The sequence below is a fragment of the Lacrimispora xylanolytica genome, assembly GCF_026723765.1.
In the GTDB taxonomy this organism is placed as follows: Bacteria; Bacillota; Clostridia; order Lachnospirales; family Lachnospiraceae; genus Lacrimispora; species Lacrimispora xylanolytica.
On sequence record NZ_CP113524.1, the window covers coordinates 2,991,170 to 3,048,840 of the forward strand.

The 57,671-nt window shown below is 43.6% G+C and carries 48 protein-coding genes, 1 tRNA gene and 1 pseudogene (2 of these 50 running past the window's edge); 13 read left to right on the forward strand and 37 right to left on the reverse strand.

Annotated elements, in window-relative coordinates:
* Nucleotides 1–977 carry the 5' portion of a recombinase family protein gene (locus OW255_RS14005; RefSeq protein ID WP_268114413.1) on the reverse strand. Its footprint begins 682 nt before the window's first position, so the window shows 977 of its 1,659 coding nt (coding positions 1–977); it begins with the start codon at nt 975–977; its stop codon lies beyond the left edge, outside the window.
* 192 nt (nt 978–1,169) lie between these two features.
* Between OW255_RS14005 and OW255_RS14010 the strand changes: the two genes are divergently transcribed.
* The gene (locus OW255_RS14010) at nt 1,170–1,787 is read left to right on the forward strand and encodes a helix-turn-helix domain-containing protein (protein ID WP_268114414.1); all 618 of its coding nucleotides are present in this window, start codon (nt 1,170–1,172) and stop codon (nt 1,785–1,787) included.
* Between the two features lie 174 nt (nt 1,788–1,961).
* Nucleotides 1,962–2,795: an undecaprenyl-diphosphate phosphatase gene (locus OW255_RS14015; RefSeq protein ID WP_268114415.1), complete on the forward strand. Its 834-nt coding sequence runs from the start codon at nt 1,962–1,964 to the stop codon at nt 2,793–2,795.
* 77 nt (nt 2,796–2,872) lie between these two features.
* Here OW255_RS14015 and OW255_RS14020 read toward each other — a convergent pair whose 3' ends face one another.
* Nucleotides 2,873–4,786 carry an APC family permease gene (locus OW255_RS14020; RefSeq protein ID WP_268114416.1) on the reverse strand — a complete coding sequence of 638 codons (1,914 nt, stop codon included), beginning with the start codon at nt 4,784–4,786 and terminating at the stop codon, nt 2,873–2,875.
* 2,810 nt (nt 4,787–7,596) lie between these two features.
* Between OW255_RS14020 and OW255_RS21095 the strand changes: the two are divergent.
* Both OW255_RS21095 and OW255_RS14030 read left to right on the forward strand, forming a co-directional pair.
* A pseudogene (locus tag OW255_RS21095) lies at nt 7,597–8,448 on the forward strand (hypothetical protein); the annotation flags it as partial.
* 528 nt (nt 8,449–8,976) lie between these two features.
* Nucleotides 8,977–9,258 carry a hypothetical protein gene (locus OW255_RS14030; protein WP_268114418.1) on the forward strand — a complete coding sequence of 94 codons (282 nt, stop codon included), beginning with the start codon at nt 8,977–8,979 and terminating at the stop codon, nt 9,256–9,258.
* A gap of 36 nt (nt 9,259–9,294) precedes the next feature.
* Here the strand turns inward: OW255_RS14030 and OW255_RS14035 are convergent, their stop codons facing one another.
* The gene (locus OW255_RS14035) at nt 9,295–13,044 is read right to left on the reverse strand and encodes a phosphoribosylformylglycinamidine synthase (RefSeq protein WP_268114419.1); all 3,750 of its coding nucleotides are present in this window, start codon (nt 13,042–13,044) and stop codon (nt 9,295–9,297) included.
* A gap of 254 nt (nt 13,045–13,298) precedes the next feature.
* On the opposite strand from OW255_RS14035, the gene OW255_RS14040 reads away from it, so the two are divergent.
* Nucleotides 13,299–13,616 carry a hypothetical protein gene (locus tag OW255_RS14040; RefSeq protein ID WP_268114420.1) on the forward strand — a complete coding sequence of 106 codons (318 nt, stop codon included), beginning with the start codon at nt 13,299–13,301 and terminating at the stop codon, nt 13,614–13,616.
* 112 nt (nt 13,617–13,728) lie between these two features.
* Here the strand turns inward: OW255_RS14040 and OW255_RS14045 are convergent, their stop codons facing one another.
* Both OW255_RS14045 and OW255_RS14050 read right to left on the reverse strand, forming a co-directional pair.
* On the reverse strand, nt 13,729–14,337 hold the full coding sequence (locus OW255_RS14045) for a histidine phosphatase family protein (protein WP_268114421.1): 609 nt from the start codon (nt 14,335–14,337) through the stop codon (nt 13,729–13,731).
* The gene (locus OW255_RS14050) at nt 14,334–14,930 is read right to left on the reverse strand and encodes a sigma-70 domain-containing protein (protein WP_268114422.1); all 597 of its coding nucleotides are present in this window, start codon (nt 14,928–14,930) and stop codon (nt 14,334–14,336) included. Before OW255_RS14050 ends, OW255_RS14045 begins: the two co-directional genes overlap by 4 nt.
* 139 nt (nt 14,931–15,069) lie before the next feature.
* On the opposite strand from OW255_RS14050, the gene OW255_RS14055 reads away from it, so the two are divergent.
* Complete coding sequence (locus OW255_RS14055) at nt 15,070–15,945, forward strand: LysR family transcriptional regulator (RefSeq protein ID WP_024838279.1); 876 nt, start codon at nt 15,070–15,072, stop codon at nt 15,943–15,945.
* 40 nt (nt 15,946–15,985) lie between these two features.
* On the opposite strand, the gene OW255_RS14060 is transcribed toward OW255_RS14055, so the two are convergent.
* From OW255_RS14060 to OW255_RS14070, 3 genes are all read right to left on the reverse strand, one after another.
* Nucleotides 15,986–16,504 (reverse strand): GNAT family N-acetyltransferase, encoded by a 519-nt coding sequence (locus OW255_RS14060; RefSeq protein ID WP_268114423.1) that lies wholly within the window; start codon nt 16,502–16,504, stop codon nt 15,986–15,988.
* Nucleotides 16,473–18,881: an ATP-dependent DNA helicase gene (locus OW255_RS14065; protein ID WP_268114424.1), complete on the reverse strand. Its 2,409-nt coding sequence runs from the start codon at nt 18,879–18,881 to the stop codon at nt 16,473–16,475. Before OW255_RS14065 ends, OW255_RS14060 begins: the two co-directional genes overlap by 32 nt.
* A 104-nt stretch (nt 18,882–18,985) precedes the next feature.
* Entirely contained in the window at nt 18,986–19,228 is a 243-nt protein-coding gene (locus OW255_RS14070) for an HPr family phosphocarrier protein (RefSeq protein WP_024838282.1), read from the reverse strand.
* 383 nt (nt 19,229–19,611) lie between these two features.
* Between OW255_RS14070 and OW255_RS14075 the strand changes: the two genes are divergently transcribed.
* A tRNA-Trp gene (locus tag OW255_RS14075) sits at nt 19,612–19,682 on the forward strand.
* Nucleotides 19,683–19,872: 190 nt separating this feature from the next.
* Here OW255_RS14075 and OW255_RS14080 read toward each other — a convergent pair.
* On the reverse strand, nt 19,873–20,550 hold the full coding sequence (locus OW255_RS14080) for a DUF6678 family protein (protein WP_268114425.1): 678 nt from the start codon (nt 20,548–20,550) through the stop codon (nt 19,873–19,875).
* Between the two features lie 417 nt (nt 20,551–20,967).
* Between OW255_RS14080 and OW255_RS14085 the strand changes: the two genes are divergently transcribed.
* Complete coding sequence (locus OW255_RS14085) at nt 20,968–21,483, forward strand: hypothetical protein (RefSeq protein ID WP_268114426.1); 516 nt, start codon at nt 20,968–20,970, stop codon at nt 21,481–21,483.
* Nucleotides 21,484–21,503: 20 nt separating this feature from the next.
* On the opposite strand, the gene OW255_RS14090 is transcribed toward OW255_RS14085, so the two are convergent.
* The 14 genes from OW255_RS14090 to OW255_RS14155 form a co-directional block, all read right to left on the reverse strand.
* A complete protein-coding gene (locus tag OW255_RS14090; protein WP_268114427.1) occupies nt 21,504–22,628 on the reverse strand; it encodes an alpha/beta hydrolase family protein in 1,125 nt (374 codons plus the stop codon).
* 15 nt (nt 22,629–22,643) lie between these two features.
* Nucleotides 22,644–23,417: a response regulator transcription factor gene (locus OW255_RS14095; protein WP_024838286.1), complete on the reverse strand. Its 774-nt coding sequence runs from the start codon at nt 23,415–23,417 to the stop codon at nt 22,644–22,646.
* Between the two features lie 22 nt (nt 23,418–23,439).
* On the reverse strand, nt 23,440–25,170 hold the full coding sequence (locus tag OW255_RS14100; RefSeq protein WP_268114428.1) for a sensor histidine kinase: 1,731 nt from the start codon (nt 25,168–25,170) through the stop codon (nt 23,440–23,442).
* Between the two features lie 79 nt (nt 25,171–25,249).
* A complete protein-coding gene (locus tag OW255_RS14105; protein WP_268114429.1) occupies nt 25,250–26,074 on the reverse strand; it encodes a carbohydrate ABC transporter permease in 825 nt (274 codons plus the stop codon).
* Nucleotides 26,074–26,928 (reverse strand): carbohydrate ABC transporter permease, encoded by an 855-nt coding sequence (locus OW255_RS14110; protein ID WP_024838289.1) that lies wholly within the window; start codon nt 26,926–26,928, stop codon nt 26,074–26,076. The genes OW255_RS14105 and OW255_RS14110 overlap by 1 nt, the downstream gene beginning before the upstream one ends.
* 98 nt (nt 26,929–27,026) lie before the next feature.
* On the reverse strand, nt 27,027–28,379 hold the full coding sequence (locus tag OW255_RS14115; RefSeq protein WP_268114430.1) for an ABC transporter substrate-binding protein: 1,353 nt from the start codon (nt 28,377–28,379) through the stop codon (nt 27,027–27,029).
* Between the two features lie 288 nt (nt 28,380–28,667).
* Entirely contained in the window at nt 28,668–30,059 is a 1,392-nt protein-coding gene (gene radA, locus OW255_RS14120; protein WP_268114431.1) for a DNA repair protein RadA, read from the reverse strand.
* Nucleotides 30,060–30,123: 64 nt separating this feature from the next.
* The gene (locus OW255_RS14125) at nt 30,124–30,537 is read right to left on the reverse strand and encodes a hypothetical protein (RefSeq protein ID WP_024838292.1); all 414 of its coding nucleotides are present in this window, start codon (nt 30,535–30,537) and stop codon (nt 30,124–30,126) included.
* Nucleotides 30,538–30,636: 99 nt separating this feature from the next.
* On the reverse strand, nt 30,637–33,084 hold the full coding sequence (locus tag OW255_RS14130) for an ATP-dependent Clp protease ATP-binding subunit (protein WP_268114432.1): 2,448 nt from the start codon (nt 33,082–33,084) through the stop codon (nt 30,637–30,639).
* A gap of 15 nt (nt 33,085–33,099) precedes the next feature.
* On the reverse strand, nt 33,100–34,134 hold the full coding sequence (locus OW255_RS14135) for an ATP--guanido phosphotransferase (RefSeq protein ID WP_024838294.1): 1,035 nt from the start codon (nt 34,132–34,134) through the stop codon (nt 33,100–33,102).
* Nucleotides 34,127–34,702, reverse strand: a complete 576-nt coding sequence (locus OW255_RS14140) for a UvrB/UvrC motif-containing protein (RefSeq protein ID WP_024838295.1) — start codon at nt 34,700–34,702, stop codon at nt 34,127–34,129. Before OW255_RS14140 ends, OW255_RS14135 begins: the two co-directional genes overlap by 8 nt.
* A 22-nt stretch (nt 34,703–34,724) precedes the next feature.
* Complete coding sequence (locus tag OW255_RS14145) at nt 34,725–35,111, reverse strand: GntR family transcriptional regulator (RefSeq protein WP_024838296.1); 387 nt, start codon at nt 35,109–35,111, stop codon at nt 34,725–34,727.
* 279 nt (nt 35,112–35,390) lie between these two features.
* A complete protein-coding gene (locus OW255_RS14150; protein ID WP_268114433.1) occupies nt 35,391–37,193 on the reverse strand; it encodes a cadherin-like beta sandwich domain-containing protein in 1,803 nt (600 codons plus the stop codon).
* A gap of 24 nt (nt 37,194–37,217) precedes the next feature.
* Nucleotides 37,218–39,581, reverse strand: a complete 2,364-nt coding sequence (locus OW255_RS14155) for a dockerin type I domain-containing protein (protein WP_268114434.1) — start codon at nt 39,579–39,581, stop codon at nt 37,218–37,220.
* Nucleotides 39,582–39,853: 272 nt separating this feature from the next.
* Between OW255_RS14155 and OW255_RS14160 the strand changes: the two genes are divergently transcribed.
* Complete coding sequence (locus tag OW255_RS14160) at nt 39,854–40,360, forward strand: cupin domain-containing protein (protein ID WP_268114435.1); 507 nt, start codon at nt 39,854–39,856, stop codon at nt 40,358–40,360.
* A 56-nt stretch (nt 40,361–40,416) separates the two neighbouring features.
* Here OW255_RS14160 and OW255_RS14165 read toward each other — a convergent pair whose 3' ends face one another.
* The 6 genes from OW255_RS14165 to OW255_RS14190 all read right to left on the reverse strand — a co-directional run bounded on the left by OW255_RS14165 (nt 40,417) and on the right by OW255_RS14190 (nt 46,358).
* Nucleotides 40,417–41,829 carry an oxaloacetate decarboxylase subunit alpha gene (locus OW255_RS14165; RefSeq protein WP_024838300.1) on the reverse strand — a complete coding sequence of 471 codons (1,413 nt, stop codon included), beginning with the start codon at nt 41,827–41,829 and terminating at the stop codon, nt 40,417–40,419.
* 80 nt (nt 41,830–41,909) lie between these two features.
* A complete protein-coding gene (locus tag OW255_RS14170; RefSeq protein ID WP_268114436.1) occupies nt 41,910–42,308 on the reverse strand; it encodes a biotin/lipoyl-containing protein in 399 nt (132 codons plus the stop codon).
* A 21-nt stretch (nt 42,309–42,329) separates the two neighbouring features.
* Nucleotides 42,330–43,079 (reverse strand): OadG family transporter subunit, encoded by a 750-nt coding sequence (locus tag OW255_RS14175; RefSeq protein ID WP_024838302.1) that lies wholly within the window; start codon nt 43,077–43,079, stop codon nt 42,330–42,332.
* A 17-nt stretch (nt 43,080–43,096) separates the two neighbouring features.
* On the reverse strand, nt 43,097–44,551 hold the full coding sequence (locus OW255_RS14180; RefSeq protein WP_268114437.1) for an acyl-CoA carboxylase subunit beta: 1,455 nt from the start codon (nt 44,549–44,551) through the stop codon (nt 43,097–43,099).
* Nucleotides 44,552–44,822: 271 nt separating this feature from the next.
* Nucleotides 44,823–45,377 (reverse strand): hypothetical protein, encoded by a 555-nt coding sequence (locus OW255_RS14185; RefSeq protein WP_024838304.1) that lies wholly within the window; start codon nt 45,375–45,377, stop codon nt 44,823–44,825.
* Nucleotides 45,378–45,506: 129 nt separating this feature from the next.
* A complete protein-coding gene (locus OW255_RS14190; RefSeq protein ID WP_268114438.1) occupies nt 45,507–46,358 on the reverse strand; it encodes a YitT family protein in 852 nt (283 codons plus the stop codon).
* Between the two features lie 143 nt (nt 46,359–46,501).
* Between OW255_RS14190 and OW255_RS14195 the strand changes: the two genes are divergently transcribed.
* On the forward strand, nt 46,502–48,091 hold the full coding sequence (locus tag OW255_RS14195; RefSeq protein WP_024838306.1) for a potassium/proton antiporter: 1,590 nt from the start codon (nt 46,502–46,504) through the stop codon (nt 48,089–48,091).
* 124 nt (nt 48,092–48,215) lie between these two features.
* Here the strand turns inward: OW255_RS14195 and OW255_RS14200 are convergent, their stop codons facing one another.
* Complete coding sequence (locus OW255_RS14200; protein ID WP_268114439.1) at nt 48,216–49,064, reverse strand: tyrosine-protein phosphatase; 849 nt, start codon at nt 49,062–49,064, stop codon at nt 48,216–48,218.
* A 66-nt stretch (nt 49,065–49,130) separates the two neighbouring features.
* On the reverse strand, nt 49,131–50,444 hold the full coding sequence (locus OW255_RS14205; protein ID WP_268114440.1) for a D-alanyl-D-alanine carboxypeptidase family protein: 1,314 nt from the start codon (nt 50,442–50,444) through the stop codon (nt 49,131–49,133).
* 114 nt (nt 50,445–50,558) lie between these two features.
* On the opposite strand from OW255_RS14205, the gene OW255_RS14210 reads away from it, so the two are divergent.
* A complete protein-coding gene (locus OW255_RS14210; RefSeq protein WP_268114441.1) occupies nt 50,559–51,800 on the forward strand; it encodes a DNA polymerase Y family protein in 1,242 nt (413 codons plus the stop codon).
* On the opposite strand, the gene OW255_RS14215 is transcribed toward OW255_RS14210, so the two are convergent.
* Both OW255_RS14215 and OW255_RS14220 read right to left on the reverse strand, forming a co-directional pair.
* Nucleotides 51,791–52,669 carry a YitT family protein gene (locus OW255_RS14215; RefSeq protein ID WP_024838310.1) on the reverse strand — a complete coding sequence of 293 codons (879 nt, stop codon included), beginning with the start codon at nt 52,667–52,669 and terminating at the stop codon, nt 51,791–51,793. The two genes, OW255_RS14210 and OW255_RS14215, sit on opposite strands and share 10 nt — an antisense overlap.
* Before the next feature lie 37 nt (nt 52,670–52,706).
* A complete protein-coding gene (locus OW255_RS14220; RefSeq protein WP_268114442.1) occupies nt 52,707–52,976 on the reverse strand; it encodes a U-box domain-containing protein 56 in 270 nt (89 codons plus the stop codon).
* An 87-nt stretch (nt 52,977–53,063) separates the two neighbouring features.
* Here OW255_RS14220 and OW255_RS14225 point away from each other — a divergent pair, with 87 nt between their 5' ends.
* Nucleotides 53,064–53,984 carry an RluA family pseudouridine synthase gene (locus OW255_RS14225; protein WP_024838312.1) on the forward strand — a complete coding sequence of 307 codons (921 nt, stop codon included), beginning with the start codon at nt 53,064–53,066 and terminating at the stop codon, nt 53,982–53,984.
* Here OW255_RS14225 and OW255_RS14230 read toward each other — a convergent pair.
* Complete coding sequence (locus OW255_RS14230) at nt 53,947–55,350, reverse strand: RsmB/NOP family class I SAM-dependent RNA methyltransferase (protein ID WP_268114444.1); 1,404 nt, start codon at nt 55,348–55,350, stop codon at nt 53,947–53,949. The genes OW255_RS14225 and OW255_RS14230 overlap by 38 nt on opposite strands.
* Nucleotides 55,351–55,453: 103 nt before the next feature.
* Between OW255_RS14230 and OW255_RS14235 the strand changes: the two genes are divergently transcribed.
* Nucleotides 55,454–56,032, forward strand: a complete 579-nt coding sequence (locus OW255_RS14235) for a hypothetical protein (protein ID WP_268114445.1) — start codon at nt 55,454–55,456, stop codon at nt 56,030–56,032.
* 49 nt (nt 56,033–56,081) lie between these two features.
* On the opposite strand, the gene OW255_RS14240 is transcribed toward OW255_RS14235, so the two are convergent.
* The 3 genes from OW255_RS14240 to OW255_RS14250 all read right to left on the reverse strand — a co-directional run.
* The gene (locus tag OW255_RS14240) at nt 56,082–56,414 is read right to left on the reverse strand and encodes a DUF1292 domain-containing protein (protein ID WP_024838315.1); all 333 of its coding nucleotides are present in this window, start codon (nt 56,412–56,414) and stop codon (nt 56,082–56,084) included.
* Between the two features lie 101 nt (nt 56,415–56,515).
* Nucleotides 56,516–57,043, reverse strand: a complete 528-nt coding sequence (locus tag OW255_RS14245) for a cob(I)yrinic acid a,c-diamide adenosyltransferase (RefSeq protein ID WP_268114446.1) — start codon at nt 57,041–57,043, stop codon at nt 56,516–56,518.
* Nucleotides 57,044–57,056: 13 nt separating this feature from the next.
* Nucleotides 57,057–57,671: the end of an ATP-dependent helicase gene (locus OW255_RS14250; protein WP_268114447.1), read on the reverse strand. Its footprint extends 1,230 nt past the window's final position; the window shows 615 of its 1,845 coding nt (coding positions 1,231–1,845); the start codon falls outside the window, past its right edge; the stop codon is at nt 57,057–57,059.

Consider the following 57,671-nt stretch of genomic DNA (forward strand, 5'->3'; position numbering starts at 1 on the left):
AGCAGCTCCTGAACCTGATTAAAATCCTCACGTTTAATAATTGGCTCATGAGTATTTGACACAATAAACCATTCCTCCTCCGGAACCGCTTCCTGCACATGAATTTTATAACTTTTCTTGCGGTAACGTCCCTGTACCATGTCCCCTGTATAAATCTGGTTCTTTAAAATCCCAGTGACGGTCATCACACTCCATAGACCTTTGCCCATATCCGCATTTGGATTTTGATATTTCAGTCCTTTCTGCCTTTTATAGGCAGATGGACATAAAATGCCATAATCATTAAGAAGGTGGACGATTGCATTTTTACTCTTTCCTTCCTGATACCAGGAGAAAATCCTTTTTACCTGCTCGGCGGCCACGGGATCTATGATGAGAGCATTTCTATTTTCCGGATCCTTTTCATAACCGTAAACGGCAAAGGATCCGATGTGCAGCCCTTTTTCCCTTTTTTTATCAAATGTCCTTCTTACGCTTTCTGAGGTTCCTCTTGCATGCTCTTCGTTTAGAACTCCCTGAACCGGAACCGCCAGGTTCTGCACATTCCTGGGGTCTTTATAGGTGTCAATGGGTTGTTGGTAAAGAGAAATAAACCGTACGTTATTTCTTGGAAACCAATCACCCAGATAATAGCTTTGATCTCCATTGTTCCGAAAGCTTCTGGCCAGGTTCTTAACTATGACACAATTGACCTTTCCCTTTTGTATATCATTTAACAGAAGCTGAAAATTTTCCCGTTCTTCATCCGTTGTCCCGCTTACACCGTCATCCACATACTCTCCTGCAAATATATATTGATCACCATCGTCTTGCTGTTCTAAAAAATCGGTCAAAATAAGCCTTTGATTGGTAATGCTCTCTGATTCATCTTTTCCACGCTTATCTTCACGGGATAGGCGAATGTAAAACCCCACAAGCCATACCTTCGTCTTTAAAGGCGTTTTATTTTGATTCTGCCTGTCCGCTGACTTTGCCATGAAGCTTGTTTCTCCCCTTTCTTTCCATGGTTAGATATATGCAATCCCTTGTTTGTCCTATGAGATAAGGAAAGTATGGATACTAAATCCGATTTTGAGCATTCTCAGAGAGGACCTATCTGTAACAGGAACTGCTTGATTATAAAGATGATTTCAGTTAAGCTTATAGAATGATACAACAGGAGGACTGCCATGGAATTTCATGAAAAACTGCAGCAGCTGAGAAAACAAAAACAGCTCACTCAGGAACAGCTTGCCAATGAGCTATATGTATCGCGTACAGCTGTCTCCAAATGGGAAAGTGGAAAAGGATATCCAAATATCGAATCCCTAAAATGCATATCCAGACTTTTTTCCGTCACCATTGACGATTTACTATCAGGGGAGGAATTGATTGTACTTGCGGAAGCAGAAAACCGCACTAATATAAATAGTATCACTCATTTAATCTACGGCCTGCTGGATGTATTTACTATTTTATTTATATTTCTTCCCTTATACGGCCAGCCTGATGGTGATCACATTAGATCAGTGACACTATTTTCCTATTATGAATCAGAGTCCATACGCCTCGTATATTTTATTTTACTGATTTTAATATGCGTCTGGGGAGTCGCCCAACTGATACTCCGATCACTACAACTAGAAAAAGCATTAAAAATATTCCGTTTAGGATCCTTTCTATTACATTCCATTGCCATTCTGATCTTTATCATGACCCGTCAGCCTTATATTACTGCATTTTCTTTTCTGCTTCTTATTATTAAGACGATACTGCTGGTGAAACAGGCAAAATGGCAGAATACGTGATAAAAGTGGCATTTTACGGCCTTTGACACGTTTCGTGTCAACGTATTTTATGATAGTGACGTCTGGTTTCTTGCATATTTTCTGCCTGGGAAATAAAATAAAACAACGTACCCGGCATAAAATTTTGCCAAGGGATAACTATATTATCAGCAATAAAAAGGAGGATTTTTATTCATGAATCTAAATGTAATTGAAATTTTCAAGGTGATTTTTCTTGGAATTGTGGAAGGCATAACGGAATGGCTGCCGATCAGCAGTACCGGCCATATGTTGATTGTAGATGAGTTTCTTCAATTGAATGCAAGTGCTGCTTTTAAAGAGATGTTTTTTGTTGTCATTCAGCTTGGCGCCATTTTAGCTGTAGTGGGTATTTTCTGGGATAAGATGTTTCCCTTTCAATTTAAAAACAAAAATATGCCGGTAATTCGGGGTGATGTTTTCTCTCTGTGGTTTAAAACCGCCTTTGCCTGCATTCCTGGAGCAGCAGTCACTATCTTATTTGATGACTTTATTGAAGCCCATCTTCATACTCCATTTGTGATTGCAGCGGCACTGATTTTCTATGGAATCGCATTTATACTGGTGGAAAACTGGAACAAACATAGAACACCTAAGATTAATGAGCTTACGAATATCACTTATCAGACTGCTTTTCTCATTGGCTTGTTCCAGGTTCTTTCTATTATCCCTGGAACCTCCCGCTCCGGGTCCACCATCATCGGCGCTCTTATCATAGGCGTCTCCCGTGTGGCTGCGGCAGAATTTACATTCTTTCTCGCTGTCCCTGTCATGTTTGGCTTAAGTGCACTGAAAATCCTTAAGTTCGGCCTGGAATTTTCCGGTTCTGAATTAATTATCTTAGTGGTTGGAATGGTAACAGCCTTTGTGGTTTCAATCTTTGTCATCAAGTTCTTAATGAGCTTTATTAAAAAGCATGATTTTAAATTGTTTGGCTGGTACCGTATTTACTTTGGACTGTTTGTCATACTGATTACCCTGCTATTTTAACGAAATAAGCATATAAAAACCGCCTTATCCTTTCTATGACTGCCAGACAGCCACTGAGATAAGACGGTTTTTGTCATTTATTTATCTTTTTTCCATTCTTCATGCTCTATTTTCTTTTCACAAGCAGGCACAAATGCCGAACTGTAAAGATAAGGAACCAGGACGGTGGATACATTTCTATGTCTCCTCAGTCTCTGCATGATAAAATATGTGGTCTGGTTGTGCAGGATGTTGGCAAACCAGCTTTCTTCCATAAAACGAGACATGACAATGGTAATCATATCGCCAGGCTCTAAGTTCTGTTCCCGTTTGCTGATATAGTCCTCAACCGGCTCTATAAGCTCCCGGTAAGGAGAGTTTACAACTTCAAGGGGCACATCTATGCCCGTCTCCACCCATTTCTTTCTCAGCAGTTCACTTTGCTTTTCATCGGTAGAGATATGAAGGGCAACAACGTTGGAGGTTATTAAATTAGCATAGTTAAGAGCTTTTAATACAGAACGGTTGATTCCACCCACTAACACGATACAAAGATTCGTATCCTTACTAACGCTTTTATGATAATGGGCCATGAAGTTATTGACCTTTAGCTGGCGTCCTACGAATTGATAATGCTTCTCGATCCGGTACATAATGTATACGATTACCGGAATGACAATTGCTAAAAGCCAGGAACCCTGATGAAACCTTGTAACAAATACAATGACAGTTCCGGTTCCGGTCATCAAAGCACCAAGACCGTTAATCAGCATCTTATACCAGTATCCTTTTCCTTTTACACGAATCCACCTTAGCACCATTCCTGTTTGGGAAAGAGTGAAGGATAAAAATACTCCGATGGCATAAAGAGGTATCAGATAATGAGTCTCTGCGTTAAAAATAATGAGCAGAAAGGCTGCCAGGAAAAAAATAAATAAAATACCGTTTGAAAAGCTGAGCCTGGTTCCCCGATGCATAAACTGTCGAGGCACATAACCATCGTCAGCAAGGATAGCAAGCAGAGTAGGTAAGCCGTTATAAGCAGTATTAGCTGCCAGCAAAAGGATCAAAGAGGTAGCAAACTGAAGGATATAAAACATGATACCATGTCCAAAAACTGCTGACCCAAGCTGAGAGATAACAGTCTTTCCTTCTAACGGAATGATATGCAGTGACGTTACAAGGATTACGGATCCTCCGAAAATGACGATAATAATTCCTACCAGAATAAATAGTACATTCTTGGCATTTTTCTGGGAAGGCTCCCGGAAGCTTGGAACTGCATTGCTGACTACTTCTACACCGGTCAATGCCGAGCATCCGGAAGAAAAGGCCCTGAGCAAAAGAAAGAGAGAAACTGTGCCCACGCCGTCCGTTACGGACTTCATAGATTCCGGGTATTGAACCGGAGATAAGTTACCGGTAAAAAGCTTTACAAAGCCGGTAACAATGAGAGCCAGCATGATTAGTATAAATGCATACGTCGGAATACCAAAAAGCTTTGACGCCTCTCTCATTCCCCTTAAATTTAAAAGTGTGATAATGCACAAGAATAACAGTGCAAACAACAGTCTGTAATTTATGAAGGCAGGAAATGCCGATACAAGCGCCGCTGTGGCGGCAGAAAGGCTGACGGCAACCGTCATGACATAACCAATCATAAGGGCGGAAGCTGCAACCAGGGAGGCCGTTTTTCCTATGTTTTCAGCAGAAACGACATAGGCACCCCCACCATTTGGATAGCAGGCAATAATCTGCGAATATGAAAAAGCAAGCACCAGGAAAAGCAGAATAATTGGCGAAGTAACCAGGCCTAAGTAATCCACTGCAGCCAGTCCTATAATCGGAACCAGCACCAGCAGCATCTCCTCAATGGCATATGCTACCGAAGATACTGCATCACTTGCCATAATGGGAACACCCCAAAACGGTCCCAGCTTCTCTCCTTCCAGATCATTGCTTTTTAAAGCATTCCCCAGTAATATATTTTTTAATTTTTTCTTTGAATCCATGATAATTCCTCTCTGGCATTTTACTACATATTTTAATTATAGCCACTTTCCTATAATTAAATATTCCGATGAATCATCATAGGCTTAATTTTCGTTATTGTCAAGTGTAATTTATAACAGAATGGTATTAATAAAACGTTAAAAATAAATGTAGACCTTTCTTACCTTTTTATTTCTTATGTTATTTCTTATATGATTCCTAATGCTGTATCCAATCCCAAAACATCTCATTTGACTGAATAGATGATAACATACCTTCTAGCATACCATATTCATTTGTTTTATATCTTAAGGCTTAGTCTGTCTTTGGTAGGGGAGGTAAATACAATAAAATAAAACTTAAGTCTCACTAATTAATATATTTTTATTATTTCCCTATTTTCTTAAAAGAATATTCTCTGGAAAATACCTTTTTAATTTAATTCAGATTAAAATATTGCTACTATCTTTTCTTAGTTATCCACTCCTTTATCCCTCATCGCGAAACCGTATTGTTTTTCAGCATATTTTATTATATAGACCTAAGGTATTAGTTCTTAAATACATCTAGTAAAAATAAGGAAAAGGAGATATTTGAGGATATGAGTAATATTGCACTTCAAATAGAACGTACCTCAGATGGTACTGTTGATAATAATAGCAATGTCCTTTTTGATTCCACGGTATATTCCTCTGGTAACATTAGCTATAATCCATTAACCGGTACCATAACGATTAATGAAACAGGCAGATTCTATATTGACTGGTGGGTCGCCACTCAGTCTTCCCCCAACACCTTTGGTGTAATTTTTGCTATTGTCACTTCACAGGGCGATTTCCTGATAGGTAATTCACCGATAAAGACAACTGAAGTGGTGGGGATCGGAGTTATAGATGTTCCTGAAGCTCCAATAACTTTATCATTGGTTAACGTAAGCTCTGCTATGTTTTATTATAGTCCCAATTTACCGGTAAAAGCCACACTTGTTATCATTCAGGAGAATTCTGGTAATGAAGGGCCGACTGGTGATACTGGGCCGACGGGAAGCACTGGGCCGACTGGCAGCACCGGGCCGACTGGTGATACCGGACCGACTGGTAGCATAGGACCCACTGGCTATACTGGACCGACCGGCGACACTGGACCGACTGGCGGCACTGGACCTACCGGAGACATTGGACCTACCGGCGATACCGGACCTACTGGTGCTATAGGACCTACCGGCGATACTGGGCCCACTGGCGATGCTGGACCTACCGGCGATACTGGACCTACCGGCAATACTGGACCCACTGGCGATACTGGACCCATCGGCGACACTGGACCTACCGGCGATACCGGACCCACTGGCGATACTGGGCCGACTGGCGATACCGGGCCGACTGGTGATACTGGACCCATCGGCGACACTGGACCCACTGGCTATACTGGACCTTCCGGGGATACTGGGCCTACTGGCTATACTGGACCCACTGGCGACACTGGACCCACTGGCTATACCGGACCTTCCGGTGGCACTGGACCTACCGGTGACATTGGACCTACCGGAAATACTGGGCCTACTGGCTATACTGGACCTTCCGGTGGCACTGGACCTACCGGGCCTACCGGGCCTACTGGGCCTACTGGACCTACCGGGCCTACTGGTGACACCGGACCTACTGGGCCCACTGGCTACACTGGACCTACCGGATCTACTGGCTATACTGGTCCTACCGGGCCTACTGGCTATACTGGACCCACTGGCTACACTGGGCCTACCGGACCCACCAGCGATACCGGACCTACTGGTGACACTGGTGACACCGGACCTACTGGGCCCACTGGCTACACTGGACCTACCGGGGATACTGGGCCTACCGGCGATACTGGACCCACCGGGCCCACTGGCTATACTGGACCTACCGGTCCCACCGGTGATACTGGCCCCACCGGGCCTACTGGCGACACTGGAACTACTGGGCCTACTGGCTACACTGGACCTACCGGACCCACCAGTGATACTGGCCCTACCGGCGATACCGGTTCCACTGGGCCCACTGGCTATACTGGACCTACCGGGCCCACCAGTGATACTGGCCCCACCGGGCCTACTGGCGACACCGGAACTACTGGGCCTACTGGCTACACTGGACCTACCGGGCCCACCAGCGATACCGGACCTACTGGTGACACCGGACCTACTGGGCCCACTGGCTACACTGGACCTACCGGGCCTACCAGCGATACTGGGCCCACAGGACCTACTGGGCCCACTGGCGACACTGGACCTACCGGACCTACCAGCGATACTGGGCCTACCGGCGATACTGGACCCACTGGGCCTACTGGCTACACTGGACCTACCGGGCCTACCAGCGATACTGGGCCCACAGGACCTACTGGGCCCACTGGCGACACTGGACCTACCGGACCTACCAGTGATACCGGACCTACTGGTGACACCGGACCTACTGGCTATACTGGGCCCACCGGACCTACCGGGCCCACCAGTGATACTGGCCCCACCGGGCCTACTGGCGATACTGGACCTACTGGACCCACTGGCTACACTGGACCTACCGGGCCTACCAGTGATACTGGGCCCACCGGACCTACTGGCTATACTGGACCTACCGGGCCTACCAGTGATACCGGACCTACTGGTGACACTGGTGACACCGGACCTACTGGCTATACTGGGCCCACCGGGCCTACTGGCGATACTGGACCTACTGGCTATACTGGGCCTACCGGACCTACCGGCGATACTGGACCCACTGGTCCCACCGGCTACACTGGACCTACTGGCTATACTGGGCCTACCGGCGATACCGGACCTACTGGTGACATTGGTGACACCGGACCTACTGGCTATACTGGGCCTACTGGCTATACTGGACCTACTGGGCCCACTGGCTACACTGGGCCTACCGGGCCCACCAGCGATACCGGACCTACTGGTGACACCGGACCTACTGGGCCCACTGGCTACACTGGACCTACCGGGCCCACCAGCGATACCGGACCTACTGGTGACACCGGAACTACTGGGCCCACTGGCTACACTGGACCTACCGGGCCTACCGGTGATACTGGCCCCACCGGACCCACTGGCGACACCGGACCTACCGGTCCTACTGGACCTACTGGTGACACCGGGCCTACCGGCGCTACCGGACCCACCGGACCTACTGGCGACACCGGACCTACCGGCACTACCGGACCTACCGGTCCTACTGGACCTACTGGCGATACCGGACCTACCGGCACTACCGGACCTACTGGCGACACCGGACCTACCGGCGCTACTGGACCTACTGGCGATACCGGACCTACCGGCACTACTGGACCTACTGGCGACACCGGTCCTACTGGACCTACTGGCGACACCGGACCTACCGGCGCTACTGGACCCACCGGGCCTACTGGACCTACTGGCGACACCGGACCTACAGGCGCTACTGGACCGACTGGCGACACCGGACCTACAGGTGACACCGGGCCTACCGGCGCTACCGGACCTACCGGTCCTACTGGACCTACTGGCGCTACCGGACCTACCGGCACTACCGGACCTACTGGCGACACCGGTCCTACTGGACCTACTGGCGACACCGGTCCTACCGGCGCTACTGGACCTACTGGCGACACCGGACCTACTGGTGACACCGGACCTACCGGCGCTACTGGACCTACTGGCGATACCGGACCTACCGGCACTACTGGACCTACTGGCGACACCGGTCCTACTGGACCTACTGGCGACACCGGTCCTACCGGCGCTACTGGACCTACTGGCGACACCGGACCTACTGGTGACACCGGGCCTACCGGCGCTACCGGACCCACCGGACCTACTGGCGATACCGGGCCTACCGGCGCTACCGGAGCTACTGGCGATACCGGACCTACTGGCGACACCGGACCAGTCGCACCTGCATCTGCAGTCATTCCATTTTCAATTGTAAACAATGATGCTCAGTTAGTTACTACTGGTACCAATGGTGATCCTGAACAAATTCAGTTCGCGGGATTTAGCCGTAATTCTGAATATCCTGTCACTATTGACCCAGGGAACTGGACTTCCGGAACAATTAATTTTACTTTAGCGGAAGGGGGAAGTTTCAACTATGCAGCCTCCTTTGTTATGCCGCGGGACGTAATTGTAAGGAATATTTATGTAATATTTGGCACTGAGCAAGACAACTCGCTTGCAGAAGGAATTACTATGATCCCCTTCGCATGCCTTGCTGTGGCAAATCCAGACAATATTAATAATCAGATTTCATTCACTATAATACAAGATACGATTACTGACGCAGAACCATATGTTGGTCCAGCTTCCGGTACTCTTCCAAAATTTGCCATGAGAAGTGGATCCTTAACTAACTTAAATGTCCCCATCTCTGCAGGCACACTGGTTGCTATTGCCGTAGGCTGGAGAGGAGATGTGACTACCGGGGCACAATCTGGTGCTTTTTCAACCTTTGGAGGCATCTATATAGAATAAAAAATTACCGCCGGTTTTTCTACCGGCGGTAATCCTTTATTTAAAATATTTAACTCCGGATTCAAAGATCTTTAGATCCTGCTCTCCATAGATATTCATTGCCACAGCCTCTCCTCTTCTCTCGGAATGTGCCATCTTTCCAAGAATACGGCCATCTGGGCTTGTAATTCCCTCAATTGCCATAAATGAACCATTGGGGTTCCAACTCTCGTCCATAGTAGGACAACCAGTTTCATCCACGTACTGAGTCGCCACCTGTCCATTTTTAAACAGCTTTAAAAGCCATTCATCTGTTGCTACAAAACGACCTTCCCCATGGGAAGCCGGATTGCAGTATACCCCTCCCAATTCTGCTCCTGAAAGCCATGGAGACTTATTGCTTACGACCTTTGTATATACCATTTTAGAAATGTGGCGTCCAATGGTGTTCGTAGTCAGAGTCGGTGAATCCTCCCTTTGCTCTACAATCGTTCCTTCTGGTACCAGACCAAGCTTTATGAGTGCCTGGAATCCATTGCAGACTCCTAACATCAAACCGTCTCTTTCATTGAGAAGCTTGTTGATTTCCTCTTTGATCAGCTCATTGCGGAATACAGCTGCGAAAAATTTAGCGGAACCATCTGGTTCGTCACCTGCGGAAAAACCGCCTGGGAACATAACAATCTGGGAGTTTTTAATTTCATTTCGATAAAGCTCCACCGATTCCCTGATATCCTCAGCACTTAAGTTTTTAAAAACTCTTGTTGTCACATTAGCACCGGCACTTACAAATGCTTTTGTACTGTCGTATTCACAATTCGTGCCAGGGAAAACAGGAATGAACACATTGGGCTTTGCCACCTTATTTTTACATACGTAAATATTGTCACCTTTAAAAAGCGTCTCCTGGACTGGAGTCTTTTTTGCTCCTGAATCAGTAGGGAATACTTCCTCTAACGTTTCTGTCCATGATTTTAAAGCTTCACTCATAGTAATAGTTACATCTCCATAAGCAAATGCTTCCTGTTCTGTAACTTCGCCCAACAGAGTATGGGAAAATCCAAGTTCAGATATTCTATCTTCCGGTACTTCACAGACGATATTTCCCCAGCCGGCTGCAAAGAAATCCTCAGGATCAATTGTTTCTTCTATGGTTACTCCAAGTCTGTTACCAAAGGCCATCTTGCTGACCGCTTCACAAATTCCGTGGCCTTCCACTGCATAAGCCGATACAACCCGTCCAGCTAAAATGTCTGCAAAGAGCGCCTCGTATCCTTCCATGATCTGACTGTAATCTGGTAAGTCGTAGGAATCTTTCTTAATGGTAAATAATACGAGTTTATTTCCTGCCTTTTTAAGCTCTGGTGTGATGATATGCTTCTGGCTAGCAATATCCACAGCAAAGGAAACCAGAGTGGGAGGAACATCAATATCCTGGAAAGTACCAGACATACTGTCCTTTCCCCCAATGGAAGGAAGAGAGAATCCCATCTGTGCATGGTAAGCACCGAGAAGGGCTGCAAATGGCTGGCTCCAGCGAGTGCCTTCCTCTGACATTCTTCTGAAATATTCCTGGAAGGTAAATCGGATCTTTTTATAATCTCCGCCTGCTGCCACGATCTTGGCAACAGAGGTTAACACTGCATAAATTGCACCGTGATAAGGACTCCAGCTTGATAAATAAGGATCAAATCCATAGCTCATCATGGTAACGGTATCTGTAGTGCCCTGAAGCAGAGGAAGCTTTGCTACCATACATTGTGTTTCCGTCATCTGATATTTGCCGCCAAAGGGCATAAATACACTTCCAGCACCAATGGAACCGTCAAACATTTCCACCAGACCTTTTTGAGAGCATACATTTAAATCAGAAAGCACTTGAAGCCAGGAATTCTTTACATCAGCTATCTCTTTCTTTTCAAATACATTACCAGCTTTATCCGGTACTTCCAAAACTACAGATGCTTCCTGGTGGGCACCGTTCGTATCCAGGAATGCCCGGCAGATATCAACGATTGTCTTACCTCTCCAGCTCATGACCAGACGTTTTTCTTCCGTTACTTCAGCAACGACGACTGCTTCTAAATTTTCTTCCGCTGCAAAGGAAAGGAACTTATCCCGGTCCTTGGGATCAATGACAACAGCCATACGCTCCTGAGATTCGGATATGGCTATTTCAGTTCCGTCAAGTCCTGCGTATTTCTTCGGTACCATATCAAGATCAATTCTTAATCCATCGGCCAGTTCTCCAATGGCAACGGATACTCCGCCTGCACCAAAGTCATTGCACTTCTTTATAAGCTTGCTGACCTCTTCTCTGCGGAAAAGGCGCTGAATCTTTCTCTCGGTAGGCGCATTTCCCTTCTGCACCTCAGCCCCGCAGGTTTCAATTGAAGCTTCGGTATGAACCTTAGAGGAACCAGTGGCTCCACCGCAGCCATCACGACCGGTACGGCCGCCAAGCAGAATAATAATATCTCCTGGATCTGAAGTCTCACGGATCACATTGGCTCTTTTGGCAGCCCCCATAACGGCGCCGATTTCCATTCTCTTAGCCACATAATCCGGATGGTAGATTTCTTTTACATACCCGGTGGCAAGACCAATCTGATTACCATAGGAGCTATAGCCCTTAGCTGCCCCGGTTACTATTTTTCTCTGGGGAAGCTTTCCTTTTAAGGTTTCATGAAGAGGCTTTGTAGGATCGGCCGCTCCAGTCACGCGCATGGCCTGATAAACATAGGTACGTCCGGAAAGAGGATCGCGGATGGCTCCGCCAAGACAAGTGGCCGCACCACCAAAGGGTTCAATTTCCGTCGGGTGGTTATGGGTTTCATTTTTAAAGTTTACAAGCCATTCCTCTTCCACTCCGTCAACGAGAACTGGAACCACGATGCTGCAGGCGTTGATCTCTTCCGATACCTCAAGATCCTCAAGTTTACCTTCCTTACGGAGCTTTCTCATTGCCATGAGAGCGAGATCCATCAGACATACGTATTTGTCATTTTTTCCTTTTAATACCTCTTCCCGGTCTGCCAGATACTGATGATACGTATCCTCGATCGGTTTTCTGTAATCCCCGTCTGTAAAGGATACGTCTTTTAACTCTGTCTGGAAGGTGGTATGACGGCAGTGATCAGACCAATACGTATCCAATACACGGATTTCTGTCATAGTCGGATCTCTGTGCTCATCTTCTTTATAATAAATCTGAATATGGAGGAAATCCTGAAATGTCATGGCAAGGTTCAGGCCTTCGTACAACTCCTCTAATTCATTCTTTGTTAATTCCTTAAATCCTTCAAATACCAAAACATCCTCTGGTGTCTCAAATACAGTAACCAAAGTCTCTGGTCTTGTCTCATCTGCTTCTCTGGAATCTACTGGGTTGATGCAGAAGGATTTTATTTCTGTAATCTGTTCCTGGGTAAAGGACCCGGAAATTACATAAGTAACTGCGGACTTAATCACAGGCTCTTCGTCTTCCTTTAATAGCTTAATACACTGCTCTGCAGAGTCTGCTCTTTGATCGAACTGGCCGGGCAAATACTCTACGGAAAAGATCAGATCGCCTTCCTCAGCCGGAAATTCCTCCAAATAGTACTCGTCCACAGGAGGCTCGGAAAAAATGGTAGTAAGAGCCAATCCATAGATTTCATCAGACAGATTCTCCATATCATAACGGATCAAAACCCGCACTCCCTCCACACTGGAAATGCCAAGATAGCTTTTGATCTCTTCATTCAATTCATTGGCTTTCACAGCATAGGCTGGTTTTTTCTCCACGTATACTCTTCTTACACTCATAATTTCCTCCTTGTAAAAATCCATATGGTCCATTGATACCATCATCATACCACACTACATATCAATTAGTGAAATTAATATATCTTATGTTATTAATCAGTACAATTAATATAAAATAATCTTCTTTTTTAATTTGTATTATTCCCGGGATTGCATTCGACATTTTTCCATATTTTTTTCAAAAATACTTGAAAGTTTAATTAAAGTACAATATAGTAGTAAAGGATTTTTTTACTAAAGGAGCGCAACATAATATGGATCTTGATCAACAACTAAAAAACTTATCCCAGAAATATTTATTCGAAGACAGCCAGTTTAAAACAGATGAGCAAATACCAAACCTGGAGGTGTGCCTGACTCTGCAGGAAACTCATATTGACCGATTCATTGAGAAAGCTGGACAGCTTAACTCTATTATTGAATCCTGTGCCAATATGGTCAGTATCTTTGACACAGACGTATCAAAGGATTATCTGATGCAGACCTCTATACGCTGCGGCAAGAGCAACCATCTCTACATCCGCACCGCACCCTCCATGCTGAATATTCTGGTGGAAACACTGTTTGATTAAGGATCGATATTCTTCACATAACGTGATACGGGTCCCATGGAAACAGGGGAAGCCGACCGGTCAATGTACCGGCCTGCTTCCCCTGTTTGTCTTATTAAGCCATGTGACCGTTCTATTTAAGATGCGAGCTTTCATTCCGTTCCAGCAAATGAAATTCCTCTGTCAATGGATCATACGAGATGGTTGTAATGCTGGCGTTTTCTACGATTTTATGATCTTCTCCTGGCTTATTGCTCATTAGAAAGGAATAGAAATGGCCCAGTGTAGCTCCGTGAGATACAATTGCCACATCCTCATTACCACCTGTGATCTCTCTTATGGTTTTCCATGCCTCGACACAACGGTTTCTTATGGAGGTAAGCGTTTCACCGCCTGGAGGTGAGACTTCCTGGGGATTCATAGTCCAGCGCTTTAATTCCTCTGGAAACTGGTTTTCAATTTCAGCCCATGTAAGCCCTTCCCACTTTCCAAATTCCACTTCCACAAGAGGTTTTATTGAACACAGCTCTACCTTTTGCCTCTTAGCAATCATCTGTGCTGTTTCGGCTGCACGGATGAGAGGGCTTGAAAAAATTTTTGTTATTGGCCTTTCATCCATGGCTTCTGCCAGTTTCCGTGCCTGGATGCGTCCGGTTTCATTTAAAGGAATGTCATGGCTTCCCTGAATCATTCCCGCTATATTCCAATCTGTCTGCCCATGTCGTATGAGATAAATCTTCATTCGTAGTCCTCGTCCTCTTGTTCGATGAAATCAAACCCTTCTGCTTCTGATAGAGCATCCAGATCCATATTTTCTGCATTCAGGCTCATGGCCTCTATGGCCATCTTCATGATTCCATGGATTTCATCCACTGTCATCTTCATCTTATCTGCCAGCTCTTCTATGGTAGCTTCCCGTCCCAGGTCCTTAGAAAGAGCTTGTGAGACTGTCTGGAGTACATTGACTCTTGCAGCCAGCTCTTCTCCTGTCTGCTCCGCGGAAATTTCCTCATCAACGGCTGCCTGAAGATATTCTTTCATCATGGTTGCTGCAAAATGGTCAAATTCTTCCTTAACTGGAGCTCCCTCATACTGGTCCACTGCCATCATCAATGCCATGTTCGCTTCCTGTACCAGGTCCGTAAGAAGCACACCCTTACCATCATATTCTTTGGCATAGGAAAGGGCTGTTTTTAAATTTCCTTCTACAAGCCTTTTTTTCGCCTCATCTTTGCCTTCCTTTATATCATGTAAAAGAAGCTCAGTCTCCTCTTTTGTACAGGGACTGATGTCTCCCATTTCCTCTAAATACATTTTGTAAAAATCATCATGCATATATTTTTTCGCTCCTTTTTCGTTCATTCCTGATACCTGTGCCCGTTACTATACCGCACCCCAGGAAATTTGTCAAATTCCTTTACAAACCAATCAAATTCGTGATAGAATGTCCTTATACTTATAAGGAGGACTAATGATGGATATTAATTTTGAACTTTATAAAGTCTTTTACCATGTAGCTGCCACCTTAAGCTTTTCCGAAGCCTCCAAGCAGCTATTCATCTCCCAGTCAGCAGTCAGCCAGTCCATCAAGGTTCTTGAGAAAAAGCTGAATCAGACTCTTTTTATCCGAAGTACAAAAAAAGTCCAACTTACTCCGGAAGGTGAAATTCTTTTAAAGCATATAGAACCTGCCATCAACCTGATTCAAAAGGGAGAAAACCAGCTATTGGAAGCCAATACCCTAAACGGCGGTCAGCTGCGCATCGGTGCCAGCGATACCATATGCCGTTACTATCTGGTTCCCTATTTAAACCGGTTTCATAAGGAATTTCCAAATGTGCATATCAAGGTAACAAATCAGACATCCATTGAATGCGCTCACCTTTTGGAAAATGGACAGGTGGATTTCATTATTACCAATTATCCAAACTCAGGTCTCTCCAACGCTCAGAATGTTCGTGTCATCAATGAATTTTCCGATGTATTTGTAGCCAATGAAGAGTACTTTCCATTAAAAGGAGAAGAAGTAAGCTTACAAACGCTTCAAACTTATCCTATTTTAATGTTGGACAGAAAGAGTACCACCAGCGAATTTCTCCATCATATGTTTCAAAAGGAGCAGCTGGACCTGGTTCCTGAAATTGAACTTAGCAGTAATGATCTTTTAATTGATCTGGCCCGCATCGGCCTTGGCATTGCCTTTGTTCCTGATTTTTGCATCCCGGAACAAGACAAGGATTTATTCCAGGTAAAGCTCACAGAAAAGCTTCCGATTCGCCAGATGATTGTTGCTTATAATGAAAGTATTCCCGTTTCTCAGGCCACCAGACAATTCATGGATATGCTTTAATTTGCCCCGGAAAACCTGTCTTCCATGTGAATGGCAGGTTTTATTCATTCTTGGCTACATAAGCCATATGATAAACCTTCCACATCTCATTTTGGAACAGGAAGCCTTTCTCCTCGGCACTTTCCACCGTAAATCCCACCTTTTCGTAACAGCGTTTCGCACCAGGATTATTATCAAATACCTTAAGGGTAAGCTTTTTCATTCCAAGGATCTCTACGCCATACCGAACAGCCAGAGAGACCATCTCATAGCCTAGCCCCTTTCCCCTTAAATTGGGATCGACCACAATATATCCCATATGGATTCTTTCCGCCTCATAGTCTGCCCTTAACATGGAAAAGCTGCCAACCGGTGTCCCTTCCTCATCAATGGCGGTAAAGCCCCAGGACAGCAGATCATGTTCAAAGCCTTCATAATACTCCTTTATCTGTTCCTCAGTCAGAGGAAATGTAAAGCGGTCCCTGCACCAAAGCCGCATCATGTACTCATTGTCAAACCATGAAACCAGGTATCTGCCATCTTCTTTTTTACTTGGGCGAAGTCTCAATGTCCTCTTCATATTCATTCTCTCCTTTTCTCTCCCGCTGGCACCAGAATTCTTTTACTACATTCCCTACATTTTTAAGACGGACCTCATAATATCCATCCCACTCCCTTGGAAAAAGAGCCTGATAATCAGGTCTTAAAAATCTTTCATCCAACAGAGCTATGATTCCTTCATCTTCCACAGTCCGAATCACTCTTCCTGCTGCCTGCATTACTTTGTTCATGCCGGGATACTGATAGGCATAATCAAAGCCGTTTTGTTCCTTTTCATCAAAATATCCCTTTAATATTTCCTGTTCGGTACAGACCATGGGCAGGCCGGTTCCTACAATAACGGCGCCGATTAACTGGTCAGCCCTTAAATCAATTCCTTCTGAAAAAACTCCTCCCATCACGCAGAGAGCTACAAAGGAAAGCTCCCTGTCTTTTGAAAATTCCTGAAGAAACTCTTCCCTTTCCTCTTCATTCATGCTGGAAGCCTGAGATAAAAATGTAAAACCCAGATTCTCCAAAGAAGTCTCCCAAAGAACTTCTTCCACTTCCTTCAGAAAATGATAGGAAGGCAGAAACACCATATAGTTTCCCTTTTTTTCTGAAACAATGGCCGTTAAGTAATCTACCACCTTTTGATACTCTCTTTTATTTCTTCTTGTATAGCGGCTGCTGACATCTCCTGCAACCATCAATAGCCTTTTTCCCGGATCAAATGGAGAATGGGCATATACCGCATATTCTTCCTGGTCTCCGCTTAAAAGCTCCTTATAATAGGAAACGGGAAGCAGTGTGGCTGAAAAAAACACCGTTCCATTTCCTTTATTTAAGCACTCCTTTAAGTTTTTAGAAGGATTTACGCAAAACAGACGAAGCATAAACCGGCCATCATTTAGAAGCTCTGTATAAATACGGTAGTTCTCATCCAGACGTTCATAGATATTTATAAAGTCCCTGAGAGCAAAATAAAAATCCAGGACCAGATCGCGGTCTTTAAAATCCTGATGAACCTCCATAAACTTCTCCATCTCCCCAAACAGAGATAAGATTCCGGTAACAAAAAACCGTATATCTTCCAGAATCCGAAAGCTCTCGCATTCCCGTTTCATTTCAAGAAGCTCTTTGTTGCAGCGGTCTAAAAGCCTTACAAGCTTTGGGTCCATGGTTTTAATGATTTTTTTCTCAAGCAGGAAATCTTCCTTATAGAGAATGGCACTGTACATCTCTCTCCCTCTTGGTACCAGATTGTGTGCCTCATCCACCAAAAACAGGTATTCCCCGGAAACTCCTTCGGAAAAATACCGTTTCAGCTTTACGTTGGGATCAAATACGTAATTGTAATCACAGATTATGGAATCCGTCCAGCTGCTGATATCAAGACAGAATTCAAAGGGACATACCTGATGCTTTTTAGCATAAGCCAGAACAATCTCTCTGGTAATTCCGCTCTCCTGATGAAGGATATCATAAACCGCATCCCCTACCCGGTCAAAATGACCTTTTGCATAAGGACATGCATCCGGATTGCATTCCGGTGTCTCTAAAAAACAGAGCTTATCTTTTGCAGTTATGGTTACCGTATTAAGATAGAGCCCCTGCTCTCTCAAGAGTTCAAAGGCCTCCTCTGCCACACTTCTTGTAATGGTCTTGGCAGTCAGATAAAACAGCTTGTCCCCAAGTCCCTCTCCCATGGCTCTTATGGCTGGATAAATGGTTGAAAGGGTCTTTCCGATCCCGGTAGGTGCCTGTATAAATAAATTTCTTTTTCTTAATATACTACGGTACACAGAGACCACCAGCTCCTTTTGACCGGAGCGGTAAGGAAATGGAAACGAGAGCTCCCCGATGGATTCATCCCTTCTTATCTCATGAATGTATAGATATCTGGCCCATTTGACGTATTCGTGAATCAGCCCCTGAAACCAGGTCTCCAGTTCCTCAAATGTCTTATCCACCTGAAATCGGCGTATTTCCTCTGTCTCCAGATTGCAGTATGTCATCTGTATGACAGCACCGGGAAGTTTGTGGTCAAAGCAGTAAAAATAGCCATAGCACATGGCCTGGGCTAAGTGAACCTGGAATGGCTCGTCCAGATAGGATAGATCCATATACATTCCCTTAATCTCATCTATGGTAACACTGTCTGGCTTTTCTATGATTCCGTCAGCCCTGCCTTCAATTAGTATCTGAAACTGATCCTGATCTACGGTATGCTTTAATGATACCTCAGGCCGGTAATCCGTTCCCATACGGCGCTGAATCTTTCTGTGAATCCTGCTGCCTTCCTGCATGGCCATCTTTTCAGCTGCCGATGTTCTGCGGTTATCAATATCACCGGACCGTAATACGTACTCGACCAGATTTCTCACTGATATTTTTATAATTTTATTCTCTGACATATTTCTCCATTCCTTTTAGGGGTGAGAGTCTGGCTTCACAGACATACACAAAAAAAGGAAACTGTATGCCCTCTGGCTTACAATTCCCTTTTTAGATTGTTTGCTTATGCTGCGGAACACTTCTCCGGAGCTTTCTCCTTTAAAAATGCTTCAAAATCTGCATCTTCCCCATGGAGTTCCACGGTCAACACCTGCGTTAAATCCAGGCTTAAAACTCCTAATATAGACTTTGCGTCAATGGTCACTCTATTGTAATAAACGTCTATGTCGAATTTACATTTTGCAGCAGCGGTAACAAACTTTTTTGCCTCAGCAACGGTAGGCAGCATGATCTTATACTGTTTCATAATCAAAACTCCTTTTAAAATAAAGAAAAAGTCACTAAATACTTATATCATGATTGACACGTTTTGTCAAATTATGCTCCGGACTTAACCCTTTCTTCCTTTTTGTGCATATTTCGCAGTGGCAGCTCTTCATATGCAGGAATATCGATACATTTTTCTGCTGAGGTTCCTTTTATATCGGGAATTCTTGTCTTATTCTTATACATTTATTTCAAGCTTATGAATAAACCTTAAAATCTTAAACTTGATATAATTTTACCACAATCGGATTCCCTTTAACAGTAGAATAAATTTTTTATTTTATTCAAAAAAATGGTTGCAATTTAAAAACTTCTATGCTATACTTTCTAGGTGCTCGGGTGAGGGCACAAAAAGCTTACCAAAGGGGAATAGTTCAATGGTAGAGCAACGGTCTCCAAAACCGTAAATGGGGGTTCGAGCCCCTCTTCCCCTGCTCGTAGAGTCTCAGAATTCTTGATATAATCAAGATTTTGAGGCTTTTTGTTTTTAGGAATCAGCCCATAATGACTCTACCTTGTCAATAGCTCTTGGGTCATCTTTTATGATTCTTTTATATAATCCTTATTTACTATCACTCATACTCCTTTCCAAACAAATGCTAATTTAACAATGATATAAACCACTTATTTATATCCATAAATAATAAATCCTCTTTCATCCCCATCATACTCATAAGGTATATTATACTTTCCAAAAATTTGAAGTAGTTCTTCTTCCTTGTCAATGATGGTAGTTACTGGATCAAGCAGCCTTCCTACGTACTCACTTTCTTTTATTGTGCATGCTATTTTGAACCACTCGATGATTGCCATATTCATGTAATCAAAATGTTCATCTCCATATATTGTCCAATAGGTATTAGGAACTTCAACTTCAAAAAGTGTCTTATATTGTATCGGAATATCACACATTTGCGACTTTATTGCTTCTATTAATTTATGCCATTTTGTGTTATTCATGTAGGAAACAAGATTTCTCTTCTCAACTTCAGCAATTATTTTTTCGTTTAAAGTTTTTTTATTTTTATATTTTCCACCTTCGACTTCGTCTATCATTTTCTGCATGCCTTTAAAAAGATTACTATTAATCTCTGCAAAATGGTGAATTTCCGATATCTCCTGTTTATTGCGTACTATATAGTACCATCCAAAATGAGTCCATCCCGAAACAATAAAATGAAAATCCCCTTTCCATACGATGTCAAAAAGTATGGAACTTTCTTTTTCATCATGAGCAGTATTGGGCTGAACAATCCCACTTCTCGGATTCAAGTTCTTGCATAAATCATCGTAAAACATCATATCTCCTTAATTAATATCTGTTTTGTTAGATCCCACTCATCACCAGACATTATGTATGTCTCTGAGTAGCCTTAATTACTACCATACTTTTACCATTGCAATCAAACTTACCTACTACTTCATATTCATTCACTCTAACCTTTTTATTTTCCTCCATTATACTATCTTACCATTACAAAAGCCACCAGATTTTAATTGTCCAGTGGCTAATAAGTTCTCTGTTTACTCCTCCATTTTTACGATACCAATCTTCAATAGTGCTCAGCTCAGTATCAGTTAACCTGAATCTTGTAACCTATAAGCAGCCTATAACCACTTTCATTTACATCATTTTTCCACTATGATATAATAATTATGAACCATTCACTTTAACGATAGAATCGGTCAAATATATTATAAAGAAATGGAGTGATAACAATGACTGTGATTATATTAGCAGTTGGCATACCGCTTACATTGGCATTAATTCTTTTTACGATTAAAATGGGCAAGATGGTTTTTCATTCCCCGATTGTCGCATCAAACTTGACAAAGGGCCAGATCATCCATCTTGAGCAGGGCAGCTATTCCCTTTGGGGCGAGTCTAAGGCTTACAAGACCAACCGCTTAATGGTAGAAAATCCTATTCTTATAGGACCAGACTCCAGAAAGGTTTCCATGAGAGCCGGTATCACCGGTAGCAGCTCCGTATCACTTAGCGGGGTCAGCCGTAGTATATTATATACGTTTTCCGTTCCCTCCGGGGATTATGTTTTTGATCTGGAAAACAGGCCTTATTCACCACTGCCATTACCATCTTTTAGTACGCATGTAAAAGTATCTTATTTGATCCGGGAAAAAGTACCGGTTTTGTGTTATTTTGGTTTCAGTATCGGGCTCTCCAGTTCCATTGTAAGCTTAATTTTTACAGTGGTACTTGCAGTGATTTCGTAAGTGTGAATGAGCACCCGATTTTACTTCGCCTTCATATGGAGGTCAGCAAAATCCATGTAACAATTCCAGTCATACTCATCCATATCGTGATTTCCTGTCTTATAATGGTGTCCGATCCTTCCTTCGTGTACAGGCTGTTCCGGCAAGGGCCGTTTCTTCTGCCCGATTCCCTTCTTTCCAAAAAGCTCATAAACCGGACTAGCCTGTATACAGGATTCAAACTGCCCTTCCGGGTCAGCCCAGCTGTCAAAGGTCTTCGCTGAGGTGTAGACTAACCTTGGTGCAATGAGACCAAGAAGCATATGCTGGTCAAACGGAAGGGTTTCTTCTTTATCTACATATTTCTGATAGTTCTTACAGAACCAATAGGGGAATCGTTTGACAATATCTCCGATTTTTTCACCCTTTGCTCCTCTTGATAAGGCATCTCCGCTGTTTCCGGCACAGCTGCTTACTGCCATGGCGAAGCGTTCATCCTGAGCCGTCCCCCAAAGGGCTGTCTTTCCGCCTCTGGAGTGCCCAACCAAAGCTACCCGTTTCTCATCAATCAAAGGTTCCATCTCAAAATAGTCCATAATACGGCTAGCCGCCCAGGCCCAGGCAGTTATAGCTCCCCAGGCATCGTCTGATCTTCCTTCCACATATTCCGGGAACAGCCTGGAAAAGCCTGTGGTAAAGCCCTCATCATAGTCCGGTGATACCTCCTGGGTACGGAATGCTGCACAGGCGTATCCTCTGGAAATAATCGTTTCTGCCGGATAAAAGGAGCTTAGAAAATGTCTGGCCGGATCGCTGTCTTTGATTCCTCTATTGCAGACAGTAACAAAAGCAGGCACCGGGCCCTTTGCATCTGCTGGAATAAATGCTGCAAATGTAAAGCTAAAATGAATGCCGTTTCTGATTGCTTCCACTTCCACTGTGTTTCTGATTGCACGTCCCTGCATGATTTCTTCTGATCTTCTGGAATCCGCCACCCGTATCTTAATTTCAACCTCGCTCATGTCAGGCAGGAATCCGTATTCTTCCTGGCGAAACAGATTAAGAAGCTCAGATCTGCGTTTCTTGAGCCAGGTTTCCCAATCCCCGACCTCTGTCCCGTCAAGGCAGGTTAATATGGAGGGAATATTTCTTTTGTTTTCTATCATGACTCTTCCCCTCTCTTATTTGCTGTATTGCTTAATATCGCTTGGTGCAAAACCAAAACATTTCTTAAATACCTGAAAGAAGTAAGAGTAATCACTGTAGCCCAGCATACGTGATACTTCGTTAACTCTGTTCTGTGGATTTTTAAGCAGTATTTTGGCATTGATCATTTTTACCATAGTAACATAATTGGAGAACCCTACGCCGGTTTCTTTTTTAAAGCACTTGCTGAAGTAAGATGTAGATATCAACAATTCTTCGCAGATGTCTGATAATGAAATATTGCGCTGAATGTTCCTTTCCACATAATCGATTGCATTAAAAACCAGTTTGGAGTATTCCTCTCTGTTAGAACGAATAGATTGTACTTTACCTTCCAAGGAATCCGTCTCCTCCTCTTCTTCTCTTTCTTTATTTCTGGAAAGCGTGTCTACCGCCTTCTTTAAAGCCTGCTCCAGTTCATCTGTCATAATCGGTTTTAAGAGAAAATCACTGACACCATACCGGATGGCCTTTTGAGCATACTCAAAATGGCTGTAACCGGAAATTATGATGAACTGGGTATCCTGCTTTTGCTGATTTAATTTTTCAATAATATCAAGGCCGTTAAATCCCGGCATCTGGATATCAATGATCACGATATCCGGACATTCTTTGTGAATCAGTTCCAGGCCGGCAATTCCATCGTATGCCACTCCGGTAACTTCACATTGGAAGTTTTCCCAGTGAGTAGAACGCGCAATTGCTGTCACTGCTATCTTATTGTCATCTACGATTACTACTGAATACATAATGTCACTCCTTTTCGGACAATCAGGGCAGAGGAAATTCAAGCCTTACCTCTGTGTAATGAAGATATTCCGATTCTATATACACGCCGTACTCCGGACCATACATAAGCTGGATCCGGTCATGAACATTTTTAATACCAATCCGCTTTCTTTCTCCGTCCGCATGAATGGTGGTTAAGAGCTTATCAGGCGGTATGCCCTCTCCATCATCCCATATTTTTATGATCAGACGATCCTTTTCCTGATAAACAGAAATGCGAATGGTACAAATACCTATCTTCGGTTCCATGCCATGAACCAGAGAGTTTTCAATGATAGGCTGTAAAATACAGCTTGGTATCATAATATCCAGCAGACTTTCATCCACATCCCACTGAATATTCAGCCTGTCAGGATAAATATTGCTGTAAAGCTCCAGATAATTTTCTGCGTATTCAATTTCCATGCTTACGCTGCAGGTAGGCTGTGTGCGGTTAATGTTACCCCTGAAAAATTTGGATAAATAACAAATCAACCGGCTGACCTCTTCATCTCCATTGATTTGAGCAATGCCATTGATGGATTGGAGGACATTGAACAGGAAATGCGGATTGACCTGAGCCTGGAGTTCATGGTATTTGAATTCCAACAGCATGTATTCATTCTGCTGCTGAATTTCCTTTGCTTTAACCACCTCTGCCATGAGAGTTTCGATTCTGCCCGCCATTTCATGAATATGATCCGAGAGAACATCCATTTGGTCACCGCTGGAAAAAGAGGTGGCTTCCATATCAAATTTTCCCTTTGATATCTGACTGATGTTACGGAGCAGTATCTCCAGATTCCTTGCCATATTTCCAAACATGAGCCAGAGAAATATTATAATAAGAACAAATAAAAGAAGTCCCACTGCAGATATAAAGTAAAGAAGATCAGAAAATGTTCTGTATTTTTCCGTCAAATCAACCTCATGAGAGATCCGCAGCCGGCTCCTGTTAATAAAGTACTCTGCATACAGGTAGTCATGCTTGTTATTCTTTTTCTGGTTTTCCTGACTGGTGCCTTCATTGGTAGAGAATAGAAGGGCTTCGTTTCTATCATATAATGTGAAGTTCCCTATTCGATTGCTGTCTATGTTAGAAAATATTTCTTTCAAGGAACCATTCTGTACCTCTGCAATGACACAGCCGCAGAATTTCATACTACCCTGATCAAACAAATACCGCATGAGAATGATTCCGTTCTCATTGGGACTGCTTGTCCATACCGTATTTCCGGGCTGGTCAGCCAGATTTCCCAGATTCTTAAAATAAAGATTTCTCACGTCCTCATCTTTTGGTCTTTCTTCCCGAATTCTGGAATCCCGGTAAACCATATGAATGTTGTTAGCAGGATCTACGATGGCGACCCAGTTAATGTCATAATTGGCGCTGAGCATTTCTTCTAATTGCTTTCGGATCCTCTGGGTGAGAAATGGAACCTCCGTCTTTTCAGAACCAACCATCTGATATAAAAGCGGACCAAACCGTTCGTTTGTGGCTGACAATGGGATGGTATCCTCCACCAATTCCTTTAACGATATATCAATGTTTCGGCATATCTGCTCGGTTAAGGTATCCGACTGATTGGTCAGCTCTGTCTTAAACCAGTTGCTGCTGACCTTATAAATGCAGACCAGGGCTCCCAGAAATGTCACGCCTAACAGCATGGTGACCGCGATCATTTTAAAATACAGAGTTTTTCTGAAATGAATTTTTTTATCGGCGGGTCTCATCAGCCACCTCCTGTTTTTTCCAACTATATCAACTCATAATGAGAATGTCAACGACAGAAAGCGACTGATTATGGCAATATCAGCCCTTAACCGCACCGGAGGTAATTCCTCCGATAATGTACTTCTGAAGCATAAGGTAAAGAAGTAAGATAGGTATGATGGAGAGAATGAATAATGCAAAGGCAAGACCCAGCTCTATGCTGTTCTCTCCAAAGAAGAAATACTGGGTCAGTGGGATGTTCCGGACCTGTTTTTGCTGAAGCAGTGTTAAAGACATCTGGAAATCATTCCATACATTCAGTGAATTTAAAATAACAGATGTCAGTATGATTGGCTTCATCAGCGGAAATACAATGCGGAAAAATGTGGAATAGATGCCGGCTCCATCTATGGAAGCCGCCTCTTCCAGTTCCTTGGGGATGCTTTTAACAAAACCTGATACTAAAAGTACGGTAAATGCAATTTGAAAACCGACCTTTGCCATGATAAACCCATGAAGGGTATTTAACAGCTTCCATTTTGTCATATCGATATAGAGTGGGGTCATGATCGACTGAAATGGAATAATCATAGCTCCTATAAACAGATAATAGATTCCGTTATAGAACTTGTTGTTTTTTCTGGCAATGATATAAGCTGCCATGGTACAGAACAGGGTAATAAGCACAACCGATACGACTGTGGTCACAAGGCTGTTCTTAAGAGCCAGGCCGAAATTGGAGGTTTCTATGGCCCGTGTAAAGTTATCCCAGTGAATGATTTTGGGGAATGCCAGGCGATTGGCAACCATCTCTGGTTTTGATTTGACGGAATAAATAATTGCAATGTAAAAGGGACTGACAACCAAAAGAGTGATTGCAATTTTTATAATAAGAGTCAAGCTTTTCTTTAATGTCCGGTTCATTAGATCTCCACCTCCCTGGCTCTTAAATTCTTTGATACCAGTGTGCTGACAATGAAAATAGCTATGGTAAATACCACTGCAATTGCCTGTCCGTAGCCAGCTTTAAAATAAGTAAATAAGTTGTTGTAAATTAACATTGCCACAGTTTCAGAAGCTCTTCCCGGTCCTCCGCCTGTCGCTGCCATTGGATAATCAAACACCTTCATACCCCAGGCCAGAAGCAGGGTGAAGTTTGCGGTAATTGCCGGTGCAATCATGGGGAATGTGATCGCTTTGAACTTCTGCCATGACGTGGCGCCTTCCAGCTCTGCTGCCTCATAATAATCTTTGGATACTCCCTGAATCGCCGCAATATAAACGACCATACAGTAACCCGCATCTCTCCAGATAGAGATCACAGAGAGTCCGATCATGACCCAGACCCTGCTTCCAAGGGGACTTGGAATTCCAAACACATTAAAAAACACATCACTGTATACATATCTCCAGATATAGGAAGATAATACAAGGCTAAGACAATAAGGTACAAAAATACAAGTCCTGAGTAAGTTATTTACTTTTGATTTTTTCGATATCATCAGGGCAAAAAGCAAACCAAAAAGGTTAGAAAATACCATTGTAACTGCTGTAAAGATCAGTGTATTTTTTATGGCATTTAATACATTGGCATCCTGAAAAATACGGATATAATTGCTTAGGCCCACATATTTTTTAACCGGACTCATTCCATCCCATTTCGTAAAGGAGATCGGAAACCCCTGCAGAAACGGATAGACCACGAATATTGAGAATATAATCAGTGCCGGCAGTACAAAGGTAAATTCCTGCAGCCGTTTTTTCGTTTTCTGGTTCATTCATGCCTCCAATATGTTGAAAAAATAAAGTCAGGGTTTTATATAGCTTTAGCTACCTGCCACCCTGACTTCGTGAGTTATTTCATTACTTCATAAAATTACTGCCTGATGGATGCGATTTCATAATCAATGTCCTGAAGTAATTTTGCTACGTCACGCTGGCTGTCGTCCAAAGTGACAAATTCCTGAAGTTTGGTGCGGAATGCAGTGGAATACTCAGAGGTATAATCTGGCACCAGACTCTTGGAAACGATCATATCGTTATCGATATATGATTTGATTTCCTTAATAAAGTCATCTGCATCATCAGTTGAAACTGTTACATTGCTGGTCATTAATTTAGCAGTAGACATCCAGGTCTTTGAGCTTTCTTCATTGGCAAAATAATTTAATAATGCCATAACCGCTTCCTTTTGCTTTGTCTGGGAAGATACTACGAATACATCATCAATACCAACCCATAATTTATTGTCCTGGGCATTGTTTGACCATGGAGTCGGGAACATACCGAATTCACCATCCGGGCTTGCTGCAATAACGTCTCCCATGAGCCAGCCGCCGTTCATGTACATCGGTCTCTGACCTGCTGCAAAGTTCTGAATACCCTGTGTCTGATCTACAGCTGCATCACCTGCATCTTTGTAGGAAGCGAATTTAGAGAACATTTCCATTGCTTCTTTCACAGTTGCATTGTCAGACAGCTCTTTCTTGCCTTCCTGAGAATCTCTCCATACACTTTCATTTCCGGTGGAAGCTGCCATGCTTGTAAAGAAAGAATCAAGCTCATGGAATACTCCGTGAATGAAGTTGTAAGGATGTACAAATGGTTTAATACCTTTATCATTAAATGCGTCAGCTACTTTAAAGAACTCGTCCTTTGTCTTTGGAGCCTCTAATCCGGCTTCTTTAAACATCTTCTTGTTGTAGAAGGTTGCCTTTACCTGAGCATCGATAGGGAATCCGTAAACTCCGCCGTCAATGGTACATTCATCGGCTAACATTGGAAGTACATTTTTCATGCAGTCTTCGTCTTTTAAGTCCATAAAGTAACCGCCATCAACGAATTCTTTCATTGTCTGAGGCTTACCAAACATAATGTCCGGTGCTTCGCCTGCAGCAATATAGTTTTTATACGTTGCGATATAAGAGGAAGATGCTACGACCTCTACATCAACTTTAACTCCTGGGTTTGCTGCTTCAAATGCTGCTATCATAGCATCCAGAGCATCTCTTTTTGACTGTTCGCCCATGTAGTGAACCAGACGGATCGTAACCTCGTCCCCACTGGCTGCTTTTGTTGTCTCGCCTTTGTTATCTGCTTCTTTTGTCTCCTGACTTGTAGTCTCCCCTACGGTTTCTGTCTTACTTCCTGAGGAGCAGCCTGTTGCTGTTGCTGCCAAAAGACCGGCTAGCAAGAGGGCCGAAGCACGCTTAAAATACCTTTTTTTCATTTTACTTCCTCCTTAAATTTAGGTTCGTAATACTACCTCCTAAACATTTTAGCAAACGAAAGCGCATGGTCATATATTATTTTTTTGCTGTATTATTATTTTTCTTGTCTTTTTTGCGCAGTCAAGGCATAATACCACAATATATTCTCATTATTGTCTATCAATTATTCCTTTTATCGGTTTATATTGTTAAGAAACGTTAAAAAACCTGAAACGATTCAGGCTATGTTCCTTTCACTTTCAAAGGTCATAAACATAGTCTCAACCATTTCAGGTTTTCTTAACCTGTCAGTCAGATAATCCTATTATTGCATCTCTTACGTTACGAGCGCCAACCAGACGGATTCCAGGAACGGGTCCCATCTTTTCCATGCATATTTCAGGAAGAATGCAGGTCTTAAATCCCAGCTTCTTTGCCTCATTCACTCTTTGCTGGGCCATGGAAACAGCACGAACCTCTCCAGATAACCCAACTTCGCCAAAGATTATGGTTTTTGAATCCACCGCCCGGTCCTTCATACTGGAAACGATAGCCATGAGAATGGCAAGGTCAAGGGCCGGTTCGTTCATCCGGAGTCCACCGGTAATATTCACGTAAGCGTCAAAATGAGAAAGGTCATAGTGGCATCTTTTCTCAAGGACTGCCATCAATAAGTTTACCCGGTTATAATCCGTACCAGCCGCCGTACGCCTTGGCATACCAAAAGCCGTTGGCGTAATCAGTGCCTGAACCTCCAAAAGCATAGGCCTTGTCCCCTCCATGGAACAGGCTACCACAGCACCAGAAGCCTCCTCCGGCCTTCCGCTCAACATATATTCAGAGGGATTTGCCACCTCTGAAAGGCCGCTTTCTACCATTTCAAATACTCCGATTTCATTGGTAGAACCAAATCTGTTTTTAACACCACGGATAATCCGGTAGGAAGCACTTCTTTCTCCCTCGAAATAAAGCACCGTATCCACCATATGCTCCAGCACTCTGGGACCGGCCACGACTCCTTCTTTTGTTACATGTCCTACGATGAAAACAGCGATTCCTGAACCCTTTGCGATCTGCAAAAGGATATTGGTGGATTCTCTTACCTGGCTGACACTTCCTGGTGCAGAAGAAACCTCTTCCCGGAACATGGTCTGGATAGAATCAATGATCACTACATCCGGCTTTTCCTCCCGAATGACTCCTTCAATCAGTTCCAGGCTCGTCTCACAGAGGAATAAAAGATCACCGGTTATTTCCCCGATACGATTCGCTCTTAGCTTAATCTGCTTTAAGGATTCCTCTCCCGATATGTAAAGTACCTTTTGTCCGGAAGCGGCAAGGTTACGGCAGACCTGGAGCAAAAGGGTGGATTTCCCGATTCCCGGGTCTCCTCCTACCAGAACCAAAGAGCCTTTTACAACACCGCCCCCAAGAACCCGGTCCAGTTCCTCATAACCAGTCTTCATACGGTCCTGCTCATCAAGATGAATGTCCGAGAGCCTGCTGGGCTTCGCCTTTGCTCCCAGGATACCGCCATCGCCTCCAGAACCAATTCCTCGTTTGGACACCGGCTCTTTTTTTCCCACCAGTTCCTCTACAAATGTATTCCACTCCTTACAGCCGGGGCACTGTCCCAGCCACTTTGCGGATTCATATCCACATTCCTTACAAAAGAATGCAGTTGCCTTAGCTTTTGCCATCTGCTTCCTCCTTAAAAAATGGGGCCCGGCTCTTTATAAGAACCGAACCCCTTCCTTATTCCTGTTATTTGCGTTTGATCTTCACAGATACCGGAGTACCCTCATTTAATTCAACGCTTGCAGAAAGCTTACCGCTCATATTGGTTCTCACGCTTCCGGCTGCTTCACCTTCCACATAAACCTCATATTCTGTATCCTCTGCCAGCTGAATGGTTAACTGAGCATCCTTGTCACCCTCGACCAAAAATTCTACACCATCGTTGGAAACGGTAAAATTCTCTACCGCAGTCCCGGGTACAGACTCGTATACAAACATGCCGTTTCGTTCCAGCTTGGTTATCTCATAAAAAGTCTTTACTTTATATAAATCACCTGCGTGTTCAAAATCCTGTAATTTTGACTTTGCTCCTAATTTGTAATTACCAAAACTGATTGTTCCGTCTTGTTCAGTGCGGATTAATTCTTCAATTACCGGCATCGGTTTGCCCTCCTAGTATTTTGTTTACTTATCCCTGATTGCGAAGAACAGATCCTTTCGCTTGTAGCTATTATACACGAATGAGCGGAAAATGGCTAGCTATTTTACAAGCTCTCTGACAGAAAATTTAAGTCCTTCTGTATCTGCTGATACAACCACTTCATCCCCGTTTTTCACGGTTCCGCTTAAGATCTCCTCCGCCAGCTTATCTTCCAGACTATTTTGTATGGTCCTTCTAAGAGGTCTTGCACCGTACTTTTCATCATAGCCTTTCTGAATCAGATATTCCTTTGCATCTTCTTCAACAATAATAGAAATATTCATCTGTTCTTTGGTACGCTTCATAATATCCTTCAGCATAATGGATACGATATCCTTCATATGCTCTTTGTTCAGTGGGTGGAATACTATGATCTCATCAATACGGTTAATGAATTCCGGCTTAAAGAGACGTTTCACTTCTTCCATAACCCGGTCCTTCATCAGCTTGTAATCTGCCTTTTCATCGGCGACTGCACCAAATCCCAGACGTTTCGGAGAAATGATGGTTTCAGCTCCCGCATTGGATGTCATTATTATAATTGTATTCTTAAAATCAATCTTTCGCCCCTGGGCATCGGTGATGTGACCATCGTCAAGCACCTGTAAAAGGATATTGAATACATCGGGGTGAGCCTTTTCAATCTCATCAAACAAGATGACGGAATAGGGGTTTCTTCTCACCTTTTCACTTAGCTGGCCGCCCTCATCATATCCAACGTATCCAGGAGGAGAACCGATCAGCTTTGAGACACTGTGTTTTTCCATGTATTCCGACATATCTACCCGGATCAGGGCATTTTCCGTACCGAACATGGCCTCTGAAAGAGCCTTTGAAAGCTCTGTTTTACCCACACCAGTAGGTCCTAAGAACAGGAAGGAGCCGATTGGACGTTTCGGGTCTTTTAAGCCGACTCTTCCGCGGCGGATGGCTTTTGCAACAGCAGTCACAGCTTCTTCCTGGCCAATGACTCTTTCATGAAGGATATTCTCCAAGTTTCTAAGGCGTTCGCTTTCCCCTTCCTCCAGCTTTCTAACAGGAATCTTGGTCCAGCTTGAGATTACATCGGCAATCTCTCCCTCATCTACCGTAAGGCTCTTGGTGGTTTTCTCCTTCTGCCACTTTTCACGGATCTTATCAATCTTTTCCCGCTTTTTCTCCTGTTTCTTCTTAACGGCACCGGCTTTTTCATAAGCCTCTGCCTTAATAAAACCTTCCTTCTGATCTTCCATCTGTTCGATCTCAAGCTCCAGTTCTTTAATCTCTGCAGGCTCGGTAAACATGGTCAGACGAACCTTTGAGGAGGCTTCATCAATTACATCAATTGCTTTATCTGGAAGGAAACGGTCATTAATATAACGGGAGGATAGCTTCACAGCGGCTTTGACAGCATCATCGGTAATGGTTACTCTATGATGATCTTCATAACGTCCTTTTAAGCCTCTTAAGATACCGATGGCTGCCTCTTCGGAAGGTTCCTCTACCGTGACCGGCTGGAACCTGCGTTCAAGAGCTGAGTCCTTTTCAATGTACTTGCGGTACTCTTCTATGGTGGTGGCTCCGATTAACTGAAGCTCGCCTCTTGCTAGTGAAGGCTTTAATATATTGGAGGCATCAATGGCGCCTTCCGCTCCGCCGGCACCGATAATGGTATGGATCTCATCAATAAATAAAAGAACTTCTCCATCCTCGATGACCTCTGCAATTACTTTTTTAATTCTTTCCTCAAACTCGCCACGGTATTTGGAGCCAGCTACCATACCTGATAAATCAAGGGTCAGAAGGCGCTTTCCAGCTATGGTCTCAGGGACATCTCCATCCGTTATCATCTGTGCCAGACCTTCTACAACCGCTGTTTTACCAACTCCCGGTTCTCCGATGAGGCAAGGATTATTCTTGGTTCTGCGGCTTAATATCTGAATGAGGCGCTTGATCTCAGATTCTCTTCCAATGACCGGATCAAGCTTTCCCTTTAATGCAAGCTCTGTCAAATCTCGGCTATAGCTGTCCAATGTCGGTGTGTTGCCTTTTTTTTGTGTTTTCATAAGCTCTTCCTTATTGGCTGGAGCATCTTCTCCCATGGCGGCCAGCACATCAATATAGAGCTTTTGAACGCTGACACCAATGGTATTTAACAATCTGGATGCAACACAGTCATTGTCCCGGATAATAGAAATGAGAACGTGTTCCGTACCAATTAAATTAGCCTTAAAACGAACCGCTTCCCGGTAACTGTTCTCCAATACTCTTCTTGCGCCGGGAGTATAACCGCCATCTTCCTGGAGACGGACAGCCTGATCCGGTGCAATCAACTGGCTGATTAAATTTAAAACTTTATCTTCTTTTACACCATTTTCTTCTAATACCCTGGAAGCGACTCCGCTCCCTTCTTCCAGAAGGCCGATCAGTAAATGCTCGGTTCCTACATAGCCGTGCCCGAGACGTTCTGCTGCCTGTACGGCCAGATTTATGGCCGTCCTGGCCTTTGTCGTAAATCTGTCTATCATAATTGCATCCTCCTGTTATTTTAATTCCGGTAATTCCCTGCGGATAAATTCTGCTCTCGCGATATCCAGTTCCTCCTTACTAAGGGGACGGTCAGAAATTTTCTGCAGATTGGCCGGCTGTATTCCAAGCATTAAGCGGTAAACCGAAACATCTTCCTTTGCCTTTACTAGTTCATCAGACAAGGCAGCCATCAACTGGGACAGGAAAATCATAGAATCCCGAAATGTCAGCCTTCTGGCATATTTCAGCACTCCGTATGATTTATACACTTCATCTTCTCTTTCAATCTTTCGTTTCTGTATGGACAATTTTCTTACCTGCATCTCCTGATTGGTCAGCTGGATGGCGGCTTTCGTTACCGTATCGATAATCTCCCGTTCCGTCTGACCAAGAGTTTTTAAATTGGAGATTTCATAGAGAGATCCGAAGTTTTCTTCCACATCTCCATAAACGCCCCGAACGCAGGCTCCAAAACGGCTCATATCTCCAATCAGACTGGAAAATTTTCTTCCCTGGGAAAGCATGGGAAGATGAACCACAACAGATGCCCGAAGACCAGTGCCTACATTGGTAGGAAAGGATGTTAAATATCCAAAACGATCATCAAAAGCATATTCAAATCTTTCGTTAATGTAATCATCAAGCTTATCCGCCTTTTCCCAAAGCTCTTCCAGATAAAGTCCGGCTCCAAGCATCTGAATTCTGATATGATCGTCACAGTTTAAGACGATTCCCGTATCTTCCTCTTGGGAAAGAAGAATTCCGGAAGGCCTTTTCTTTGTTAGAGCTGAAGAATTTAATACTCTTCTTTCTTTTAAGGCCAATCTGTCAAGCTCTTCCATCTCATTTAACAAGGCGAATTTAAACTTTTTCTCTTCCATTTCACCAACATCTTTTAAACCGAATTCCAGTCGGTGAACCAGTTCCGTACTCACTTTGTCATCAAGCTTTGCAGGAAACGGATATTCCTGTAAATTTCTTGCAAGACGGATCCGGCTGCTTATAATTCCAGGGCGTCCGGCAGGATTTTGCTCATACCATCTATGCATTCGTCTCATTTCCTTTCCTAAGTTCTCTGATTCGATCACGGCAGACCGCTGCGGTTTCGTAATCTTCAAAACGTAATGCTTCTTTTAGTCTGGAATCCAGCTCTGATAATTCTTTTTCCTCTTCAGTTACTCCTTTGGCCAATACTTTACCGCTTGTCTTTCCGCCCTTTTCGCCTTCATCCTCTGTATTTTGGTAAACAGGAGATTTACCAGTATGGTGCAGGCTTCCCTGAAGCTGCTTGATGCTGTCCTCCATAAGAGGACCGAAAACACTGTAACAGTCCGCACACCCAAATCTGCTGTCCCTGACAAAGGTATCATAAGTAGTGCTGCAGGTGGGACAGGAAATCTGATGAAGCTTATCAGGTCCCTGATTATCATCTTCGATTCCTAAAAGGCCGGAAAGTAGCTTTCCAATCGGGAATTCTCCGTCAAATATAGCTGCGTATACTCCAAAATCCATCTCTTTCGCACACTGGGCACAAAAATGATGTTCCTTCTTCACTCCATTCACTACTTCCGTATATTGAATATTTGCTTCGCGAATCTTACATCTCTCGCATAACATAATGAACCTCCAATCCAGTGAATTACTCTTCCCTCTGGTCTTTTATAAATGACTGGAATATCTCATCTACCAGCTGGTGCATTTCTTCACATGACACATTCTTACAGATGCCCCGAGCCAATACTACGCTCAAGTCTCTGCGCATCTCGTCAAGAACCTGGATCTTATCCACATCCAGAGATACAACGGCACCTTTGCGGCGGTCAAGCTTTACAAAGCCTTCCTGTTTCAGCACAGTATACGCCTTATTTACCGTATGCATATTAATTCCTATGTTGTCGGCCATCTGGCGTACGGAAGGCAGGGGATCCCCTTCTCTGATACTTTCTGTGGCGATTCCTATGATTATCTGGTTTCGAAGCTGGATGTAGATCGCTTCGTCACTGTTAAAATCAATTTGCAAAAACATAATTTCACCATCTTTCGTTATATCTGTTATATGAATATTAGCACACATCACTTATTTTTTCAATAGTCTTATCCTCTCCAGTTTTCATGGTTTTTTCATGATTAAAATTATCCTTTTTTGATTATTTCCATTTTATTCTGCATCACTTCCATATTTTCCTTTTGTATCTGTAAATGCAAAATTTTTTTATTAGAAAGTTGTTTTATCATAAATATAAGCTGCTGCATGCCCGGATTATTCCGTTCCCATGCAGCAGCTTATTTATTTAACTATCTATTATCAATCATCAAGATCCATAAATTCAAAATCGTCTTCTTCGTCCTGATCATCCTTTTTTACCGGTTCAGATGACTGCCCGTTATCTGGCCTCCTGGGCTGTGTCGGTCTTTTACGTGACTGGCCATGAGACACATGGGAGGACAGATTTCTCTCCACATCTTCAAGGCTGGATTCCACAATAAAATCATCATCCTCTTCCAGTTCCTGTACCGGATTTTGTACCGGCTTGTCCATGTTTCTTTCAGGCCGCTTAACCTCTGGTATGGTTTCAAAGGATTCCCGGTCAAATTCTTCCCGGCTGTACCGTTTAATTCTGCTTTCCGGAGCCTCCTCCGGATCTTTATAAAAACGGTTACTGCCTTCCGGATCTCCTTTTACGGAACGATCCCTTCCTGAGCCGTTATTTCCTTTTCTTAATAGTAAGATAACGATTACCAGGAGAACCAAGGCCATTACGCTGACAGCAATAAGAATATAAAACTGCATGCTGTAATCTTTTCGAAGTGCTTCATAGGTCTTTGCCAGCTTTGTATACTCGTCACCTGATACTCCTGATGCAAAATACCTTTGAATCGTCTTTTCTTTTAAATCGTAACGGTAGAATTCTTTTTCTCCATTCCAGTTCATGGCGTAGAATACACAATATTCCGGTTCTGCCTCAGTTTTTGCCACCCAGCCTGTCACACGGACGCCATCAATATCCACGCTTCGTTCTGTAAAGCCTTCCGGTACTTTGGTATCTGTATCAAGAGGAATAATTACAATAGCCTTAGAGCTTGTCTCCACCTGTACAAACTGAGACCAGGAATCGGATTTCTCATTGTAAACAAAGAAGCCGCCATTGCCGCCTGCATCCTTTAAATAAAGGAGAAGAAGATCCTTTTCCAGTCCTTTACCCGACATTACATCAGTGCCCTTATAGGAATAAGTTGCTGCTTCAAATCCTTCTGGAAGAGATGCTTCATCAAAGGAGGTTGCAATGTCGTATTCCGTTCCATTTACCGTTACCTTTGTGTCAGCAAATTCCGCTTCTTTCGTCTCGCCATTTTCATTGGTTTCACGAACGGATTCTCCGCCTTCTGGTTTTTTCACGGTTATGGTATAGTTCTTTATGGTCTGGCCGTCTTCGGCTGTTACTTTGACAACAACCTTGTTTTCTCCCGCTTTTAACCCTTTATCACCCTCAAGCGCTACGTTTGCCCCAGCATTGGCTGCCACAGCATTGACTACTAAATCAGAGGTGTTGGCATCTACTTCGGTTGTATATTGATCCACAGCAGCCGAAAATGCCGGTGACAGGGTTCCAGGTGAGATTTTTAAGGATTTTAAAGTGGCATCCTTGGAAACCGTTGCCGGTGAAGTGACCTTTACGGTTGCACTCCCCTGTTTGCTAAGAGACAGTGCCTGGGAATTTACATCGTAAATTTCCTGAGAGGTTACCTTGATCTGGGCATTGCCCGCCTGTAAGGTTTTAAACTTAAGGCTAAAATTAAATGTTTTCTGGTCTGCAGAATCCATGGTACCTAAAATTTTAATGGCTCCTGCGCCGCCGTTGGCACTGGTCCCGCTTACAAATTCTAAAATCCCCGGATCATACGACAGCATGACCTCTGCTGTCCCCAGTGCAGTATCACTGGTCACCTTCATATTAACAGTCACATCATTTCCCACCATGACCGATGGGTCTGAAAATGAGATCTTTGTGTTGGAGGCCCAGGATATCATCTGACCGAAAGGTCCTACGACAGCTATCATGAAGGCGGTCATCACACTGATTAAAAGTTTTTTCAGTTTCCTATTCATATTGTCTCCTATTTCTGCAGGGCATTAAAGTCCCAGAACCTTCTTTTTTAATACCAGAAGATCCTTTGAATCGATCTTGCCGTCGCCATTTAAGTCAGCGGCCTTTTTTTCTGTTTCAGACAACTTTTCCAGTCCAAGGAGGTAACGCTGAAGCTTTAGCACATCCTTGCTTGATACTTTTCCATCCCCATCAATATCTCCTGTAGTCCCGGAGGCAGCGTGCGCGGCGGCAGTTTCCTGGGCCTGTGTCTGTGATGAAGTCTCTGTTACCTGCGCTGTCACCGGTTTACTTCCTCCCGGTCCCTGTGTGATGACACCGGTGGAAGTCTGCACGGAGATACTGGTACTGCCTACAGGAGCAATGGTTACATTGCTTCCTCCTGGCGTTCCCTTGTTACCAGACTCATTGGTACTTGTTTTGCCAGGTCCGCTGCTTCCAGGTCCACCGCTGTTTCCGGATCCGCTGCTGCCACTGGATCCGCTGCTCCCTGAACTACTGCTTCCCGGGTTACTGGGCGTGCTGCCTGAACTGCTGCCTCCCACACCAGAAGAATAGGTCGGACCATTATTCTGACGTACTACGTGAAGGATATATTCCCTTACCGTTCCATTTTGAGCTGTTACGGATATTTTAATATCATTATTGCCATTTTGAAGTGCTACGGTTCCGGTTCCGCTCACAGAGGAGGCAGAATTTAACGCTGAAGCAGATATCTTAATGTTAGATACCGTAGGGTCAACAATTAAATTGTATTCCAGGGTATCTCTGTGGAAGGTAGGTGTCATTACAAAGCCGTCCACACTTAAGCCTGCAAGCATATTGTTGGGATTTCCATCACCTGTTGGCTGACTGCAGGGAGTTTCCGGCATATTATTGTAGACCGGAATCTTAAACTCAAGAGCCGTTTTTTTCATATCGCTGTTATATGCTTTTGAAAATACAGCACCCTCTGAAGCTGCGCCCTGTACATTGGTCATGTACTGATGCTTATATAAGTTTGCACCCTGTACATTAAACTTCTTCAGATAAAATGTATCCTGCCCAACTTTTACATAGTTATTACCATAATATAAAGCTCCGCCCAAAATTGATTTTTCAGGGGAATTCCATGGTCTTCCGTAATTACCTGTTTGGGAGGCCCACCATAAACCTCTTTGAACCGCTGACATGCTTCCTGACTGATAGGCTTCAATGTTAAAGAAATTATAAAATCCCTCATACCCCGACTCTGTTCCGGATACGCTTTTTCCATTTCCTGCGGATCCCTGTTCCTGTATAATCATAGCAGCAAGAACGTAAGGGTTAACCCCGGACTGGGTGGCGGCATTCATGATCATGTTTGCATAAGAGGAACTGCCGGTACCGGTACCGGTGGTATTGTTGGAAGGAGCTGTTGAGGACGGACCCGTAAGGCTGGCTCCTGGTCCGTATTCCATAAGAACCTGAGGATTCTTAGGTGTTATGGAAGCGTGAGGTGCCTCTAAGCTTACATTCCCGGATCCGGAGCTTTGGGGAGCTCCTCCGGTAGCAGGACTTACAGCTGCGCCAGGTCCTACATTTTGAGAACCTCCGGTGGGATTTGAAGTACCGGTGGAATCATTGGAACCTCCGCCGCTTTGGGAGCTGCCGGATAAAAAGGTTCCTTTCGTCATGGTCTGCAGCCCATCCATGGTCTGCTTATTGCTGTCATAGGAATGGCTTAAGAACTGAAATACATTTGTTTCGTCCAGAAAATTTCTGGGATCCATATAGTATTTTACAATATCTTCTGATGCTGTTACCCAGCTGCTGCCGTCAAAGCCTACCCAGGTGCTGGTATCGAAGTTATAGGCACCGCTTAGCATGGACTTCCAGGAGGACATGCTGCTGGTATGTACCAGGGTCTTTCCTACCTGACTTTCTTCCCTGACCGCTGTATTCCAGTCAAGATTGGTCTTTTGGGCACGGAAAACCCACTGAGGGTGCTGTGCATGGAGCTCACGAAGGCGCACCTTATAGCTCTCCGGAAATCCTTCCGCGGAAAGCTGGGATTCAAAGTTCCCATCCTGGGTGTAGGAAGCAGGAAACGTTAAATAACTTTTTGATACATAGCCGGTAACCTTTTGACCGCTTGCATTGGAAAAACGAATTTGATACCATAGCGCGCCGTCCGTTGCATTTTTTTCATCTGTTACGGTTACGGAGGCTCCGTTGGTCAGTTTTGTAACGATAGAATAGGTCGTACCGGGCCCGCTCCTCACATTAAGTGAAGTAGCATTCACCGTGGCCGACCTCTCTGTGTAAGCATACGCATTTATGTATGGCGTAATAACTCCAACGCTGGAATCCAACACCAGAACACTGGCTAATATAATAGCCAGCTTACGAGCTTTTTTGTACTTTTTCATCTGTTTCTCCCAATATGACCTTATGTATTTTAAACTTAACAATTATATGTAAATCATCCATTTATTTATTATAATGACAAATCATACCATGTGTCAACCAAATCGTCCAAAGTTCAGACAATTGGAATTATTTGTAAGAAAATCTTTATAGTTTTAAGAATCACTTAAGCATCATAGCGATACCTTGAAAACAAGGATATGGTGTGATAGACTAAGTTAAAACAAAAGGGAAGGAAAGGAGATATGATGCAGGAGCCATCATATGACGATTAATGAATACAGCAGATTATTTTATTGAAAAACTGGATATGATCCCTCATCAGGAGGGCGGCTTCTTTAAAGAAATAGAAGCTTCTGATGATTATATTCCGGTAAACGCGACCGAAGCCGATACCAGAAAAACACGAAAATTATGGACAAGCATCTATTTTCTTTTAAGAGACGGTGAAGTTTCCAATTTCCACCGGTTAAAATCCGATGAAATGTGGTATTATCATGCAGGTTCCTCATTGACCATATATATGATAACTCCAGAAGGTGAATTAATCACCAGGGATCTGGGCTTAGATTTAGATCGGGGAGAATGCCCTCAGGTTCTGGTTCCAAGTGGATATATATTTGGCTCTGCCATGAATAAAGAAGGATTTGCTCTGGTGGGCTGTATGGTTTCCCCTGGCTTTGACTTTGAAGACTTTGAATTATTAAATAGAGAGGAGCTTTTAAAAAGCTATCCTCACCACACAGAGATCATAAGAAAGCTGTCTATGGAAAACAGTTAACCATATAAGAAAGCAAAAATAAGGCTCCCCTTGCCGGGGAGCCTTAAACTTATTTATTATACCGGATATGCCTTGCTTTCCTTGTCGGCTACTGTTACATCAACACCAGTCTGCTGAGCTGCACGGTATTCAAAGAATTCTTTTGCTACTGTTGGGAACAGAGCGTAGGATAACACATCCTCATCCTGCTGTTTCCACTGTGCACATTCCTTCTCAAACTTCGGAAGCTGTGGCTCAATGTTATCTGCCGGACGACAGGTAATCGGAGTCTCGTTTCCAATGACTTTTTTCTGAATTTCAGCATTGAACGGTTTTACTGTCTGGCCGAATTCACCTAAGAACATCTTTCTTGTCTCTTTTGTAACCATCTTATAACGCTCGCCGCCGATAACATTTAATACTGCCTGTGTACCAACGATCTGAGAAGAAGGAGTTACAAGAGGAGCTTCTCCTAAGTCCTGTCTTACTCTTGGAATTTCCTGAAGAACTTCCATATATTTATCTTCCTGGCCTGCTTCTTTTAACTGGCTAACCAGGTTAGAAAGCATACCGCCAGGTACCTGATACTGTAATGTCTTGATATCTACGCCAAGAACCTTTGGATTTAATAATCCGCTCTTTAATGCTTCCTCACGGATTGGCTGTAAATAAGAGCAGATTTCAGCCAGAAGATTCTGGTCAAAGCCTGTATCATATGGTGTGCCACGGAATGTCTCAACCATAACCTCAGTTGCTGGCTGGCTGGTTCCAAGTGCAAGTGGTGACATTGCGGTATCGATGATATCGCATCCAGCTTCCACTGCCTTTAAGTATGTCATGGAAGCAACACCAGAGGTGTAGTGGGTATGAACATCGATAGGAAGCTTAGTTGATTCCTTAAGAGCACTGATCAGCTCTTCTGCTTTGTAAGGAGTTAACAGACCTGCCATATCCTTTACACAGATGGAAGAAGCTCCCATGTCTTCGATTCTCTTTGCGATATCTTTCCAGTAATCCAGAGTGTATGCATCACCCAGAGTATAGCTTAACGCTACCTGAGCGTGACCATTCTCTTTATTACATGCGCTTACAGCTGTCTGTAAGTTGCGGATATCATTTAAACAGTCAAAGATACGGATGATATCAATACCATTAGCCAGAGATTTCTGTACAAAGTATTCTACAACATCATCAGCATAGTGATTGTAACCTAAAATATTCTGTCCACGGAAAAGCATCTGTAACTTTGTATTCTTAAAGCCATCTCTTAACTTTCTAAGTCTGATCCAGGGATCTTCCTTTAAAAAGCGAAGGCACGCATCAAAGGTTGCGCCGCCCCAGCACTCTACTGCATGATATCCAACCTGATCCATCTTCTCTACGATCGGAAGCATCTGATCGGTTGTCATTCTTGTAGCAATCAAAGACTGATGAGCATCACGAAGGGCTGTCTCTACAATCTTGACCGGCTTTTTCTCTATTTCTGCCATTGTCTTACCTCCTGGTCAATGTTAATTCTGCTCTGATCTGAGCCATACATATGCCGGCAGTAACTGCCGGCCTTATCGTCTTAGTTCAGTGTCGCTAATGTCGCGCCAGATTCTACTGCATCACCATTTGATACATTGATGCTTGCAACAGTACCATCAGAAGGTGCTACGATTTCATTTTCCATCTTCATAGCTTCAAGAATAACAAGTACATCTCCTTTTTTCACTGCCTGACCTACGCTCACTTTAACACCAAGGATCTTACCTGGCATTGGAGCTGGGACTGTGACAGAACCCTGAGAACCTGCTGGTGCTGCTGGTGCTGGAGCTGCGGCAACCGGTGCTGCTGCTGGTGCTGGAGCTGCTGCTACTGGAGCCGGTGCTGCTGCCACTGTTCTAGCTACTGCTGCCTGTGTAATTCCCTCTTCTACTGTTACGGCATAAACATTACCATTCACTGTAATTGTATAATTTTTCATGATGAAAATCCTCCTGATTATTTAAGCTTTTTTCCAATTATTAACTGGTGAGCGTCTGATTGAACGAACAACCAGGCTGCTTGGTGAGCTGCCTGTGCTTGCTGCTATTGCAGCAGTAATAACAGCTACCAGTTCCAGATCATCGACTAAATTTACTTCTGCAGGAATTGCTGCATTTACCGGTGCTGGAGATGCTGCTGGTGCAACAGCTGCTGGCGCACTCGTTCCTTCGGAGGAATCACCTTCGGATCCGCCACTGTACTTACGCACACCGATAATTGCCAGTACAAGTACGATAGCTCCAACTGCCAGCCATCCGTATAAATCTTCCTGACTGTTACTACTCTTTTCTGGAGTAAAGGTCACAGAAAGTACCTTTGTTAAAGAGGAGTCCATAGCCACTGTGAATTCCATACTTTTCTTTTCAAAAACAGCATTCACGGTTGCATTGTATCCTTCTGGAGTGGTCGTAATAGCAACATCATCTCCGATGGATACCAGTGCACCCAGCTCTGGCTTTAAGCTCTGCCAGGACTCTGCTGCCTGAGACAGAACAGCCGCCTGCTCTGCCTGAGACTTAAACTTTTCCACTTCTTCTTCTTTTAAATCTACAAACATCTGCAGAAGTGGTTCCGGAATCTGCTCAAGCTGTGACTGAGCGTTAGCATCAACCTGCTTTGGTTCCGTATCAGCCTTACTGCTTATAGAGAATGAAAAGAGGCAGACAGCCAAACTAAGTCCCATTGCTACTCGTTTCAAATTCAGTTTCATATTCCTGTCACCTCATTCTAAATCGTGCCATGTTTTTTCGCGGGACGATCCTCATTTTTTGTAAATAACATCTCAAATGCAGCTGCAACTCTTGCTCTTGTTTCGCTGGCATCGATGATATCATCAACATAACCTCTTTTTGCTGCTGCTACAGCGCTTGATTGAGCCTGCTTATAACTCTCAGCCTTTTCTGTAATAAGAGCTTTTCCATTGTCAGCCTTTGCAATTTCATCCGCATACATGATCTTAACCGCTGATTCTGCATCCATCATGCCAATAGAGGCATTCTCCCAAGCGTATACAACGTCAGAACCGATGGATTTGCTGTTCATGGTCAGATATGCAGTACCAAATGCGTTGCCGATTACAACGGTTACTTTCGGAACAGTTGCATTAGCAAATGCATAGGTCAGTTTTGCAGAAGCTTTGGCAATTGCCTTCTCTGCACACTTCGTTGCTTCATATCCCTTTACATTAACAAGGGTAAGAAGAGGAATGTTAAATGCATCGCAGAAATCAACAAATTCTGCTGCCTTAGTACAGCCCTCAGCCGTTAAAACAGCATCATACTGAGCAGTTTTCACGCCGCTTTCATCATAAGCTTCTGTCTTGTTTGCAACACAGCCAATGGTCTCACCGTTTAAACGGATAAAACCAGTTACCATGGAAGGAGCATAATCCTTCTTTGTTTCCATAAAGAAATGTTCATCGGAAATCTGGGTAAGCACGATGGTTGTATCACCTACATAATTTGACAGATCGGAGCAGACGCGGTTTAAATCATCATTGCATTCGCTGTAAGAAAGGTCATCTTTGTTATTAGCCGGAAGAATGGAAACAAGGATTCTGATTCCTGTCAGGATCTCATCACCTTCAGCAGTAAAGTCTACCAAACCAGTTTCTTTGCTCTGGAAGTCTGCAGATGCTGTGTTGCACTTCTCAGCATAATTTTCAGAAATGGCGTTAGGAGCGTTAACAAACAGCTTTCCACCCTTAGTTTCCATGAATGTAAAGTCTGCCATAGCCGCTGAAACAGCCATACCGCCGCCGCAAGCGCCAAATACTGCTGTAATCTGCGGAATTACGCCAGATGCCAGTGTCTGGCTCATATACAATTCACCAAATCCGTTTAATGCATCAGTTGCTTCCTGAAGTCTTAAGCCTGCACAATCAACCAGACCAATGACTGGAGCGCCTGTCTTCATAGCCATATTGTAAAGTTTTGTGATTTTTTTTGCATGCATCTCTCCAACTGATCCGCCGAGAACGGATGCATCCTGGCTGTACACATAAACAAGACAGCCATCAATTGTACCGTAGCCAGTAACAACACCGTCAGCCGGAGTTTCCTTTGCTGACATGTTAAAGTCAGTGCTCCTAGCTGTTACATAGCTGCCAACTTCAACAAAACTGTTCTCATCAAGCAAAGCATGAATTCGATTACTTGCTGATGTTTGTGTTGAATTACTCATTTTGCAATCCTCCATTTTGTAATAAATATATAATTCTATCCGATAGGAAACCGAAGAATTATAATTAACACTAATTTCTGCCGATTATAATTGTATAATGTAACCTGATGATTTACAAGCTATTTTTAACAAAAAAAGAACAGGAAACTATGTGGTTTTCACAATTAATAGTTCCCTGTTCTCGTGGTTGCTAATCATTTTGACGTAATATGTCGAGATATCCGGCGTTTTGTATATTTTCGACAATAAATTTTGTTAAAATTTAACATAGCTATTCTTTGATTTCTATTATTCCTATGCTTCCATCCTGGCTTGTCTGAAATGTGATTCTGGATTCGCCTTCCCCAAGAACGATTTTCTCATCTTTGGTATTAAGGGAACCTGTATCCACGTTAGCTACCGCCACCATTAAATCATCTCCAAATATCATATCAGGATTCAGCTTTAATAAATCTTCTTTTTTTTCAAATACAATGGTTTCTTTATCCATGCTAATAAATTTACATGGATATAATAATAAGTCTGCCAGCGCCTCCAGATCCCGGTCAGCAATTGCTTCCTGAACCTTCTCTGCAAATGCCTCTGACTTTTTATCCGTTCCCGGACTTTCGCTGCTTTCCATTGCTCCCGGCCCTTCCTGGCCTTCGTCTGCTGAAACATCTTCCTGTATCATGGCTTTATCCATTTCGTTGGCCGCAGTTTCTGATTCCGTTGTTATCCCTGGGGTCCCGACGGAATCTACAGCTTTCCTGCTGCCGCAGCCAGTTATTAACACTGCCGCCATACAAATGGCAAAACAGATACAACTGGTTTTATTCCTGATCATTTCCTGGTTCCTCCCTGCGTCCTGTCTTTTTCTTCGGCCACAGTATAGCACCTGAAAAGAATGTAAGTCAATAGAGTTTTCAAAACTGTAAACCTTAGACTGTATTCTGTAAGAATCCGTAATTTCTTCTTATCTTCGTCTGTATTCTTTATGAAGAGTAAAGCCTCTTCCCCTTACTTCATTTACCTGATTTATGATCATAAAGGCCTGGGGATCAATACTCATCACCAGATCATTGAGCTTAGACAGCTGCCTTCCTGAAATCACGGTAAGCACGGTAAAGGACGCCTGTCTCAAATAACCGCCTTCACTCCCTAAAAGAGTGGTTCCCCGGTCCATTTTCTCCTGGATCATCTGATTGATTTCTTCATATTTTTCGCTGACAATCTTGACCTGCATCTGATTCCTTCCAATTAAAAGCACCTTATCAAGAACCATGGTATAAATAAGTACCAGCAGAATTCCATAAAGAATTTGTTCCTTATTAGAAAAGATCATCTGGGAAAAAAGGATCAAACAGTCAAACACGGACATGGTTACGGAAACAGACAAATGCCTTTTTTTATTTAGGATCAGAGGCGGGATATCCATGCCTCCGGTAGACGCTCCGGCCCGAATAACCATACCGATTCCTGCTCCTATTAATAGCCCTGCAAATACGGTCCCCAGCATACGGTCATCGGTCACCCTTCCACTTCCCAGGATTCGCTCAAAGATTCCGAGAATAAATGGATAATAAAAGGTACTGATCAATGTAGTAAATGCAAATGCTTTCCCAAGTACCATGACTCCGGCTGCAAACATGATTATATTAAAGACCGCCACAAAAGCAGCTACCGGTATATGAAACTGATGGTAAGCCACCAGCGCAAGTCCGGTCGTACCACCAGTGATCAAACCGCCCGGAAGAATAAACAGAGAAACTGCCAGGGCATATATGGTATTACCCGCCATAACTGTCGCTATTTTTTTAATATCCATACCATAATACTTCCTTTCCCTTATGTAAGAAACATACATACTATATCACGTGTTTTTATTTTCTACAATTTATTTTCTTCTTTTCTTATCCTGGAATTTTATGTTATACTTGTTTACAGACATCGAAATCAAGGAGGGAATTCATGGAAATATACCTAATCGTAGCCGCCATCATCTGCATTCTCTGCATTCTGGCAAGTAACTTATCGTACCGCATCGGCGTTCCGTCACTGCTTCTTTTTATCCTGTTGGGCATGATGTTTGGTACCGACGGCATCTTTCGAATCAACTTTTCTGACTATGCACTTTCTGAAACCATCTGCTCCATCGCACTGATTTTCATCATGTTCTACGGCGGATTCTGTACCAACTGGCACGAAGCAAAGCCGGTAGCCGCCAAGTCTATTATACTTTCCAGCTTAGGCGTGATTCTCACGGCTGTTCTGACCGCGTTCTTTTGTTACTTCGTTTTAAAAACCACCCTGCTTGAAGGATTTTTAATTGGCTCCATTTTAAGCTCAACGGACGCCGCAAGCGTATTTTCCATATTACGAGTTAAAAAGTTGAATTTAGTCAATGGCATGGCATCTGTTCTTGAAGTAGAAAGCGGAAGCAATGACCCGGTTTCCTATATGCTTACCATTATTGTTCTTGGAATCATGAATGGGAAAAGTTCTCCTGCTTCTGTAGGCATTATCTTTGGAGAAGAGGTTTTATTCGGACTTCTTTTCGGAGCGATTGCAGGCTGTGCAGGATATTTTATTTTCCGCATGGAACATTTCAGGTCCAGGGAGATGCTTCCTATCTTTGGCCTTTCCGTGGCTCTTTTGACCTATGGCTTGTCCAATTCCGTGGGCGGAAATGGATTTTTAAGCGTATACATTGCCGGTATTATAATAGGAAACAGCAAGATACATTACAAAGCGGAAATGGTTCATTTCTTTGACGGGATCACCGGAATGATGCAGATCGTATTGTTTTTCCTTCTCGGTCTATTATGCTTCCCTTCCAGAATCACTCCTGTTATCCTGCCCTCTCTGGGTATCTGGGCATTCATGCTTTTTATCGCCAGACCTCTGGTGGTCTTTTGTATTCTGACACCTTTTAAAGTGCCAATCCGCCAGCAGCTCCTTATCTCTTGGGCTGGTCTTAGAGGTGCAGTCTCCATCGTATTTGCCATACTTGCCGTACTGAGCCCATCTGCCTTAGAGCTTGATATTTTTCATATTGTTTTTTGCGTCTGTCTCCTCTCTGTTTCCATTCAGGGTTCTCTGCTTCCATGGATGGCAAAAAAACTGAACGTAATCGGAGCTACCGACAATATCTTTCGTACCTTTAACGATTACAGCGAGGATCCGGCTGTTAATCTGACCGAGATCCGGCTGCCCGAGGGGCATCCCTGGATCAATCAGACCTTAAAGGATATTGTCATTCCAAACGGGATGATGGCGGTGATGATCATAAGAGATGGTAAAACTCTGATACCAAGGGGTGACACCATGGTTCTTGCAGATGATTCCATTATCTTAAACACCCCTGCGTATACAGATAACAACATGAAGCTTCGAGAAGTACAGATTGGACCATATCACCCTTGGGTGGACCAAAAGATCAGCGAGCTGACCTTGCCTGGAGATACCTTAATCTTTCTTGTTCGGAGGGCTGGTAAGACACTGATACCAGACGGGCAGACTTTTCTGCAGGATGGGGATTGTCTTATTTTAAATGCTTAAGATAAATCATTGGCCACCATTCGATAATATCAGACATAAGCTTTAAGCTGCTTACAAAAATGCCCTGACCGCAAGACATTAAAATGGCTTGTAATCAGGGTGATTTTTATTTTATAGGAATCTTTTATTCCGCCAAACCGGCAGTTAGAAACTTTTGTCTTAACAGATTCTTTTTTTCCTCAGACAGACCAAGCCGTTTTGTAAGATAGGAATCTATGGTACCGTAGCAGGAATCAATGGCATGGAATGCCTGATTAATATACTCTTCCGATACCGTTAAGAGAACACGGACACAGTCAGCCAGTACATGGTCTCCGGTACTCTTTCTGACCATGGTGGCTACCGCTTCTGCCCCATCCATCACATAAGCATTTGTCAGCACAAAATCCTTTACAATGGTCTCACGGTCCACGGACAGTGCCGATAATAAGAGTGCTGTTCCAATTCCTACCCGGTCTTTTCCTGCACTACAGTGCCAGAGCACAGCCCGGTCATCCGCTTCTAATAACAAATCAAAGAAACGGCCGTACTGCTTTGCTGCAGAATCGCTGAGTACAAGATCCTCATAAAGCTTTGTGATATATGATTCCGGTTTCCCTCCAAGGGACGCCGCATGATTAATAATTCCTGAAAATAATTCTTTTTTCTCTTTTGCTTCCTCTTCTTCCATGGTAATGCCTACTGTTTTTTCATCAAGAATGGGATTGAATATATTTAATATTCCCGGAATCTCCGGATCAGGCTTTTGCTTACGTTCTGTCTCTGTTCTAAAATCAATGACAGTACCAACTCTACATTCCTCAGACAGAATCTGAATATCACCAGTCGTGGCTTCAAATAAGGTGCCGCTTCGTATCAGCCTTCTGGGAAGAATGCTCCTTTTGTCTATGGTCCTAATTCCACCCAAATCTCTTGTATTGGGAAGCTTCTCAAGACGGATTCGTCCGTAGCTGTTAATTTCTGATTCTTTCATCTTTATGTCATCCTCCAATCGCAATCACACTGACAGTAACTCTCTCCAGTATAACATAAGGATTTTCTAATAGAAAGGAAATATTGATTTAACACCTGGCATGGACAGATAATCTTTTATAATGGTCTTTGCATACCAAAGAGGGGTCAATCGGTCTGCGCCCTCCTTCAAACAAACTGGATAGCTTTTTAATACTTCTCCATTTAATCGGTATACCACGGACCCAACGGTCTGACCTTTTGTGACAGGTGCCTTTAATTCCTTTGGAATTTCTGCCTCCACCGTTATTTTCTCATCATCAGCCAAAAGCATTTTTAAGCTTTTCTCCTCAGAATCACTGATTCCACAGGAGATCATGACCGGGTCTTCCAGCCGTCCGGATGTGGGGACTCCATTTTTTACATATATATCATCAAATCGGGTCTCCTGAAATACATCTTTATAACGGTAACGATCCAGTCCGTACTGGAACAGCTTTCTGGCATCGGACCACTTGTAGGTTTTGTGGGGCGGCCAGCCGCAGCCTAATAGTGCGATGGTAAATACTCTTCCATCGTCTTTTAAGGCCCCCACATAGGAATATCCGGCTCCTCCAGTGAAACCGGTTTTTCCGGAAAAGGCGCCGTTCATAGAGTTTAAAAGTGCATTATGATTGATGCAGCTGAAATTTCTTTTTCGGTCCAGATCCTGAAAGGAATAATTCTGGGTTCCTGTGATCTCTAAGAATTCCTCTTTTTTCGGAGACTGTCCGATACAGTAATTCATGATTCTGGCAAGGTCTGCCGCAGTAGTGGAATGCTCTTTCACCTGTCCATCTTTTTCTTCCTTGGCGTCCAGTCCATTTGGCGTAATAAAATATGTATTGCTGCATCCCAAATCTCTTGCCTTTTGATTCATCATCTGGGCAAAGCCCTCCATACTGCCGCCCACATGCTCTGCAATCATCATTGCAGCATCGTTGTGGGATTCCAGCATCAGGCTGTAAAGAAGGTCTTTTAAAAGGAATTTTTCTCCTTTGTAAACTCCAAGATGAACCTTTGGCTGAGATGCTGCATTCTGACTTGCAATTACCTCATCGGAAAGATTTCCATACTCCAGGGCGATAATACAGGTCATAATCTTTGTTGTACTTGCCATGGGACGAATAATGTCCTCATTCTTCCCATATAAGACGCGGCCCGTCGAGGCATCCATTAATACCGCAGACTGAGCATAAAGGTTTAATTCATCCTTTGTCTGGACGGACTGTTGTACTTTATCTTCTTCTACTGTTACTTTTCCATTGACAGTCCTTGTTTCTTTCAGCTGAAACACCACAGTTCCTAGTACCAGAAGCAGAACAAAGGCGGCCGCCAGAAATGCTCTTATGACATGCCTCATGAAAGAGCCTCCCGCTTGACTTTATTTTATCCTATTCAATAGTTTTTTTAAATATTCCCTTTACTTTTCGAACGTATTTTCGGTATAATAAGAATCATAAGAAAGGAGTCTGTCATGGAACAAAACCGACTGATTTTTCACATTGATGTTAATTCTGCATTTTTAAGCTGGGAATCTGTAGACCGACTGGAAAAAGACCCAAAAGCTCTTGACTTACGCACCATTCCCTCCGCAGTAGGAGGCGATGAAAAAGCAAGACATGGAATCGTTCTGGCTAAATCCATACCAGCAAAAAAATATGGGATCACCACTGGAGAACCTCTCGTTCATGCCTTAAAAAAATGTCCTGAGCTTAAGATCGTACCGCCTCACTTTGATACTTATATCAGAAAATCCCGGCAGCTCATGGACATTTTGTCCGACTACACACCTGATATTGAAAAATTCAGCATTGACGAGGCCTTCCTTGATATGACTTCCACCATTCACTTATTCGGACCTCCTCTTACCGTAGCCAATCAGATACGGGAACGAGTGGCTAAGGAGCTTGGCTTTACCGTAAATATAGGAATTGCACCGAATAAGCTTCTGGCTAAGATGGCTTCAGACTTTAAAAAGCCAGATATGTGCCATACTCTGTTCTCCCATGAAATCGAGAAAAAGATGTGGCCCCTTCCCATTGGAGAGTTATTTTTTGTAGGGCATTCCGCCAGAAAAAAAATGAAAAGCATTGGCATTCACACCATCGGGGAGCTGGCTGCCTGTAAGGTCAGTTACTTAAAGCACCTTCTTGGAGAGAAATATGCCATTCTCATTCATAATTACGCTTGTGGGATTGATCATGAGCCTGTAGAGGAACGGGAGCCCTTGAATAAAGGATACGGAAACAGCACCACCCTTTCCAGGGATATTGACGATTTAGAGGCTGCCTGCCAGGTTTTACTGTCTTTATGTGAAACCGTAGGGGCCAGACTCCGTCAGGACCGCGTGCTGTGTGACTGTGTTTGTGTGGAGATAAAAGACTGGGATTTTCACAGCCAGTCTCATCAGATGACATTAAACAATCCTACGGATTCTACGTCCATCATTTATGAGACCGCCTGTAAACTGATAAAGGATTTCTGGGACAAGACTCCTCTGCGCCTGATCGGTGTCCGTACCACTAAAATTACGGACGAAGGATACTGCCAGCTGAATTTATTTGAATCGGAGCAGTCCAGAAAGAGAAAAGAGATGGAAAAGGCAGTTGACACCATACGTAATAAATTTGGAACGGACAGTGTAAAAAGAGCCAGCTTTTTAAAAGAAGACAGCATCGTTGACCATGTATCCGGAAAAGAGAAGCATTACCACTGACCGCCAATTTCCTTAAAGCCTTCCCCGTACACTTCATTGGAATCCGTTATGATTAGAAACGCACCTGAATCCACTTCATGAATGGCTCTACGTATGGGAACCACCTGGCTGTTGTTACAGGCGCACATCACGATTTTCTTGTCATCTAATGAGAATGAGCCTTGTCCATGAAGAAAGGTACAGCCTCTTCCGGTGGCTTCTTCGATGCGAAGGGCCACCTCACGTTCATGATCCGTCACGACAAAGACCAGTTTTCCTGCACCCAGTCCATACATGATTTTATCAATGGCCATGGTGGTCACGATAGAGGAAAGGAGGCCAAGAATGACCGCATCAACATTACGGAACACAAGACCGCCTAAAAGTATGACAATGGCATCAATGACAAGTGAGATCTGACCGATGGTAAAATGAGGAAATATCTTACGTATGGCCATGACCAGGAAATCGGTTCCTCCAGTGGAGCAGTTCCTCAAATAGACGATCGTAAGGCCTAAACCAGTAAAGATACCGGTACAGGCTGAGGCATAAAGTGGATTTCCATTATACACTGGTAGATAAGGAACGATGTAGTCCAGCACCAGAGCAAAGATGACCATGCTTTTCATGGAACGGAGCAAAAAGCGTCTGCCAAGAAGCTTATAGCTTACAAGCACAATGGGAATGTTTAAGATAATGGTCATGATTCCCATAGGCAGACCGAATAAGTGGCGAAGTATCAATGCAATACCGGAAACACCTACCGGTGCGAACTCTGCATTTAAGGCAAAGTTATAGATACCAATATTAAATAAAAATGCTCCCGCTATGTCGCACAACAAGTCAATTCCTAATTCTTTTGGCGAGTATTCCTGCCGAAATACCTTCATAAGTAAGCCGCCTCCATTTCCTCTGGCTGATTATGGATTATAGAAAATAATCCTCAATTTCAAATTCTTTATTGCCTATCTTTACCTGCTTGATCAATACGGTAACTTCATCCTCTTCCTCTGAGCAGATTCCTACCGCTTCAATAGCCGTCTTACCATAGGATTCCTTTAAAGTGATTTGTTTATCCATAATTCCTTTGTCTGCCAAAGCCTCCGATAAATCCAGCAACACTTCCTCCACGTCTTCTTCGATGTGGTTCTTTTCGAATTCTGCTTCCAGCAAATCGTAAATATCCTGATTGAACATAAAAATGTCCTCCTTTGTTTTCTACACCCTAATTATAACCTTTCGTTTTTTCTTGTCAATCCCATTGCACCATGGTAAAATCCCTTTATGAAAATGACGATGACTTATCCTATGAGTAATACCCAAACTGATAAAACGGTGGAGCGGTTTCTTCTGGAACAGGGCTACTCTCAGAAGCTCATCCGCCACCTGCGGAATACAGAAAACGGATTGACCATTGACAAAACCCTTGTCTATACCACCCATAAACTAAAAGAAGGAGAAATACTTTCCGTCTTTATCTCAGAAGAAGATAGTTCTGAAAACATTGTTCCCACAAAAATGCCTCTTCATATCGTATTTGAGGATGAACACCTTTTGGTTGTGAATAAAGATGCCGGCGTCCCAATTCACCCTTCACAGGGAAATTTTGATAATACTCTAGCCAACGGCATTGCCTGTTACTTTAAAGAAAAGGGGGAGAACTTTATATACCGGGCCATAAACCGGCTGGACCGGGATACCACAGGACTTTTGATCCTGGCAAAAAATCCGTTAAGCGCATGCATTCTGTCTGATATGGTTAAAAAACGTGAGATCAGCCGCAGATACCTTGCAGTTGTCTGCGGGAAACTCCCGGAACAGGGAATCATAGATGCCCCTATAAGCCGGGTTGATGGTTCCACCATTGAACGCTGTACCGGTCAGGGAGGAGAGGAAGCCCGTACCCACTATCGGCGGCTCTATTACGACTCTGCATCGGATCACTCCCTGGCAGGGCTTAAGCTTGAGACTGGACGGACTCATCAGATCCGGGTTCACTTAAAGTCCATTGGATTTCCTCTTCCAGGTGATTTTTTATATCACCCCGATTACCGGTATATCAAACGCCAGGCACTCCACTCCTTTCGTCTAAGCTTTCTTCATCCAATCAAAAAGGTGCCCCTGTTCTTTGAGGCACCCATTCCGGAAGATATGAAGTTTTTAGGTTTTACATCCACCGAAGGCCTTTGGGATAATGATTTTTAAGAATTCCACCCGCCAGCTTAGCAAATCCAATGGAATATCCATCTACATTCATAAGAACCCAGCCCTTTTTCTCAAGCTGGGCTCCTGACAGCCCATCTTCTGAGAGAGTTTCTCCTTTTAGATACCGTATGATTTCACCGCCAGCCGCCGGCAGATCTACCCATTGCCTGATCTCTTCCTTTTTTAAAGCGAGAGCCAATGCATGGGAAGGCTCCAGGCGGTTCTTTTTTATCGTTCCGATATGAAGACCTGGCCGCAGGACTTTCATGCCTTTAAACTGAATCATCTCCGGAGAAATGAGATATAACTGGTCTCCAAAGAGAATGTATTCCTTGCGAATGAGATAGGAAGCCGGATCAACAAGAATATCCTGAAAGAACTTCTCCGCTTCCTTTATGATCAACGCATCTTTACAGTACTCCGGTTCTGTTCTCTTGATCTTACCACTATCCCGGTCTGCTTTTTTTAATACAGCCAGATAATGGCCTTCTCCTTCTGTCTTATGAGGCCAGATGCGAAAAGTCTTCTTTAAATCCTTCCGGCCAGTCTTACTCCACTCCGGGCGGCCCTCAGAAAGCCCCTGACGTTCTCCCATATCCTCAATGGAAAAATCATCATTGGATAATAGAAATTCTTCGATGACCTGCTCATTCTCTTCTGGAGAGAAGGTACAGGTGGAATAAACCAGTACACCGCCAGGCTTCAGCATTGCTGCGGCATTTAAAAGAATCTCCCCCTGACGTTTTGCACAGAGATTCACATGATCTGGAGACCACTGAAGTCTTGCTGCTTCATCCTTTCGGAACATTCCTTCTCCAGAACAAGGGGCATCTACCACAATCCGGTCAAAAAATTCAGGAAAGTATTGAGACAGGCTATGAGAATCTTCGTTGGTTACCACACCATTTTTAACGCCAAGGCGCTCCACATTCTGGGAAAGAATCTTAGCTCTGGCAGGATGAATCTCATTGCTGACCAGAAATCCTTCTCCTTTCAGTCTGCCGGCGATATGGGTTGTCTTTCCCCCAGGCGCTGCACATAAATCAAGTATGGTCTCTCCTGGTCTTGGATCTAAAAGCTCCACCACGGCCATGGCACTGGGCTCCTGAATATAATAAAGGCCTGCCTCATGATATGGATGCTTTCCCGGTCGTTCCTGGCCGCTGTAGTAATATCCTTCTTTGACCCAGGGAATCTTTTTTAAGTGAAAGGGGGACAGGCGTTCAAACTCCTCCTGGGTGATCTTTATGGGATTCCTTCTTAGTCCCTGAACCCGTTCCATCTCATAGCTATCAATAAAAGAATCGTATTCTTCTTTCAGTAGTCGTTTCATTTTTTCCCTGAATGCCTCGGGTAATTGAATCATCGTTTTTCCTCTAACTTGTATATTTTATAAAATATTTTGTATTTGCTGTTATTTTCATCAGTTTTTGACACAATATTAGGAGATAAACTTTAGGAGGTTTCGCATGCTCTTAATATCTTTAACCGCTTACGTCATTATCCCCTTATATACCCTGCTTTTTGCATGGGGAACCGATTGGTTCACCATGAATTTTTCCGTTCTCGGAAATATATCTGGCCGGAAAAATCTGTTCCTTCTTTGGGGCATTATTGTAGGGACTTATTTTTACTGCGTATTAAAAAGAATCATCTTAAACCTTCCACGGAACGAAAAGGAAAAAGCTTTTAGCATGGCAGCCCTGTTATTTCTGGCTCTTGGAGTTTTGACCCCTTATCTGCCGGAATCACAGCCGCTTCAGTCCGTGCTTCACGTGGTCTTATCCTTTATGGCTTCCTTTTCTCTGCTTATCTGTCTTTATATGGTTATCTGGAAGCTTTACTGTATGAATCAGGAGGACTACCGCCCTTATCTGATCTGCATGATAGGAATTACCATGATGTCCGCTGTTCTACTCGTAATCTCAGGCATTGTAAGCACAGCACTTGAAATCTTTTTCATTCTCTCCTGCTCTGCCCTGCTTCAAAGACTCTACAGCAAAATAAAATCTCCCAGAATATATATCAGGTGGCCAGAAGGCCTATAATCCAAAACCGGGACCTGCCCAAAAAGGACATGCCCCGGCTTTCATACGATTATTCCTCGTCTTCGCCTACCAGCTCATCATATTCTGCTTCGTCCAGTAATTGGTCAAAGGCATCTGCAACGATCTCATATTCATCATCATCTTCAATATTCTGAAGATCTGGCTGTCCGTCTTCACTTTCAGAATAACGATATAGATATACTTCTCCTTCTTCTGCCTCAGGGCCATCCATTGGTAGAAGTGCGATGTAGTCTCTTTCCCCTGCTGTAAAAATGGTAAGTACTACGCACTCCAGCTCTGATCCGTCATCCAAGGTAAGTGTTACAGTCATCTCCTCCTGGGATTCCATCTCGTCGTGCTCTAAATTAGCATCCTGTGCCATCTTGATACCTCTCTTTTTCAATTAATCTAGTTGTGGAGACATACGTGTATGTCTGCCTCCACTCTAACAGACAATTTAGGAAAAATCAAGGTATTTTGATTTTAATATTCAATTCCTTTTCTCGCATTTAAGCCCTGATCATAAGGATGTTTGATTTTATGAATTTCCGATACATAATCAGCCAGATCCGTAAGCTCTTTTGATGGATTTCTTCCCGTAAGGACAACCTCCAGTCCTTTCGGACGATCCACCAGAAACTTTCGGACCACTTCCTCATCTACCAATCCATAGTTACATACTGCCATGATCTCATCCATGACCAAAAGATCATATTCTTCATTAACAGCCTTTTCTAAGGTAGAAGCAAGGAGCTGGGAATAATAGACTGCTGCTTCCTTTTTTTGTTCCTCTGTCATTCTGGTAAAAAAGCCAAAGCTTCGTTCACAGGGTGTAACCGTAATTCCAGGTATGGCATCTAAAACCTTCACTTCACCCGAATGATCCGTCTTTAAAAAGCGGGTGACAAGTACTTTCTTCCCACACCCTGAGGCCCGCACAGAAAGGCCTATGGCTGCCGTTGTCTTCCCTTTTCCATCACCGCAATAAATGTGTATACAGGACTTCATCATCCATTCTCCTCTCTTATTCCTGTTTTAAGTATTCTCTTACAAAGCGGGATACCTCCTGCTTTTTGCTGTATCGTTCCCGGACATAGTTGACGTGAAGCCGTTCTTTTGCTCTTGTCATAGCCACATAAAACATCCGCCGCTCCTCCTCTAGATCCGCAGGAAGTACAGCCTTTTGATGAGGAGTCACCCCTTCGTTGGCATCCAGGATGTATACGATCCGATATTCCAGCCCTTTAGAGCTGTGCATCGTCATTAGGGCAACCCCGTCGATGCTCTGTTCCCGTTTCATAGCCTGAGCTTTTAACTCCTCTCCATATTCTTTCATATGAAGAAACCAGCTCTCATAGGTAGAAAAATTAGCTGCACTTTCCTTTAGCTGATCCAGAACCTCAAAAAGCTCCTCCGGCTTCATTCTCCGGTACTGGGCATAGTCTCTGATATAATCATCATATCCGATCACCTTCCGGATATAGTTTATGGCAGCGACCGGGTCCATGGTCTTAAGCATTCTAAGATCATATTCCATCTGTTCCACCCGTTCCACCATAAAGCCTTTGTCCTGGTAAAAGGATTTAATGGATTCCCAGTTTATAACTGGTCCTTCCAAAGCATCCCGGCTGATATACCG

Bases quoted from the DNA above. Each gene is read 5' to 3' on its own strand.
- OW255_RS14200 (WP_268114439.1), bottom strand. From the start codon at position 49,064: ATGAAAGAATCAGAAATTAACAGCTACGGACGAATCCGTCTTGAGAAG.
- OW255_RS14125 (WP_024838292.1), bottom strand. From the start codon at position 30,537: ATGCCGGTAATTGAAGAATTAATCCGCACTGAACAAGACGGAACAATC.
- OW255_RS14180 (WP_268114437.1), bottom strand. From the start codon at position 44,551: ATGAGTAATTCAACACAAACATCAGCAAGTAATCGAATTCATGCTTTG.
- OW255_RS14135 (WP_024838294.1), bottom strand. From the start codon at position 34,134: ATGCATAGATGGTATGAGCAAAATCCTGCCGGACGCCCTGGAATTATA.
- OW255_RS14035 (WP_268114419.1), bottom strand. From the start codon at position 13,044: ATGAGTGTAAGAAGAGTATACGTGGAGAAAAAACCAGCCTATGCTGTG.
- OW255_RS14145 (WP_024838296.1), bottom strand. From the start codon at position 35,111: ATGTTTTTGCAAATTGATTTTAACAGTGACGAAGCGATCTACATCCAG.
- OW255_RS14070 (WP_024838282.1), bottom strand. From the start codon at position 19,228: ATGAAACAGTATAAGATCATGCTGCCTACCGTTGCTGAGGCAAAAAAG.
- OW255_RS14115 (WP_268114430.1), bottom strand. From the start codon at position 28,379: ATGAAAAAAAGGTATTTTAAGCGTGCTTCGGCCCTCTTGCTAGCCGGT.
- OW255_RS14140 (WP_024838295.1), bottom strand. From the start codon at position 34,702: ATGTTATGCGAGAGATGTAAGATTCGCGAAGCAAATATTCAATATACG.
- OW255_RS14085 (WP_268114426.1), top strand. From the start codon at position 20,968: ATGACTGTGATTATATTAGCAGTTGGCATACCGCTTACATTGGCATTA.
- OW255_RS14055 (WP_024838279.1), top strand. From the start codon at position 15,070: ATGGATATTAATTTTGAACTTTATAAAGTCTTTTACCATGTAGCTGCC.
- OW255_RS14220 (WP_268114442.1), bottom strand. From the start codon at position 52,976: ATGTTCAATCAGGATATTTACGATTTGCTGGAAGCAGAATTCGAAAAG.
- OW255_RS14155 (WP_268114434.1), bottom strand. From the start codon at position 39,581: ATGAAAAAGTACAAAAAAGCTCGTAAGCTGGCTATTATATTAGCCAGT.
- OW255_RS14100 (WP_268114428.1), bottom strand. From the start codon at position 25,170: ATGAGACCCGCCGATAAAAAAATTCATTTCAGAAAAACTCTGTATTTT.
- OW255_RS14245 (WP_268114446.1), bottom strand. From the start codon at position 57,043: ATGATGAAGTCCTGTATACACATTTATTGCGGTGATGGAAAAGGGAAG.
- OW255_RS14105 (WP_268114429.1), bottom strand. From the start codon at position 26,074: ATGAACCGGACATTAAAGAAAAGCTTGACTCTTATTATAAAAATTGCA.
- radA (WP_268114431.1), bottom strand. From the start codon at position 30,059: ATGGCAAAAGCTAAGGCAACTGCATTCTTTTGTAAGGAATGTGGATAT.
- OW255_RS14060 (WP_268114423.1), bottom strand. From the start codon at position 16,504: ATGAAGAGGACATTGAGACTTCGCCCAAGTAAAAAAGAAGATGGCAGA.
- OW255_RS14230 (WP_268114444.1), bottom strand. From the start codon at position 55,350: ATGATTCAATTACCCGAGGCATTCAGGGAAAAAATGAAACGACTACTG.
- OW255_RS14240 (WP_024838315.1), bottom strand. From the start codon at position 56,414: ATGGCACAGGATGCTAATTTAGAGCACGACGAGATGGAATCCCAGGAG.
- OW255_RS14185 (WP_024838304.1), bottom strand. From the start codon at position 45,377: ATGATCAGGAATAAAACCAGTTGTATCTGTTTTGCCATTTGTATGGCG.
- OW255_RS14130 (WP_268114432.1), bottom strand. From the start codon at position 33,084: ATGATAGACAGATTTACGACAAAGGCCAGGACGGCCATAAATCTGGCC.
- OW255_RS14030 (WP_268114418.1), top strand. From the start codon at position 8,977: ATGATCCCCTTCGCATGCCTTGCTGTGGCAAATCCAGACAATATTAAT.
- OW255_RS14195 (WP_024838306.1), top strand. From the start codon at position 46,502: ATGGAAATATACCTAATCGTAGCCGCCATCATCTGCATTCTCTGCATT.
- OW255_RS14110 (WP_024838289.1), bottom strand. From the start codon at position 26,928: ATGAACCAGAAAACGAAAAAACGGCTGCAGGAATTTACCTTTGTACTG.
- OW255_RS14170 (WP_268114436.1), bottom strand. From the start codon at position 42,308: ATGAAAAATTATACAATTACAGTGAATGGTAATGTTTATGCCGTAACA.
- OW255_RS14225 (WP_024838312.1), top strand. From the start codon at position 53,064: ATGAAAATGACGATGACTTATCCTATGAGTAATACCCAAACTGATAAA.
- OW255_RS14160 (WP_268114435.1), top strand. From the start codon at position 39,854: ATGAATACAGCAGATTATTTTATTGAAAAACTGGATATGATCCCTCAT.
- OW255_RS14080 (WP_268114425.1), bottom strand. From the start codon at position 20,550: ATGATGTTTTACGATGATTTATGCAAGAACTTGAATCCGAGAAGTGGG.
- OW255_RS14015 (WP_268114415.1), top strand. From the start codon at position 1,962: ATGAATCTAAATGTAATTGAAATTTTCAAGGTGATTTTTCTTGGAATT.
- OW255_RS14040 (WP_268114420.1), top strand. From the start codon at position 13,299: ATGGATCTTGATCAACAACTAAAAAACTTATCCCAGAAATATTTATTC.
- OW255_RS14090 (WP_268114427.1), bottom strand. From the start codon at position 22,628: ATGATAGAAAACAAAAGAAATATTCCCTCCATATTAACCTGCCTTGAC.
- OW255_RS14045 (WP_268114421.1), bottom strand. From the start codon at position 14,337: ATGAAGATTTATCTCATACGACATGGGCAGACAGATTGGAATATAGCG.
- OW255_RS14165 (WP_024838300.1), bottom strand. From the start codon at position 41,829: ATGGCAGAAATAGAGAAAAAGCCGGTCAAGATTGTAGAGACAGCCCTT.
- OW255_RS14065 (WP_268114424.1), bottom strand. From the start codon at position 18,881: ATGTCAGAGAATAAAATTATAAAAATATCAGTGAGAAATCTGGTCGAG.
- OW255_RS14020 (WP_268114416.1), bottom strand. From the start codon at position 4,786: ATGGATTCAAAGAAAAAATTAAAAAATATATTACTGGGGAATGCTTTA.
- OW255_RS14050 (WP_268114422.1), bottom strand. From the start codon at position 14,930: ATGCATGATGATTTTTACAAAATGTATTTAGAGGAAATGGGAGACATC.
- OW255_RS14190 (WP_268114438.1), bottom strand. From the start codon at position 46,358: ATGGATATTAAAAAAATAGCGACAGTTATGGCGGGTAATACCATATAT.
- OW255_RS14235 (WP_268114445.1), top strand. From the start codon at position 55,454: ATGCTCTTAATATCTTTAACCGCTTACGTCATTATCCCCTTATATACC.
- OW255_RS14010 (WP_268114414.1), top strand. From the start codon at position 1,170: ATGGAATTTCATGAAAAACTGCAGCAGCTGAGAAAACAAAAACAGCTC.
- OW255_RS14175 (WP_024838302.1), bottom strand. From the start codon at position 43,079: ATGAAACTGAATTTGAAACGAGTAGCAATGGGACTTAGTTTGGCTGTC.
- OW255_RS14215 (WP_024838310.1), bottom strand. From the start codon at position 52,669: ATGAAGGTATTTCGGCAGGAATACTCGCCAAAAGAATTAGGAATTGAC.
- OW255_RS14150 (WP_268114433.1), bottom strand. From the start codon at position 37,193: ATGAATAGGAAACTGAAAAAACTTTTAATCAGTGTGATGACCGCCTTC.
- OW255_RS14205 (WP_268114440.1), bottom strand. From the start codon at position 50,444: ATGAGGCATGTCATAAGAGCATTTCTGGCGGCCGCCTTTGTTCTGCTT.
- OW255_RS14210 (WP_268114441.1), top strand. From the start codon at position 50,559: ATGGAACAAAACCGACTGATTTTTCACATTGATGTTAATTCTGCATTT.
- OW255_RS14095 (WP_024838286.1), bottom strand. From the start codon at position 23,417: ATGTATTCAGTAGTAATCGTAGATGACAATAAGATAGCAGTGACAGCA.